Source organism: Mycobacterium sherrisii, from assembly GCF_002102355.1.
GTDB classification, from domain to species: Bacteria; Actinomycetota; Actinomycetes; order Mycobacteriales; family Mycobacteriaceae; genus Mycobacterium; species Mycobacterium sherrisii.
Genome location: NZ_LQPT01000016.1, coordinates 56,375 through 113,730, shown reverse-complemented (window position 1 = coordinate 113,730; position 57,356 = coordinate 56,375). Strand labels below are relative to the sequence as shown.

Annotated in this window: 53 protein-coding genes and 1 pseudogene (2 of these 54 running past the window's edge); 31 read left to right on the top strand and 23 right to left on the bottom strand. The window is 68.1% G+C overall.

Going from position 1 to position 57,356, the window contains the following annotated elements; all coding sequences use genetic code 11:
• The 5 genes from AWC25_RS01300 to AWC25_RS01280 form a co-directional block, all read left to right on the top strand.
• Positions 1–1,569, top strand: the 3' portion of a protein-coding gene (locus tag AWC25_RS01300; RefSeq protein ID WP_069399161.1) for a thiamine pyrophosphate-binding protein. It extends 174 nt beyond the left edge of the window; 1,569 of the gene's 1,743 nt are visible here — the last part of the coding sequence; its start codon lies off the left edge, out of view; the stop codon is at positions 1,567–1,569.
• A complete protein-coding gene (locus AWC25_RS01295) occupies positions 1,550–2,197 on the top strand; it encodes a hypothetical protein (RefSeq protein ID WP_069399160.1) in 648 nt (215 codons plus the stop codon). Before AWC25_RS01300 ends, AWC25_RS01295 begins: the two co-directional genes overlap by 20 nt.
• 7 nt (positions 2,198–2,204) lie before the next feature.
• The gene (locus tag AWC25_RS01290; protein WP_069399159.1) at positions 2,205–3,224 is read left to right on the top strand and encodes a 3-oxoacyl-ACP synthase III family protein; all 1,020 of its coding nucleotides are present in this window, start codon (positions 2,205–2,207) and stop codon (positions 3,222–3,224) included.
• Positions 3,224–4,252, top strand: coding sequence for a pyridoxal phosphate-dependent aminotransferase (locus AWC25_RS01285; protein WP_069399195.1), 1,029 nt, complete (start codon positions 3,224–3,226; stop codon positions 4,250–4,252). The genes AWC25_RS01290 and AWC25_RS01285 overlap by 1 nt, the downstream gene beginning before the upstream one ends.
• A gap of 61 nt (positions 4,253–4,313) precedes the next feature.
• Positions 4,314–4,814, top strand: coding sequence for a MarR family winged helix-turn-helix transcriptional regulator (locus AWC25_RS01280; RefSeq protein WP_069399158.1), 501 nt, complete (start codon positions 4,314–4,316; stop codon positions 4,812–4,814).
• Positions 4,815–4,827: 13 nt separating this feature from the next.
• Here the strand turns inward: AWC25_RS01280 and mmsB are convergent, their stop codons facing one another.
• Genes mmsB through AWC25_RS01265 form a run of 3 tightly spaced genes read right to left on the bottom strand, consistent with a single transcriptional unit; the run spans position 4,828 to position 8,410 of the window.
• Positions 4,828–5,715, bottom strand: a complete 888-nt coding sequence (gene mmsB / locus AWC25_RS01275; protein WP_085166237.1) for a 3-hydroxyisobutyrate dehydrogenase — start codon at positions 5,713–5,715, stop codon at positions 4,828–4,830.
• A gap of 10 nt (positions 5,716–5,725) precedes the next feature.
• Positions 5,726–6,886, bottom strand: a complete 1,161-nt coding sequence (locus tag AWC25_RS01270) for an isobutyryl-CoA dehydrogenase (RefSeq protein WP_069399156.1) — start codon at positions 6,884–6,886, stop codon at positions 5,726–5,728.
• Positions 6,887–6,889: 3 nt separating this feature from the next.
• Positions 6,890–8,410, bottom strand: a complete 1,521-nt coding sequence (locus tag AWC25_RS01265; protein WP_069399155.1) for a CoA-acylating methylmalonate-semialdehyde dehydrogenase — start codon at positions 8,408–8,410, stop codon at positions 6,890–6,892.
• A gap of 122 nt (positions 8,411–8,532) precedes the next feature.
• On the opposite strand from AWC25_RS01265, the gene AWC25_RS01260 reads away from it, so the two are divergent.
• Complete coding sequence (locus AWC25_RS01260) at positions 8,533–9,951, top strand: NAD(P)/FAD-dependent oxidoreductase (RefSeq protein WP_069399154.1); 1,419 nt, start codon at positions 8,533–8,535, stop codon at positions 9,949–9,951.
• A gap of 102 nt (positions 9,952–10,053) precedes the next feature.
• Here the strand turns inward: AWC25_RS01260 and AWC25_RS01255 are convergent, their stop codons facing one another.
• The 10 genes and pseudogenes from AWC25_RS01255 to AWC25_RS01210 form a co-directional block, all read right to left on the bottom strand.
• On the bottom strand, positions 10,054–11,124 hold the full coding sequence (locus AWC25_RS01255) for an acyltransferase family protein (RefSeq protein WP_085166236.1): 1,071 nt from the start codon (positions 11,122–11,124) through the stop codon (positions 10,054–10,056).
• A 100-nt stretch (positions 11,125–11,224) separates the two neighbouring features.
• On the bottom strand, positions 11,225–12,313 hold the full coding sequence (locus AWC25_RS01250; protein ID WP_069399152.1) for an acyltransferase family protein: 1,089 nt from the start codon (positions 12,311–12,313) through the stop codon (positions 11,225–11,227).
• 94 nt (positions 12,314–12,407) lie between these two features.
• A complete protein-coding gene (locus tag AWC25_RS01245; protein WP_069399151.1) occupies positions 12,408–13,487 on the bottom strand; it encodes an acyltransferase family protein in 1,080 nt (359 codons plus the stop codon).
• Positions 13,488–13,510: 23 nt separating this feature from the next.
• On the bottom strand, positions 13,511–14,620 hold the full coding sequence (locus tag AWC25_RS01240; protein ID WP_069399150.1) for an acyltransferase family protein: 1,110 nt from the start codon (positions 14,618–14,620) through the stop codon (positions 13,511–13,513).
• 110 nt (positions 14,621–14,730) lie between these two features.
• Positions 14,731–15,342, bottom strand: coding sequence for a dTDP-4-dehydrorhamnose 3,5-epimerase (rfbC, locus tag AWC25_RS01235; protein ID WP_069399149.1), 612 nt, complete (start codon positions 15,340–15,342; stop codon positions 14,731–14,733).
• Between the two features lies 1 nt (position 15,343).
• Entirely contained in the window at positions 15,344–16,339 is a 996-nt protein-coding gene (rfbB, locus tag AWC25_RS01230; RefSeq protein ID WP_069399148.1) for a dTDP-glucose 4,6-dehydratase, read from the bottom strand.
• Between the two features lie 26 nt (positions 16,340–16,365).
• Positions 16,366–17,232, bottom strand: a complete 867-nt coding sequence (locus AWC25_RS01225; RefSeq protein ID WP_069399147.1) for an LLM class F420-dependent oxidoreductase — start codon at positions 17,230–17,232, stop codon at positions 16,366–16,368.
• Between the two features lie 21 nt (positions 17,233–17,253).
• A pseudogene (locus AWC25_RS01220) lies at positions 17,254–18,117 on the bottom strand (LLM class F420-dependent oxidoreductase).
• Positions 18,118–18,168: 51 nt separating this feature from the next.
• A complete protein-coding gene (locus tag AWC25_RS01215) occupies positions 18,169–19,692 on the bottom strand; it encodes an ATP-binding protein (protein ID WP_069399145.1) in 1,524 nt (507 codons plus the stop codon).
• Between the two features lie 14 nt (positions 19,693–19,706).
• Entirely contained in the window at positions 19,707–21,383 is a 1,677-nt protein-coding gene (locus tag AWC25_RS01210) for an NAD(P)/FAD-dependent oxidoreductase (RefSeq protein ID WP_085166235.1), read from the bottom strand.
• Between the two features lie 259 nt (positions 21,384–21,642).
• Here AWC25_RS01210 and infA point away from each other — a divergent pair, with 259 nt between their 5' ends.
• The 8 genes from infA to truA all read left to right on the top strand — a co-directional run bounded on the left by infA (position 21,643) and on the right by truA (position 26,209).
• A complete protein-coding gene (gene infA / locus AWC25_RS01205; protein WP_003418601.1) occupies positions 21,643–21,864 on the top strand; it encodes a translation initiation factor IF-1 in 222 nt (73 codons plus the stop codon).
• A 33-nt stretch (positions 21,865–21,897) separates the two neighbouring features.
• A complete protein-coding gene (rpmJ, locus tag AWC25_RS01200) occupies positions 21,898–22,011 on the top strand; it encodes a 50S ribosomal protein L36 (protein WP_003879483.1) in 114 nt (37 codons plus the stop codon).
• Between the two features lie 164 nt (positions 22,012–22,175).
• Positions 22,176–22,550 carry a 30S ribosomal protein S13 gene (gene rpsM, locus AWC25_RS01195; RefSeq protein ID WP_069399143.1) on the top strand — a complete coding sequence of 125 codons (375 nt, stop codon included), beginning with the start codon at positions 22,176–22,178 and terminating at the stop codon, positions 22,548–22,550.
• A 6-nt stretch (positions 22,551–22,556) separates the two neighbouring features.
• Positions 22,557–22,976 (top strand): 30S ribosomal protein S11, encoded by a 420-nt coding sequence (gene rpsK, locus AWC25_RS01190; protein WP_044509883.1) that lies wholly within the window; start codon positions 22,557–22,559, stop codon positions 22,974–22,976.
• 10 nt (positions 22,977–22,986) lie between these two features.
• Positions 22,987–23,592 carry a 30S ribosomal protein S4 gene (rpsD, locus tag AWC25_RS01185; protein ID WP_044509884.1) on the top strand — a complete coding sequence of 202 codons (606 nt, stop codon included), beginning with the start codon at positions 22,987–22,989 and terminating at the stop codon, positions 23,590–23,592.
• Between the two features lie 82 nt (positions 23,593–23,674).
• Positions 23,675–24,718: a DNA-directed RNA polymerase subunit alpha gene (locus AWC25_RS01180; protein WP_069399142.1), complete on the top strand. Its 1,044-nt coding sequence runs from the start codon at positions 23,675–23,677 to the stop codon at positions 24,716–24,718.
• Between the two features lie 68 nt (positions 24,719–24,786).
• Positions 24,787–25,371, top strand: a complete 585-nt coding sequence (gene rplQ, locus AWC25_RS01175; protein WP_069399141.1) for a 50S ribosomal protein L17 — start codon at positions 24,787–24,789, stop codon at positions 25,369–25,371.
• Positions 25,349–26,209, top strand: a complete 861-nt coding sequence (gene truA / locus AWC25_RS01170; RefSeq protein WP_069399140.1) for a tRNA pseudouridine(38-40) synthase TruA — start codon at positions 25,349–25,351, stop codon at positions 26,207–26,209. Before rplQ ends, truA begins: the two co-directional genes overlap by 23 nt.
• An 89-nt stretch (positions 26,210–26,298) precedes the next feature.
• Here the strand turns inward: truA and AWC25_RS01165 are convergent, their stop codons facing one another.
• The 4 genes from AWC25_RS01165 to AWC25_RS01150 form a co-directional block, all read right to left on the bottom strand.
• Positions 26,299–27,933 (bottom strand): purine-cytosine permease family protein, encoded by a 1,635-nt coding sequence (locus AWC25_RS01165; RefSeq protein ID WP_085166234.1) that lies wholly within the window; start codon positions 27,931–27,933, stop codon positions 26,299–26,301.
• A gap of 78 nt (positions 27,934–28,011) precedes the next feature.
• The gene (locus AWC25_RS01160; RefSeq protein WP_084229168.1) at positions 28,012–28,653 is read right to left on the bottom strand and encodes a cutinase family protein; all 642 of its coding nucleotides are present in this window, start codon (positions 28,651–28,653) and stop codon (positions 28,012–28,014) included.
• Between the two features lie 84 nt (positions 28,654–28,737).
• Positions 28,738–29,400, bottom strand: coding sequence for a cutinase family protein (locus AWC25_RS01155; protein WP_069399137.1), 663 nt, complete (start codon positions 29,398–29,400; stop codon positions 28,738–28,740).
• A gap of 30 nt (positions 29,401–29,430) precedes the next feature.
• On the bottom strand, positions 29,431–30,240 hold the full coding sequence (locus tag AWC25_RS01150; RefSeq protein WP_069399194.1) for a cutinase family protein: 810 nt from the start codon (positions 30,238–30,240) through the stop codon (positions 29,431–29,433).
• A 151-nt stretch (positions 30,241–30,391) separates the two neighbouring features.
• Here AWC25_RS01150 and eccB point away from each other — a divergent pair, with 151 nt between their 5' ends.
• Entirely contained in the window at positions 30,392–31,759 is a 1,368-nt protein-coding gene (gene eccB, locus AWC25_RS01145; RefSeq protein ID WP_069399136.1) for a type VII secretion protein EccB, read from the top strand.
• Here the strand turns inward: eccB and mycP are convergent.
• Positions 31,724–33,052, bottom strand: a complete 1,329-nt coding sequence (gene mycP / locus AWC25_RS01140; protein WP_085166233.1) for a type VII secretion-associated serine protease mycosin — start codon at positions 33,050–33,052, stop codon at positions 31,724–31,726. The two genes, eccB and mycP, sit on opposite strands and share 36 nt — an antisense overlap.
• Positions 33,043–34,401, bottom strand: a complete 1,359-nt coding sequence (eccD, locus tag AWC25_RS01135; RefSeq protein ID WP_069399134.1) for a type VII secretion integral membrane protein EccD — start codon at positions 34,399–34,401, stop codon at positions 33,043–33,045. Before eccD ends, mycP begins: the two co-directional genes overlap by 10 nt.
• A gap of 153 nt (positions 34,402–34,554) precedes the next feature.
• Here eccD and eccCa point away from each other — a divergent pair, with 153 nt between their 5' ends.
• The 9 genes from eccCa (at position 34,555) to AWC25_RS01090 (ending at position 44,527) form a co-directional block, all read left to right on the top strand.
• Positions 34,555–38,226: a type VII secretion protein EccCa gene (gene eccCa / locus AWC25_RS01130; protein ID WP_142278651.1), complete on the top strand. Its 3,672-nt coding sequence runs from the start codon at positions 34,555–34,557 to the stop codon at positions 38,224–38,226.
• Entirely contained in the window at positions 38,223–39,428 is a 1,206-nt protein-coding gene (locus AWC25_RS01125) for a type VII secretion-associated protein (protein WP_069399132.1), read from the top strand. The genes eccCa and AWC25_RS01125 overlap by 4 nt, the downstream gene beginning before the upstream one ends.
• A gap of 74 nt (positions 39,429–39,502) precedes the next feature.
• Positions 39,503–39,829, top strand: coding sequence for a WXG100 family type VII secretion target (locus tag AWC25_RS01120; protein ID WP_069399131.1), 327 nt, complete (start codon positions 39,503–39,505; stop codon positions 39,827–39,829).
• Positions 39,830–39,849: 20 nt separating this feature from the next.
• Entirely contained in the window at positions 39,850–40,137 is a 288-nt protein-coding gene (locus tag AWC25_RS01115; RefSeq protein ID WP_142278650.1) for a WXG100 family type VII secretion target, read from the top strand.
• 241 nt (positions 40,138–40,378) lie between these two features.
• Entirely contained in the window at positions 40,379–40,822 is a 444-nt protein-coding gene (gene rplM / locus AWC25_RS01110) for a 50S ribosomal protein L13 (protein WP_069399129.1), read from the top strand.
• A 41-nt stretch (positions 40,823–40,863) separates the two neighbouring features.
• Positions 40,864–41,322, top strand: a complete 459-nt coding sequence (gene rpsI, locus AWC25_RS01105; protein ID WP_085166246.1) for a 30S ribosomal protein S9 — start codon at positions 40,864–40,866, stop codon at positions 41,320–41,322.
• 148 nt (positions 41,323–41,470) lie between these two features.
• Positions 41,471–42,808, top strand: coding sequence for a phosphoglucosamine mutase (gene glmM, locus AWC25_RS01100; protein WP_069399127.1), 1,338 nt, complete (start codon positions 41,471–41,473; stop codon positions 42,806–42,808).
• 48 nt (positions 42,809–42,856) lie between these two features.
• Positions 42,857–43,174, top strand: a complete 318-nt coding sequence (locus tag AWC25_RS01095) for a DUF7162 family protein (protein ID WP_069399126.1) — start codon at positions 42,857–42,859, stop codon at positions 43,172–43,174.
• Positions 43,175–43,177: 3 nt separating this feature from the next.
• On the top strand, positions 43,178–44,527 hold the full coding sequence (locus AWC25_RS01090; RefSeq protein ID WP_069399125.1) for a hypothetical protein: 1,350 nt from the start codon (positions 43,178–43,180) through the stop codon (positions 44,525–44,527).
• Between the two features lie 3 nt (positions 44,528–44,530).
• Here the strand turns inward: AWC25_RS01090 and AWC25_RS01085 are convergent, their stop codons facing one another.
• The 3 genes from AWC25_RS01085 to AWC25_RS01075 all read right to left on the bottom strand — a co-directional run bounded on the left by AWC25_RS01085 (position 44,531) and on the right by AWC25_RS01075 (position 46,926).
• Positions 44,531–45,574 (bottom strand): LLM class F420-dependent oxidoreductase, encoded by a 1,044-nt coding sequence (locus tag AWC25_RS01085; protein WP_069399124.1) that lies wholly within the window; start codon positions 45,572–45,574, stop codon positions 44,531–44,533.
• An 86-nt stretch (positions 45,575–45,660) separates the two neighbouring features.
• A complete protein-coding gene (locus tag AWC25_RS01080; protein ID WP_069399123.1) occupies positions 45,661–46,500 on the bottom strand; it encodes a dienelactone hydrolase family protein in 840 nt (279 codons plus the stop codon).
• Positions 46,501–46,509: 9 nt separating this feature from the next.
• Positions 46,510–46,926, bottom strand: coding sequence for a DUF2510 domain-containing protein (locus tag AWC25_RS01075; RefSeq protein ID WP_069399193.1), 417 nt, complete (start codon positions 46,924–46,926; stop codon positions 46,510–46,512).
• Positions 46,927–47,075: 149 nt separating this feature from the next.
• Here AWC25_RS01075 and glmS point away from each other — a divergent pair, with 149 nt between their 5' ends.
• From glmS to AWC25_RS01050, 5 genes are all read left to right on the top strand, one after another.
• The gene (glmS, locus tag AWC25_RS01070) at positions 47,076–48,944 is read left to right on the top strand and encodes a glutamine--fructose-6-phosphate transaminase (isomerizing) (protein WP_085166231.1); all 1,869 of its coding nucleotides are present in this window, start codon (positions 47,076–47,078) and stop codon (positions 48,942–48,944) included.
• The gene (locus AWC25_RS01065) at positions 48,937–49,824 is read left to right on the top strand and encodes a DUF4436 domain-containing protein (RefSeq protein ID WP_069399121.1); all 888 of its coding nucleotides are present in this window, start codon (positions 48,937–48,939) and stop codon (positions 49,822–49,824) included. The genes glmS and AWC25_RS01065 overlap by 8 nt, the downstream gene beginning before the upstream one ends.
• Positions 49,825–49,906: 82 nt before the next feature.
• The gene (locus AWC25_RS01060) at positions 49,907–50,794 is read left to right on the top strand and encodes a DUF4436 domain-containing protein (protein WP_069399120.1); all 888 of its coding nucleotides are present in this window, start codon (positions 49,907–49,909) and stop codon (positions 50,792–50,794) included.
• A 39-nt stretch (positions 50,795–50,833) separates the two neighbouring features.
• Positions 50,834–51,550, top strand: a complete 717-nt coding sequence (locus AWC25_RS01055) for a rhomboid-like protein (protein WP_069399119.1) — start codon at positions 50,834–50,836, stop codon at positions 51,548–51,550.
• Positions 51,551–51,618: 68 nt separating this feature from the next.
• Complete coding sequence (locus AWC25_RS01050; RefSeq protein WP_372513457.1) at positions 51,619–53,541, top strand: alpha/beta hydrolase family protein; 1,923 nt, start codon at positions 51,619–51,621, stop codon at positions 53,539–53,541.
• Here the strand turns inward: AWC25_RS01050 and AWC25_RS01045 are convergent.
• Positions 53,538–54,473: a class I SAM-dependent methyltransferase gene (locus AWC25_RS01045; protein WP_069399117.1), complete on the bottom strand. Its 936-nt coding sequence runs from the start codon at positions 54,471–54,473 to the stop codon at positions 53,538–53,540. The genes AWC25_RS01050 and AWC25_RS01045 overlap by 4 nt on opposite strands.
• Before the next feature lie 101 nt (positions 54,474–54,574).
• Here AWC25_RS01045 and AWC25_RS01040 point away from each other — a divergent pair, with 101 nt between their 5' ends.
• A complete protein-coding gene (locus AWC25_RS01040) occupies positions 54,575–56,005 on the top strand; it encodes an NAD(P)H-hydrate dehydratase (RefSeq protein ID WP_069399192.1) in 1,431 nt (476 codons plus the stop codon).
• A 13-nt stretch (positions 56,006–56,018) separates the two neighbouring features.
• On the top strand, positions 56,019–57,356 hold the 5' portion of the coding sequence (gene gad / locus AWC25_RS01035; RefSeq protein ID WP_069399116.1) for a glutamate decarboxylase. The gene runs 45 nt beyond the window's last position; 1,338 of the gene's 1,383 nt are visible here — the first part of the coding sequence; its start codon is at positions 56,019–56,021; its stop codon lies beyond the right edge, outside the window.

Here is a 57,356-nt window from a genome sequence, read left to right as displayed (position 1 = left end):
GCCGATGGCTACAGCCGCAGCGGCGCCGGTCTGGGTGTGGTCGCGGCGACTTCCGGTGGGGGTGCGCTGAATCTTGTAGCGGGTCTTGGGGAGTCGCTCACCAGCCGGGTCCCGGTGCTGGCGCTGGTCGGTCAGACGCCGACCACCCTGGACGGCAGGGGCTCGTTTCAAGACACCAGTGGCGCTAACGGCTCCCTTGACGTCGAGGCGGTGTTCTCCGCGGTCTCGGTGTACACCGAGCGGGTGTTGCGGCCGGCCGAGGTCGGCGCGGCACTGTCCCGGGCCATCGCCGCGGCACGCACCGGAGGACCGGCAGTGGTGTTGCTGCCCAAAGATATTCAGCAGGCTCGGGTTTGCGCGGGGGCCGTGCCGCAAGCCCCGGCCGTCGACCCGCGCCCGATCGGAGATACGCATCGAATCGTGGGCCTGCTGCGCGACGCCGGCGGACCGATCACGATCATCGCGGGCGAGCAGGTGGCCCGCGACGACGCCCGCGGCGAGCTCGAGGCCTTGCGCGCGGTCCTGCGTGCCCGGGTTGCAACCGTGCCCGACGCCAAAGATGCTTCGGGCACACCGGGATTCGGCCGATCTTCGGCCTTAGGGGTGACCGGTGTGATGGGCCACCCCGGCGTCGCGGAAGCGATCGCCGCCAGCGCCGTGTGCCTGGTGGTCGGCACCCGATTGCCGGTCACCGCCCGAGCCGGTCTCGATGCAGCCCTGGCCGCCGTGCGCACCGTCTCTATCGGCTCCGCGCGCCCGTACATCCCCTGCGCGCACGTGCACACCGGGGATCTGCGCACCGCGTTGCGGACGCTGACTCGGGCGTTGGCCGGCAGCGGACGGCCAACGGGGGTAAGAGTTCCCGACGCCGTGGGACGCTCGGAGCTGACGCCACCGTCCTGCGTCGGTACCGGTGTGCGCTACCGCGACGCCATGGCGGTGCTCGACGAAGTGTTACCCGACGGCGCAGACATCGTGGTCGACGCGGGCAACACCGGTGCTTCCGCCGTGCATTACTTGCCGGCGCGGCGCGACGGCAGGTTCGCCGTCGCGTTGGGCATGGGCGGCATGGGCTACAGCTTCGGTGCCGGGATCGGGATGGCCTTCGGGCGAGCCAACACCGGCCGGCCGGCCGGGCGCACCGTCGTGATCGCCGGTGACGGCGCATTTTTCATGCACGGCATGGAGGTGCACACCGCGGTGCAGTACCGGCTGCCGGTCACCTTCGTGTTGTTCAACAACAACGCGCACGCCATGTGTGTGACCCGCGAGCAGCTGTACTACGACAACGTGTACAGCTACAACCGCTTCCGGCCCAGCCAGCTCGGCGCCGGGCTGGCCGCCATGTTCCCCGGCCTGATGTCGATGGATGTTAGCGACCGCGGCGGACTCGCCGACGCCATGCGCGCGGCCCTCGAGATCGACGGGCCGGCGGTGATCGGCGTCGAGTGCGCCGCCGACGAGATCGCCCCGTTCGCTCCCTTCCTTACCGCGACGTCCGAATCCGGTGCCGGGAGCCATATTTCGACCGTTAAGGAGGGCTACCCCGATGTCGCTGCCAGCGCTTGAAGATATTCCCGACGTCCTCGACGGGGTCACCCGCATCGAAACCTCGCCGCGGGAAAAAGCCACACCGGTGATCATGGACATGATGCGTTCGGTGTACCCGCACGACCAGGTGTTCGGGGAATACTGCACCGTCAACGATTACATCGACTGCCCCCCGGACGAGCTCTACGCGTACCTGTCCGACACCCGCAGCCTCGAGGAGTGGACCTACAGCCTGCGCGGCTTCACCCCGACCGACGAACCGGGGTTGTGGCTGGCGTACGACCGGCTCGGCTCGGAGACCGAGATCTACACCCGCACGGTCGCCAATCCGGTGGCCCGCACCGTCGACTATCACTGCGCCTGGGATCAGGGCCAGCACCTGTGGATGATCTATTTGATGCGGGTAGTCGACGCGCAACTGGTGCTGAACAAGCCGGGTTCGGTGGTGCTGTGGACGAATTGCCACCACCCGTTCTACGACGAGAACCCGTACCCGCAGACCGCCCCGCCGCAACGGCCGGTGTGGGTCGGCGACTTCTGGGACATGTTCGGCGCCGGGCATCTGCTGGAGCTGAAGAACCTCAAGGCAATCGCCGAGTATCGCCACCGCAATGGCCTCTCGGTCACCCCCGACTGGATGAAATGAGCACGCCATGGGTACCCCGAGTGTCAGCCTGATCGACGTCTCCACCTATCTGCCCGGCCCGCCGATCCCGGCGGACTACTACGCTCAGTTCGCCGAAACCGACGACCTGCGGGACAATGTCATGTTCCGGGCGCCGAAGTTCCGTCATCACGTCGGACCGCAGGAAAGCTCCATCGACATGATCGAGCGTGCGGTCGCGGGCCTGATCGAGCGGCACGGGCACGACGTCGTCGAAGGCGCCGACGTGCTGATCACCCACACGCAAGTCCCCGACATGGCGTTCTACGGGCAGGGCGGGGGTATCGCGCACCGGCTCGGGCTACGTCCGTCGTGGGTGCTGGACCTGAACAACGGCGGGTGCGCCGCATTTGTGTTGGCGCTCAACGTCGCTCGTAAGCTGCTGGCGTCGGGCGAGGGACGCACGGCACTGATCGCCGTCGCGCAGAACGCCGCGGGCCAATTCTTCGATCAGCCCACCATCCGTCGCAAGGCGCAATCGGCGGTGCCTGGCGACGGCGCCGCCGTCGGGCTGGTCACCCTCGGCGACCAATCGCCGATCCTGGACGTCGAGTGCCGCACCTACGGCGAACACGCCGGGGAGATGGCGCTGTCCTTCGACCCGCCCCGCAAGTGGTGGCAGGCCGGCCCGGGGGAGGGCAGCATCGGCTTCACCGAAAGCAAGATCACCAAGGTGCTGGCCCGCGGCAACCGGCAGGTGCCGGAGGTGGCATACGCGGTCTGTGACCGAATAGGCGTGCCCGCCAAGGACATCGACCTGTTGGTCACCAACCAGCCGAACCGGGCTTTTCTGCGGAACTGGCGGGAAGCGCTCGAGTTGCCCGCCGAGCGGCACCGCGACACGTTCGACCAGTGCGGCAACCTGTTCGGTGCCGGCATCCCGATCAACCTCGATCGCGCGATCTCCGACGGCCAGCTCAAAGCCGGTGATGTGGTGCTGATGGCCGGTTTTGCCCACGCCGGTGACTTCGCCGGTGCGGCGGCGGTGCGGTGGGGCGGCCGAGAGTGATGCGGCCCATCCTGAGTCCGGTTGCCGCCGAGGATGCTTGCGTGTTTCCCCACGCGACCGATCCACTTGCGCTGTCGCTGAACGAGAATCCGTTCCCCCCACTGCCCGCGGTACGGTCGGTGCTGGTTCGATCGATCGATGCCGCCAACCGCTACCCGGAGTTCCTGCCCGACCGGTTACGCGGCGTGATCGCGGGCCGCATCGGGGTGCCCGCGGACCAGGTGGTGCTCGGCGCGGGCGCGACGGGAGTGGTGCTGCAAGCCCTGCAGGCGCTTACCGTTGCCGGTGACACGATGGTCATGTCGACACCGACCTTCGACGGCTACCCGATCATCGCGCGGATGGCGCGGCTGAAGGCGGTCAGCGTGCCGCTCGACAAGGGCGGCCACAACGACTTCGACCGGCTGGCGGCCGCGGCCGCCACGGCGCGGGTGGTGGTGGTGTGCCGACCGCACAACCCCACCGGGACGCTGGAGCCGGTGGCGCACTTGCTGCGCTTTTTGCGCCGGGTACCGCGAGACACCGTCGTGCTGCTTGACGAGGCGTATATCGAGTTCGCCGCGCCCGACCACTGGATCGATATCGCGGCGCTGATACCGCGCTTCCCGAACGTGGTGGTGGTCCGGACGTTCTCCAAGGCATACGGGTTGGCCGGGCTGCGGATCGGCTACGGCGTGGCGGCACCACAGCTGGCCGAGACGCTGTGGTCCCAGCAGCTGCCGTTCGGCATCGCGTTGACCAGCCTGCCCGCCGTGATCGCCTCGTACGAGGCCGAAGACGAACTGCAGCAACGGATCCGGCTCATCACCGCCGAGCGGCGCTACCTGCGGATGCGGCTGTCCGGGCTGGGCATCTACACCACCGACGCGCACGCGAACTTCATGTACCTGCCGGCGACGGGGCAGCGCTGGAGCGAGACCTTCGCCGGCACCGGTCTGCGGGTGCGCTGCTACCCGGACGGCGGTGCTCGCATCACCGTCGGCAGCCGCGAATCCACGCTGGCGGTGCTGGCCGCGGTGAGCAAATAGTCACCGGCACAATCGCGCCGGTCGCCCCCGCCGCGGCCGCAAGTGCGGTAAGAAAAGGCGTGTGGCGGTCGAGAAGAAGCGTGACCCGATAGCCGCCGCGCGGACCAACTGGGAGCGTGCGGGCTGGGGGGACGTCTCGCAGGGCATGGTCGCGGTGACCTCGGTGATGCGTGCGCACCAGATCCTGCTGGCCCGGGTCGAGGCGGCGCTACGCCCCTACGACTTGAGCTTTTCGCGTTACGAGCTGTTGCGGCTACTGGCGTTCAGCCGGACCGGGGCGCTGCCGATCACCAAGGCCTCCGACCGGCTGCAGGTTCACGTGACCAGCGTGACCCACGCGATCCGCCGTCTCGAGGCCGACGGGCTGGTGCAGCGCGTCCCACACCCCACCGACGGCCGCACGACGCTGGTGCAGATTACCGAACTTGGCCGGTCCACCGTCGAGGACGCCACGGTCACGCTCAACGAGCAGGTGTTCGCCGACATCGGCATGGACCTCGCCGAGTCGCAGGCCCTGGTCGAGTCGATCGAAACGTTGCGCCGCAACGCCGGCGACTTTTAAGTCTCGGCTCTCACTAGCGCAGCGCCTCGATGATCGCGCTGAAGTCCAAGGCCGCGTGGGCGGCATCGGAGGCGACGAACTCGGCGTAGATCGCCGCGGCGTGCTTGCCCAACGGGGCCGCCGAACCCGTCGAGGACACCGCATCCATGGCCAGGCCGAGGTCCTTGTTCATCAGCGCGGCCGCGAAGCCCGGCTTGAAGTTATGGTTGGCCGGCGAGGTCGGAACCGGGCCCGGCACCGGGCAATTCGTGTGTACGGCCCAGCAGTTTCCGGTGGCCCCCGTGATCACGTCGAACAGTGACTGCGCGGAGAGCCCGAGCTTGTCGGCGAGCACGAACGCCTCGCCGATCGCGATCTGTTGAACCGCCAGCACCATGTTGTTGCAGACCTTGGCGGCCTGCCCGGCCCCGGCACCGCCGCAATGAATGATCTTGCCCGCCATCGGTTCCAGCACGGGCCGGGCGCGTTGCACCACGTCGTCGTCGCCGCCCACCATGAACGCCAGCGTTCCCGCGACGGCGCCCTTCACCCCGCCGGAGACCGGGGCGTCCAGCTGCACCACGCCCTGCGACTCGGCCTGCGCGTGTACCTCGCGGGCGTCGTTGACCGAGATGGTCGAGCTGTCGATGAACAACGCGCCCGGGCGGGCGGACGGCAGCACCTCGGCGTAGCAGCGCTTGACCAGCTCACCGTTGGGCAACATGGTGATGACCACGTCCGCGTCGGCCACCGCGTCGCCGGCGCTGTCGAACCCGGTGACGCCGTCGGCGACGGCGGCGGCCAGCGCCGCGGGCACCGGATCGAAGCCGCGCACCGCATGCTTGGCGGCGACGAGATTGGCCGCCATCGGCGCGCCCATGTTGCCCAGGCCCAGGAACGCCACCGTCAAATGCTCAGTCATCTCGGCCCTTCTACCCATTGGCGCGAAACCGGGCGGACTCGGCCCGGCCGATGACCACCCGCATGATTTCGTTGGTCCCTTCCAGGATGCGGTGCACCCGAAGATCGCGAACGATCTTTTCCAGACCGTACTCACGCAGGTAGCCATAGCCGCCGTGCAATTGCAGGGCCCTGTCCGCGACGTCGAAGCAGGTGTCGGTGACATAGCGCTTGGCCATGGCGCACAGCTCGACCTTGTCGGGATCGTCGGTATCCAGTGCGTTGGCCGCGCGCCACAACATCATTCGCGAAGTTTCCAGGCCGGTCGCCATGTCGGCCAGGGCGAAGCGGATGGTGGGTTCGTCGAGCAGTGCCGAGCCGAAGGCCTGACGGTCGCGCACATAGGCGCCGGCCTTGTCGAAGGCGGCCTGGGCACCGCCCAGCGAACACGCCGCGATGTTGAGCCGGCCACCGTTGAGACCGTTCATCGCGATGCCGAACCCGGCCCCCTCGCCGTCGGCGCCGCCGAGCATCGCATCGGCGGGCACCCGCACACCGTCCAGGATCACCTGCGCGGTCGGTTGGGCGTGCCAGCCCATCTTCTGCTCGGGTGCGCCGAAACTCAGCCCCGGAGTGCCTTTTTCGACGATGAACGCCGAAATGCCGCGCGGGCCATCGCTTCCCGTCCTGGCCATCACCACGTACATATCGGAGGCGTCCGCGCCGGAGATGAACTGCTTGACACCGTCGAGTACGAAGTCGGGGCCCTGCTTGACCGCACGGGTGCTCAGTGCGGCGGCGTCGGACCCGGCGCCGGGTTCGGTCAGGCAGTAGCTGGCGATGACATCCATCGGCGCCAGCCGCGGAATCCATTCCTTGCGTTGCTCGGCGGTACCGAAGGTGTCGATCATCCAGGCACACATGTTGTGGATGGACAGGAACGCCGCGGTGGTGGGATCGGCGATCGCCAGCTGCTCGAAGATCCGAACCCCGTCGAGCCGGCGCAGGCCGCTCCCGCCGACGTCTTCGCGACAGTAAATCGCCGCCATGCCGAGCTCGGCGGCCTCGCGTAAGACGTCGGTCGGGAAATGCGCGTCGGTGTCCCATTCCAGGGCGTACGGGGCAAGGCGCTTGGTGGCGAACGCGGCCGCCGTTTCGGAGATGACCCGTTCCTCGTCGTTGAGGGTGAACATGGCCTAATCCATTGTCGGAATGACGAACTCGGCGCCGTCCTTGATGCCGGACGGCCACCGCGAGGTCACCGTCTTGACCTTGGTGTAGAACTGGATCGAGGCGGGGCCGTGCTGGTTGAGGTCGCCGAATCCGGAGCGTTTCCAACCGCCGAAGGTGTGGTAGGCGACCGGGACCGGGATCGGCACGTTGACGCCGACCATGCCGACCTGCACCCGGGACACGAAGTCGCGGGCGGCGTCACCGTCGCGGGTGAAGATGGCGACACCGTTGCCGTATTCGTGTTCGGACGGCAGTCGCAGCGCCTCCTCGTAGTCGTGCGCCCGCACGATGCACAACACGGGCCCGAAGATTTCGTCGGTGTAGATGGACATGTCGGGGGTGACGTGGTCGAACAGGGTGGGCCCGATGAAGAAGCCACCCTCGAGGTTGGCGTCACCGAATGTCAGGTCGTCGCTGCGCCGCTCGCGCCCGTCGATCACGATCTCGGCACCGGCGGCCACACCCTGGTCGATGTAATTGCGCACCCGGGCCACCGCGGCCTCGGTGACCAGCGGGCCGTAGTCGGCCTTGGGGTCCAGGCTGTGGCCCACGCGCAGGTTGTTGATCCGTTCAACGAGCCTGGCGCGCAAGCGATCCGCGGTTTGCTCGCCGACGGGCACCGCAACGCTGATCGCCATGCAGCGCTCGCCCGCACTGCCGTAGCCGGCGCCGATCAGCGCGTCGACAGCCTGATCCAGGTCGGCGTCGGGCATCACGATCATGTGGTTCTTGGCTCCGCCGAAACACTGCGACCGCTTGTCGTTGGCCGCGGCGGTCGCGTAGATGTAGTGGGCGATGTCGGAACTGCCGACGAAGCCGACCGCCTGAATGTCGGGGTGGTGCAGGATTGCGTCGACGGCTTCCTTGTCGCCGTGCACGACCTGGAACACACCCGGCGGCAGGCCGGCCTCGAGAAAAAGCTCGGCCAGCCGCACCGGGACCGACGGGTCGCGCTCGCTGGGCTTGAGCACAAAGGCGTTTCCGCAGGCCAGCGCGGGGCCGGCCTTCCACAGCGGGATCATGGCAGGGAAGTTGAACGGGGTGATACCCGCCACCACGCCCAGGGGCTGGCGCAGCGAGTAGACGTCGATCCCGGGGCCGGCGCCCTCGCTGTATTCACCCTTGAGTAGATGCGGGATCCCGACGGCGAACTCGATGACCTCGATGCCGCGCTGGATGTCGCCGCGCGAATCGGCAACCGTCTTGCCGTGCTCGAGGGACAACAGCTCGGCCAGCTCGTCGACGTTCTTGTTGACCAGGTCGATGAACCTCATCATCACGCGTGCGCGCCGCTGCGGATTGGTTGCGGCCCAACCTTTTTGGGCTTCGACCGCGGAGGCGACCGCCGCATCGACGTCAGCCGACGAGGCCATCGGGACTAATGCCTGCACCTCGCCGGTGCTGGGGTTGAACACGTCGGCGGTGCGCCCGGATTGGCCGGCGACGCGCTTGCCATCGATGAAGTGCGGGATCTGAGTGGTCATGGGGTGCCCTCGGGGTGTGAGTTCGCGTAAGCGAGCGGATACTTGGATATCCTAGTAACCGGTTTACTGGGTTGCAAGGTGAGCTGACTTGTCGCGGCGGCGCGGGCTAGCGTTGAGCCCGTATGCAGAATATCGAGGCGGATTACCTCGTCATCGGCGCGGGTGCCATGGGCATGGCGTTCGTGGACACGCTGCTCACAGAGACTTCTGAGACTTCGGCGCGCGTCGTGATGGTGGATCGCAACGCTGCTCCCGGCGGGCACTGGAACGCCGCTTATCCGTTCGTCCGGCTGCATCAGCCATCGGCGTTCTACGGCGTCAATTCGCTGCGGCTCGGCCGCGACACCATCGAGCGCACCGGCTGGAACGAGGGGCTCTACGAGCTGGCGAGCGCCGAAGAGGTCCTCGGCTACTACGACCACGTCATGCGCCGCCGGCTGTTGCCGACCGGGCGGGTCGAGTACTTCCCGAACAGCGAATACCTGGGGGCCGGCCGATTCGTCACCGCGGGCGGCGAGCAGTACCGCGTCCGCGTCGCACACCGCGTCGTCGATGCCACCTACCTGGGCGTCACCGTGCCCGCGATGCGGCCGCCGCCCTATCCGGTCGCGCCCGAAGTCGCCTGCATTCCACCCAACGACCTGCCCGGCAACCTCGGCTACGAGCGCTACGTCATCGTCGGTGCCGGCAAGACCGGCATCGACACCTGCCTGTGGCTGCTGGCGCAAGGCATCGACCCGGAGCGGCTGACCTGGATCATGCCGCGCGACTCCTGGCTGTTGGATCGAGCGACCATGCAGCCCGGGCCCATGTTCGCCGTGCGCATCAAGGCCGCGTTCATCGCGCAGCTGCGGGCCATCAGGGACGCCACGTCCCCGCACGATTTGCTCATCCGTCTCGAAGACGCCGGCACCCTGCTGCGGCTCGATCCGGACATCCGGCCGACCATGTACCGCTGCGCCACCGTCACGCACGCCGAACTGGACCAACTCCGGCGCATCAACGACATCGTGCGGTGCGGCCACCTGCTGCGGGTGCAAGCCCACCAGATGGTCCTCGAAGGCGGCGTACGGCGGGTTGACGACCGCACCCTTTACCTCGACTGCAGCGCCGACGGTGCCGAAAAGCGGCCCGCCACACCCATTTTCGAATCCGGTCGGATCACGCTGCAAAGCGTACGCGGCTGCCAGCAGGTATTCAGTGCGGCGCTGACCGCCCACGTGGAGGCGGCTTATGCCGATGACGACCGCAAAAACCGGTTGGGTGAGGCGCTGCCGCATCCCGACACCGACCTGGACTGGTTGCGCCTGGCGCGGGCCGACTACGCCAACCAACTGCGCTGGTTTGACGACCCGGAACTGACCGCGTGGCTGTCCGAATGCCGGTTGGACCTGTTCGGTCATCTGGTGGGGCAGTTGCTCCCGCCCGCCTCGGCAAAACCCCGGGTAAGGGAGCGGATTCTGGGCGTGGCGACGTCGGTGCTGACGGCCACCGCCGCGAAGCTTGACCAGCTGGTTGAAAACGCTGTCGGCAAAACCTGACCGTCGGCAGCTGATAAGCCGGCTGCATGTGTTCACCGTGCCGGGCGGGCATCCAGCCACCGGGGGACGGACGCGCCCAAGCCGATCACGCTGCCGCCGGCGTCATGCGGGGCTGGCCGCGAGTTCGGGACCGCCCCAGCGCCGTTTGAGCCGAGATTTGAACGCCTGCGCCGGCCGCTCGACCAGAAACCAGCTCAGCGCGGCCAGCGGCAGCGTGGCCAGCGTCGCGACGACGGCGAACACGAGCGGGTTCAGCTGGCCGAGACCGCCGATGATCAGCAACTGCTGGATCGGAAACGCGTAAATGTAGGTGCCATAGGACAGATCGGTCGGCAACCGCAGGTATTCGTTGTGAATGAGTGCGCCGGAAACGATGAGGGCATACGCCAACGGCAGGGCGCCGATGAGACGGTAATCGGGCAGCAGGCTCGACGCGGCGACGATCACAACACTCAGCGCGACGAGCCAGCGTCGAGCGGGAATCGCGTCCTTCCACTGATACACGACGGCGCCGGCGGCGAACATGACGGCGAAGCGTGCGATGCACTGCGCGTTGCTCCATGTCCCGGGAAAAGTCATGGGCGGCAAGGATGCTGCAAGGCCCAGCGCCAGTGCCAACATCACCACCGACGTCCACCGGCGTCGGCCCAGTCCCAACAGACCGAGCACGACAACAGCGGCATAGCACAGCACCTCGTAGATGAGCGTCCACAGCGAACCGTTCCAGACCCCCGGATAAGGAATCCCGGTCGGCGTACCACCGACATCGAACTTGAGTAGCGCCACGGCACTGTTGTCCAGCACGTACTCGAGGGGTGCGCCGGACAGCAGCAGCCTCGCGCCCGATCCGCCCTGGATCGTCAGCCCGATCGGGGCGAAGACAAACGCGGTCACCATCAGACAGACATATAGCCCCGGCAGGATGCGCAAAGCTCGCGAGACGACGTAGTCGCGCACCCGCGGGTTGTTGAGCCAACTTGCGGTGATGAGGAATCCCGAGATCGCGAAGAACCCGTCGACACCGATCCCGAACAGCAATTGCCGCACCGGACCCGACGGCGGCAGCACACCCGTGAGGGCGAACGAGTGCCACAGGATCACCTCGGTGGCCATCGCGAGTCGCAACGCGTTGAGCGCGTTGTGACGCGGGTCGAAAACCTGCCCGAGCTTCATCGTCGTCCGGACTCCTGGCGTCATGCCGTTCCAGTAGTAAAGCGTAGTCACGGCCTTTTTGCACGCGCGTCTGATATGGCGACGACGCGCACCGCCGGCGTCAGGTGCGGCTGGCGTAGGCGAGTTCGGCGTCGACGGGCTCGCGGTCGACCTTTCGCCTGAGTCGGAATTTCAGTGATCGCGCAGGCTTTTCGATCAGGACCCAGCTCAGCGCGGCCAGCGGCAGGGTCGCGGCGGTGGCGACTATGAAGAACAACACCGGGTGTAGCGCGGACAGACCGCAGATGACCAGCAATTGCTGAACCGGGAAGGCGTAAATGTAGGCGCCGTAAGACAAGTCGGTGCGCAACCGCAATCTTTCGTGCCGCAGCAGCGAACCCGACACGATGATCGCGTAGGCCAGCGGCAGCGCGCCGACCACCCGGTAGTCGGGCAACAGGCTGGCGGCCGCGACGATGAGTACGCTCACCGCCACCAGTGACCACCGGGCCGGAATGATGTCTCGCCACAGGTACATCACCGCGCCGGCCGAAAACATGATCGCGAAGCGGACCGCGAGTTGCGTGTTGGTCCATGGCCCGGGGTAGCTCAGCGGCGGCAACAGAATTGCCGCGAGGATTCCGAGCGCCAACACCCCGACCGGAAGCCAGCGGCGGTTCGCCAGTCCGATCAGGCCGAGCCCGGCGACCACGAGGTAGCACAGCACCTCCCACACCAGGGTCCACACGGAGCCGTTCCACATCCCGTGCTCCGGAACGCCGGCGGGGGTTCCGGCGATGTCCAGTGCCAGCGCCGACAGCAGTGTGCTGTTTTTCACCACGTATTCGATTGGCGCGCTGGAAAATAACAGCCTGCCAGCATGACCGCCCTGGATCGCCACACCGAGCGGGGCGATCACGAACGCCGTTACCACCAAGCACGCCCACAGTCCGGGCAGGATGCGCAGCGCCCGGGCACACAGGTAGTCACGCAGCCGGGGATCGCGCAGCCAACTGGAGGTGATCAGAAACCCCGAGAGCGCGAAGAACCCGTCGACTCCGGTTGAAAAAAGCAGCTGAAGAACGGGTTTGGCCGTCACGGTGTGGCCCGTGACCGGGAAGGAGTGCCACAGGATCACCTCGGCGGCCAACAGCAACCGCCAAGCGTTCAGCGCATTGCTTTGCGGATCGAATGCCCGCCCGAGTGTCATCCGCGTCGCACGCGTAGTTCCCAACCCCATGTGGCGCAATCATATCCACTTTCGACCGTCGCGCCGGGTGACGCCGCTACAGCAACGCCGACGATCACCCCCCGCGGCTGGCTTCAGCCAGCTCAGTGGCGTGCCACCTAAGTTTGAGCCGGGCCTTGAGCGACTGAGAGGGTTTCTCTATCAGGAACCAGCTGAGCGCGGCCAACGGCAGCACGGCCGCCGTCGACAGACCCGCGAACGCGAACAACGGCAACGTCGCGAGCCCACAACCTGCCAGCAACTGCTGCATGGGGAACGCGTAAATGTAAACGCCGTACGACAAATCGGTGCGCAGCCGCAAGCGCTGGTTGTGAATCATGACCGCGGACACGATGACGACGTAGGCCAGCGGCAGCGCCGCGACGACCCGGTAGTCCGGCAGCAACGCGGCCGCGATCACGACGACGACCACACAGACCGCCACGAGTGACCAGCGAGCCGGAATGGCGTCCCGCCATTGATACATCACCGCGCCGGCCGCGAACATGATGGCCGACCGCACCGCGAGCTGCGGGATGGTCCACACGCCCGGGAAGGTCAGCGGCGGCACGAACAGTGCCCCAATCACGGCCGCCGCCAAGATCATCGGTGACACCCAGCGCCGATTGGCCAAGCCGGCCAGCCCGATGCCCGCGACCGCGAGGTAGCACAGCAACTCCCAGATCAAAGACCACAGCGACGCGTTCCAGCCGCCGTCGGCGAACGGGACCCCGACCGGCGTGTCTCCGACGTAGTGGTGCAGATAGGCCACCGCACCGTTTTTCAGGACGTACTCGATCGGCTCGGACGACCTCAGCAGCTCCGCGGCCGACCCCCCGTTGAGCGCCAGATTGAGGGGGGCGAACACGAACGCGGTGACGATCAGGCAAACGTAGAAACCCGGCAGGATGCGCAGCGCCCGGGCGGTCAAGAAATCGCGCAGTCTCGGATCGTTGACCCAGCTGGCGGTGATCAAAAATCCCGAAATCGCGAAGAATCCGTCGACGCCCACCGAAAAGAGCAGCTGCAGCAGCAGATGCGGCGGCGTGCGGCCGGTGACCGGCCAGGAATGGAAAACCATCACCTCGGCAGCCAACCCCAGCCGAAACAGATTCAGTGCATTATTCCGGGGGTCGAACGCTTGCGCTAACTTCATGAGCCCTTATCTGTGTTTGTCGCCTACCCCCGGGCCGTCTCGGGATCCACAACGTCGGATCCCAGCTTGCCATCCGCCGCAAGGGGCGAGTTGTGCTGGAGGCGTGATTTGAGTGACAACGCGCGCTTCTCGATTTGGAACCAGCTCAGGGCGGCCAGCGGCAAGGTGGACAGCGCCGCGAGGACGGTGAACGGAACCGGGGGCAGGAAACCGAGTCCGCATATGACGAGCAATTGCTGGATGGGCCATGCGTAGATGTAGACGCCGTAGGAGAGGTCGGTTCGCAATCGCAAGCGCGGATTGTGCATCAGAGCGCCCGAGACAACCACCGCGTATGCCAGCGGAATGGCGGCGACCACACGGTAATTGGGCACCAGCACGCCGGCCGCGACCACGATTGCGGCACACAGCGCGACCAGCGACCAGCGCGCCGGGATCAGGTCCTGGTACTGATGCAGCACCGCACCGGCGGCGAACACGACGGCGAAGCGGGCCACCATCTGGGGGATGGTCTCGGCCCGCAGCACCGGGTAGGAGAGCAGCGCCGACGCCGCGACCGCCACGGCGAACACCACCGGCGCGGGCCAGCGGCGTTTGAGCAGCCCGGCAAGACCGGCAACCGCGACGGCGACATAACAGACCAGTTCGAAGGCAAGGGTCCACAACGGGCCATCCCACACACCCGGCCGCGGGACGCCCGTCGGTGTTCCCGCGATCCCGACGTGAAAGAAGTTGAGCACGGCGTTGTTCAGCACGTATTCGAGCGGCGCAAGGGACAGCCAGATCTTTGCGACCGGCCCGCCCTGGATCGCCACGCCGATCGGGGCGATCACGTAAGCCACGACCAGCAGGCAAACCCACAACGCCGGAAAGATGCGCAACGCTCGCGCGGTGGCGTATTCCCGCAGTCGGGGGTTGTGCACCCAACTCGCGGTGATCGGGAATCCAGAAATGACGAAGAACCCGTCCACCCAGACCTGGGAGATGAGCTGGTCGAATGGGGGAAGCAAGTTACGGCCGGTGAGGGGCCAGGCGTGTTCCAAGATCACGCCCGTCGCCAGAATCAGTCGCCAGGCATTCAGCGCATTGTTTCGGGGATCGAATACCCGCGCGAGCGTCTGCCCGAGTTTCATTGACCCAAACCCGTCGTCGGCCCCCGTCGGCCCCCGCGCTGTCGGCCATCGTAACGTCAGCAAACGCCGCCAAAAGCGGATTCGGCAAATCGGCCGGAGCGATCGTGATGTCAGCCGCGGTTGCGGAGCTGCGCGACGAACTTCTGAGTCTCTTCCCACGTCGGGAGCAACCCGGCCGCGTGGACCTCGTCGAGGTTGGGCGCGGCGGCGTCGCGCTCGGACAGGCTCGGGGCGGCGCCGTCGACCAGCGGCCAGTCGATGCCCAGCGCCGGATCGGTTGCGCAGATGGTGTGCTCGCGCTGCGGATTGTATTCGGCCGAGCACAGGTACATGACCGTCGAGTTGTCCTGCAGCGCAAGAAAACCGTGGCCGAGGCCCTCCGAGAGGTAAATCGTGCGGCGGTCCTGGTCGTCGAGCAGGACAGAGTCCCACTGCCCGAACGTCGGCGACCCGACCCGGATATCGACGACCACGTCGAACACCGCGCCATGAACACACGTCACGTACTTGGCTTGGCTGGGCGGCAGCTGCGCGAAGTGCAGGCCCCGCAGCACTCCGGCCGCCGACACCGAGCAATTGGCCTGCTGCACATTGAGCGCATGACCCGCGAAGTCGCGGAAACCGTGGTCGGTAAGCCATTCGAAGAACATTCCCCGCGTGTCGCCGTGCAGCTTCGGCGTGATCTCCCAGGCGCCAGGAACTTTCAGTTCGCGGACATCCATGTTACTGCCCTCGCTGTTCGTAGCGGGCTTCGGCGGCGTCTTTCAATGGGCGCCACCAGGATTCGTTGGCCCGATACCACTCGATGGTTTCGCTCAGTCCCTCTTCGAAATCGGTGTGCTTTGGCGCCCAATGCAATTCGTCATACAGCAGGGACGGGTCGATTGCGTAGCGCAGGTCATGGCCGACGCGGTCGGTGACGTGGTCGAAGTCGTCGGGATCGCGCCCCATGAGGACCAGCAGCGTGCGCAGCACGGTCAGGTTGTCGCGTTCGCCCTCGGCGGAGATCAAATACGTCTGACCGATCTGCCCCTTGTCCAGAATTTGCCAGACCGCGCTGTTGTGGTCGTCGACGTGGATCCAGTCGCGGACATTGGCTCCGGTGCCGTACAGCTTGCACCGCCGGCCGGTGAGCACGTTGGTGATCTGGCGCGGGATGAACTTCTCGATGTGCTGATACGGCCCGTAGTTGTTCGAGCAATTGGACAGGGTGGCGCGCACCCCGTAGGACCGCACCCAAGCCCGGACCAGCATGTCGGCGGCGGCTTTGGTCGCCGAGTAGGGGCTGGACGGGTTGTACGGCGTGGACTCGGTGAACCGTTGCGGGTCGTCGAGCTCCAGGTCGCCGTAGACCTCGTCGGTGGAGATGTGGTGCAGCCGCACCCCGTGGCGGCGCACCGCCTCCAGGATGGTGTACGTCCCGACCACGTTGGTGTGCAGGAACGGCTCGGGATTGTCCAGCGCGTTGTCGACATGGCTTTCGGCGGCGAAGTGCACCACGGTGTCGGCCTCGCCGACCAGCCGCGAGACCAGCTCGACGTCGGTGATGTCGCCCTCGACCAGCGTGATGGCGTACTCGACGTCGGCCAGCGACTCGCGCCGCGCGGCGTAGGTCAGCGCGTCGAGCACCGTGACGGAAACGTCGGGACGTTCCCGCACGGTGCTGTGCACGAAGTTCGCGCCGATGAAACCGGCGCCACCGGTGACCAGCAGCCGCATGGTCAAACCCTAACCGAGGGTCTCGGTCAGCCGGCGGGGGTCAGCCCCAGCGGCCCGGCTAGTTCGCGCAGCACCGGCAACAACGTCTCCTCGTCGCGGCCACCCAGCACCTGGATCGCCACGTGATCGGCGCCGGCCTGCAGGTGTTCCTCGAGGCGTTCGACGATCTGCTCGGGGGTGCCGTAGGCGACCACCGCGTCGATCAGCTTGTCGCTGCCCGGCTTGCGCACGTCGTTCTCGGTGAAGCCCAGCCGCAGCCAGTTGTTGACGTAGTTGCTCAGGCCCAGATAGAACTCGACGACCTGGCGTCCGGCGGCGCGCGCCTCGTCGCGGTCGGTGGTCAGCACCACCTTGTGTTCCGGCGCCAAAAACACCGAGTTGCCCAACTGCTCGCGGGCCTTGGCCGTGTGCTCCGGCGTCGTCAGGTACGGATGCGCCCCGGCACTGCGCTCGGCCGAGAGCGCCAACACCTTGGGTCCGAGTGCGGCCAGCACCCGCCGACTGGTCGGTACCAGCGCCTCGTCGAGGGCATCCAGGTAACCGGTCAGCGCGGCGTACGGCTTGAGGTACTCCTGCGTGTGCTCGGGGTGGCCGACTCCGATGCCGAGCAAAAACCTGCCCGGGTGCGCACTTTCGATGCGGTGAAAGGATTGGGCGACGGCCCCCGCCGGGGCGGTCCAGATGTTGACGATCCCGGTGGCCAGTTGCAGCGTGTTCGACCGCGCCAGGGCCGGTTCGACCCACGCTAGCTCCGCGTCCGGTGACCCGCCGACCCAGGCGGCGCCGTATCCCAGTGCTTCGATCCCGGCGGCCAGTTCGGGCTTCAAAGAACGGGTCGGCAGCCAGACTCCGTATCGTCCGAGGTCGGGCTTGTGTGTCGCCGCGTCGTTCATCAAGGTCCCCTTAGCCGTTGGTCACGATCCGTTCAATCCAAGCGGGCCCGCCAGTTCGGCCAGGGCCGAGACCAGGTTTTCATCTTTGGTGAGGACCTGCACGGGAACATGGTCGGCACCCGCGGCGCGGTGCTCTTTCAACCTCGCCGCGATGGCGTCGGGTGTCCCGTAGGCCACCACGGCGTCGACCAGTCGGTCACTGCCCGGCCGGACCACTTCGTCCTCGCCGAAACCGGACCGCTTCCAGCTGTTGCGGTAGTTGACCAGGTTGAAGTACATGTCCAGGGCCGCGCGGCCGGTGGCGCGGGCCTCGTCGGGATCGGTGGTCAGCACCACCTTGTGCTCGGGCGCCAAAAACGCCGCATCGCCGAGCAGCTTGCGCGCCTCGGCGGTGTGCTCGGGGGTGGTCAGGTAGGGATGGGCCCCGGCACTGCGTTGCGCCGAAAGCTGCAGCACCCGCGGTCCCAAAGCTGCCACCACCCGGCGATGGGCCGGGACACCGTACTCGTCGAGCTGGTCCAGATACTCGACCAGCGCGTCGAAGGGCTTGCGGTACTCGCTGATCATCTCGCGGTGACCGACGCCGATGCCGAGCAGGAAGCGGCCCGGGTAGGCCTTGTCGATGCGGTGGAACGACTCCGCGACGGCACCGGCGTCGGCGGTCCAGATGTTCACGATGCCGGTGGCCAGCTGCAGGGTGCTCGTCGCCGCCAGGATGGGCTCCACCCACGCCAGTTCGGCGGGCGGCGATCCGCCCACTCAGACGGCGCCGTAGCCGAGCGCCTCGATTTCTTTGGCTTGTTGGGGCGTGACGCCGCGTCCGAATACTCCGAACGGGCCGAGGTCGGGTTTGGCTGTGGGCGCGCTGGCGTGAGTGTCGGTCATGACGTCTCCAACCCCGGCGGGTGGCCAGGCTATTCCACCGTTTTATTTGGGTTATTCGGGATCCGGCCCGTCCAAGCCGTCGTCCAGCTCGTCGTCCGGGGCGACGTCGGCGGCGGGCGGTGCCTCGAGGGGCAGCATCACGATGAATCGCGTGTCCCCCGGCACGGATTCCACTCTGAGGTCCCCGCGGTGTTTCTTCACGACGATGTTGAACGCGAGGTCCAGCCCCAGTCCGGTACCCTCACCGAACGGTTTGGTGGTGAAGAACGGCTCGAAGATCTGTTCGCGGATCTCGGGGGGGATTCCGGGGCCGGTGTCGCAGATCTCGATCCGCGCCATGTTCTCGTTGAAGCGGCAGGTGCGCACGGTCAGCGTGCCGCCGGTGTCGCGCATCGCGGCCAGTGCATTGTCGATGATGTTCGTCCACACCTGATTGAGATCGGCTGGGTAGCAAGGGATTTCAGGGAGCGATTTGTCGAAGTCCTTGACCAGGGTGATCGCCTTGTCACCGCCGCTGCCGTCCTTGGACAGCCGGTCGGCGAACATCACCAGCGTGCTGTAGAGCAGGTCGTGCACATTGGCCACCTGGAACGGGGCCCGATCCATTTGCGAATACTGCTTGGCGTCGGCGACCAGCGCCGAAATCCGTTTGCTGGCTTCCAGGATCTGGTTCATCAGCAGTTCGCTTTCGATGGTGTAGTTGATCCATCGAATGGCCTGATCCAGTGAGGTCGACGCGAGCTGCTCGGTGACCGCCGAAATCCGTTCCAGGGCATCGGTGTCGATGCCGCCCTCGACGAAGGTCGGCGCGATGTCCCACCCACCCTCGATGCCATGGTCCTCGAGCCAGTCGGCGACGGCGTCCTCACGGTCCGAGGTTTCCAGGGCGCTCAAATGCTGTCCCGCCGACTTCGCGACCTGCTCGGCCACCCGCTCCTGCAACCGGACCAGGGCGCTGAGCGCCTCGGGGCTCACCGTTCCGTCGGCCAGCATCGCCAACTTGTGCCGCATGTTGGCCACGCGTTCGCGCAGATCCGACGCGGCCCGCGAGATCGCCGCGGCGGGGTTGTTGAGCTGGTGCGTCAGCCCGGCCGATAGCCGGCCGAGCGCCAGCAGCTTCTCCCGGTTGTCGATGATGCGACGGGTGCGGTCCGTGCCGACCGCGATGCCGTCGAGCAGATGCACCGCCATCGGGAATTGGTCCTTCATGAACTGCGCGAACACCGGCGCGTCCATGACGAAGAACCGCGACGGCTTGGTCACGTGGACCGACGCGTCGTAGGTCTTCTGGTTGCCGCCGGTGAACGCCCGCCAGGCGCCGCAATACACCCCGCGCTGCGAGGTGCGGTTGGTTTCGATGTCCTGGCCGCCGGAGAGCTTGGACATGGTCAGCTCACCCTCCAGCAACACGTAGAAACAGGTCGCCGGTTCCCCTTCGACACAGATCGGGCCGGGCTGATAGTCCTGGATGTGTCCGTTGGCGCACAGCACCGCGAGCTGGTCATCGGTGAGGGCCTCGAAGAGAAACAGGCTGCGCAGTTCGTCGGGCTCACACGGGGTGGTGGTGGTCGTCATGCGGTGCGGCCCTTCTATGACTCAGCCAGGTAGCGGTGGACCAGCATCACCGCCATCGATCCCTCACCCACGGCGGCCGCCACCCGTTTGGCGGATGCGGCGCGGACGTCGCCGGTGGCGAACACACCCGGCACGCTGGTCTCCAGGTGATGCGGTGGGCGGTCCAGCGTCCAGCCGCAGACGTTGCGCAGATCCGGGCCGGTCAGGATGAAACCGTGGTCGTCGCGGGCCAGCACCCCGTCCAGCCACTCGGTGCGCGGCGCGGCCCCGATGAAGATGAACATCCGTCCGCAGGTGACCTCCTCGGTCACCTCGGTGCGGTTGTTGACCAGCGTCAGCTTTTCCAAATGCCCGTCTCCGCTGGCGCGCTTGACTTCCGTGCAGGTCAGCACGTTGATCTTCGGATTGGCCTCGATCTGCTGAATCAGGTAGTAGGACATCGACGCCTCCAGCGACGGAGCGCGGACGACGATGTTGACCGACTTGGCCGTCCGCGACAAGTACATCGCGGCCTGGCCGGCGGAGTTGGCGCCGCCGATCACGTAGACCTCTTCGTCTTCGCAGTCCGGGGCGACGGAGACCGCGGCGCCGTAATAGACGCCACAGCCGGTCAGCTCGGTGCACCCCTCGGCGGCCAGCTGGCGGTAGGACACCCCGGTGGCAAGGATGACCGCGTGCGCGTCGATCGACCCGCCGTCGGCGAACCGCACGGTGCGTTTGGCTCCGTTCACCTCGAGTGCGACCGCCGTGCGTGCGGTTATCAGTTCGGCGCCGAACTTTTCGGCCTGCCGCCGCGCGCGCTCGGCCAGCTGCCCGCCCGACACCCCGTCCGGAAAGCCCAGATAGTTCTCGATCCGTGAGCTCTGCCCCGCCTGCCCACCCGTCGCAGTGCGTTCGATGAGCACCGTGCGCAGCCCCTCGGAGGCGCCATACACCGCGGCGGCCAGACCCGCTGGCCCCCCACCGATCACGATCAGGTCGTAGAACTCCTGCGAGGGCGTGGTGGTCAGGCCCAGCTTGTCGGCGAGTTCGGCGTCGGTCGGTTCCACCAGCGGGTCGCCGCGTTCGGTGACGACGACGGGCAGCCGGCGGCTGTCCGTGCCCGCGGCGTTGAGCAGTCGTTCGCCGTCGGGTTCGTCGGCCATGTACCAGGAGTAATGCAGCCCGTTGCGGGCCAGGAAGTCGCGAACCTCCCAGGACCGCGCCGACCAGCGGTGGCCGATCACCTTGGTGTGCGGGACCGGATGCTCCGGTGCCGCCCGCCACGCCTCCAGCAGCGCATCGACGACGGGGTAGAGCTTTTCCTCCGGCGGATCCCAGGGTTTGAGCAGGTAGTGATCGAGGTCGACCACGTTGATCGCGTCGATTGCGGCGTGGGTGTCGGCGTAGGCGGTCAGCAGGATCCGCCGCGCTAGCGGGTAGAGGTCCATGGCCTGCTCGAGAAACTCGATGCCGGTCATCTGCGGCATCCGGTAGTCGGCGATCAGCGTGGCGACCGTCTCGCCGCGCAGCTTGAGCTGCTTGAGGACGTCGAGCGCCTCCTGACCCGATTCCGCGCGGACGATCCGGTGATCCTCGCCGTATTTGCGGCGCAAATCGCGGGCGACCGCGCGAGAGACCGCCGGGTCGTCGTCGACGGTCAAGATCACGGGTTTGCGCGACAGCGCGGCGCCATCGAGGGGACTTGTCATCGCGTCTCAGTATGCGCTTGCCGGGCGTAGTGTGGAGAGTCGAGATGGCCGCTGTTCAGGGCGGTGATCGCGGATTTTGGTGATGCTGTCCAAGCGGGTACCATTAACCGACGGTGCGCCATCCGCGCCGGCTTTTTTGTGTGACCGTTCCCGAGGAATTTCCTGTCACCGGCTCACGTTCGGAAAGTCGGTGTGAATGCTGCGCCGTTGTTGGCGCAGGCGAGAACGAACCACAATGACGAGGATTTGACGAGTAGTTATGGCCAAGAAGGACGGCGCCATCGAGGTCGAGGGCCGGGTGGTCGAGCCCCTGCCCAATGCGATGTTCCGCATTGAGCTGGAGAACGGTCACAAGGTGCTTGCCCACATCAGCGGCAAGATGCGGCAGCACTACATCCGCATCCTGCCCGAGGACCGGGTGGTCGTGGAGCTTTCGCCCTATGACCTGTCCCGGGGCCGCATCGTGTACCGGTACAAATAACCAATTCACAGACGAGAACAGGATCGAAAAGCCGTGAAGGTCAACCCCAGCGTGAAGCCGATTTGCGACAAGTGCAGGGTGATCCGTCGGCATGGGCGGGTCATGGTGATCTGCTCGGATCCGCGCCACAAGCAGCGCCAGGGTTAGCCCTTCGGCTTATCGGACCCGGCGCCGGCACAACTGAATGATGACCTCCCAGCACCACTAGGCGATACGCCGCCTACCCACGCCCGGACGGAGGCCGGGCCCCGATCAGATCGGGAGCGGGCTGGGATCAGACCTCCGCTTAGAAAAAAGAGGAAACGCCACCTATGGCTCGACTAGTAGGCGTCGATCTGCCGCGTGACAAGCGGATGGAGATCGCGCTGACCTACATCTTCGGCGTCGGCCGGACCCGTTCGAACGAGATTCTCGCAGCGACCGGGATCGACAAGGACCTGCGCACCAGGGATCTGACCGACGACCAGCTGACCCATCTGCGCGACTACATCGAAGCCAACCTCAAGGTCGAGGGCGACCTGCGCCGCGAGGTCCAGGCCGACATCCGCCGCAAGATCGAGATCGGCTGCTACCAGGGCATGCGGCACCGCCGCGGCCTGCCGGTGCGCGGCCAGCGCACCAAGACCAACGCGCGCACCCGCAAGGGCCCCAAGCGCACCATCGCCGGCAAGAAGAAGGCCAGGTAACCGCCCATGCCACCAGCCAAGAAGGCAGCCGCGTCGGGCCCCAAGAAGGGGCAGAAGACTCGCAAGCGGGAAAAGAAGAACATCCCGCACGGCGCGGCGCACATCAAGAGCACGTTCAACAACACGATCGTGAGCATCACCGACCCGCAGGGCAACGTCATCGCCTGGGCGTCGTCGGGCCACGTCGGCTTCAAGGGCTCGCGCAAGTCGACTCCGTTCGCCGCGCAGCTGGCCGCCGAGAACGCCGCCCGCAAGGCGCAGGAGCACGGCGTGCGCAAGGTCGACGTGTTCGTCAAGGGCCCGGGCTCGGGTCGCGAGACCGCGATCCGGTCGCTGCAGGCCGCCGGCCTGGAGGTCGGCGCGATCTCCGACGTCACCCCGCAGCCGCACAACGGCTGCCGTCCGCCGAAGCGCAGAAGGGTCTAGGTAGGAAGACATGGCTCGTTACACCGGACCCATCACGCGCAAGTCGCGCCGGCTGCGCACCGACCTCGTCGGCGGCGACCAGGCGTTCGAGAAGCGCCCGTACCCGCCCGGGCAGCACGGCCGCGCCCGGATCAAGGAAAGCGAATATCTCCTGCAGCTGCAGGAGAAGCAGAAGGCACGCTTCACCTACGGCGTGATGGAAAAGCAGTTCCGCCGCTACTACGAGGAGGCGGTGCGCCAACCCGGCAAAACCGGTGAGGAGCTGCTGCGCATCCTGGAAAGCCGGCTGGACAACGTCGTGTACCGCGCCGGACTGGCGCGCACCCGCCGGATGGCTCGCCAGCTGGTCACGCACGGGCACTTCACCGTCAACGGCGTGCGCGTCGACGTGCCCAGCTACCGGGTCTCGCAGTACGACATCATCGATGTGCGCGACAACTCGCTGAACACGGTGCCGTTCCAGATCGCGCGGGAGACCGCAGGCGACCGCCCGGTTCCGAGCTGGCTGCAGGTGGTGGGGGAGCGGCAGCGCATCCTGATCCACCAGCTGCCCGAACGCGCGCAGATCGACGTCCCGCTCACCGAGCAGCTGATCGTCGAGTACTACTCGAAGTAACAGACTTCCGGACCGGCAGCCGCCGGCGCGGAAACCTAACGGCATCAAATAGCGGGTGCCGAGAAGGAGAAGAAGAAACACCATGCTGATCTCTCAGCGACCCACCCTGTCCGAGGAACTGCTCACCGACAGCCGGTCCCAGTTCGTCATCGAGCCGCTGGAGCCGGGATTTGGTTACACCCTGGGCAATTCGCTGCGGCGCACGCTGCTGTCGTCGATCCCCGGCGCGGCCGTCACCAGCATTCGCATCGACGGCGTCTTGCACGAGTTCACCACCGTGCCCGGCGTCAAGGAAGATGTCACCGACATCATCTTGAACCTCAAGGGCCTGGTCGTGTCCTCCGACGAGGACGAGCCGGTCACCATGTACCTGCGCAAGCAGGGTCCCGGTGAGGTCACCGCGGGTGACATCGTGCCGCCCGCGGGCGTCACCGTGCACAACCCGGGCATGCACATCGCGACGCTGAACGACAAGGGCAAGCTCGAGGTCGAGCTGGTCGTCGAACGCGGCCGCGGCTACGTGCCGGCCGTGCAGAACCGCGCCTCGGGTGCCGAAATCGGCCGTATCCCAGTCGATTCCATTTACTCCCCGGTGCTCAAGGTCACCTACAAGGTGGACGCGACCCGTGTCGAGCAGCGCACCGACTTCGACAAGCTGATCCTGGACGTCGAGACCAAGAGTTCGATCACCCCGCGTGACGCTCTCGCGTCGGCCGGTAAGACCCTGGTCGAATTGTTCGGCCTGGCACGCGAACTCAACGTCGAGGCCGAAGGAATCGAGATCGGTCCGTCGCCGGCCGAGGCCGACCACATCGCGTCGTTCGCGCTGCCCATCGACGACCTGGACCTGACCGTGCGGTCCTACAACTGCCTCAAGCGCGAGGGTGTGCACACCGTCGGCGAACTGGTCAGCCGCACCGAGTCCGATCTGCTCGACATCCGCAACTTCGGGCAGAAGTCCATCGACGAGGTCAAGGTCAAGCTGCACCAGCTGGGCCTGTCCCTCAAGGACAGCCCGCCGAGCTTCGACCCGTCGGAGGTCGCGGGCTACGACGTCGCCACCGGCACCTGGTCGACCGAGGCGGCCTACGACGACCAGGACTACGCCGAAACCGAACAGCTCTAACACAACAACGCAATCCGTCCCGGCCCTACCTGATACGGGGGTCGGCCGCTAAATAGGAGACAGTCGCAATGCCCAAGCCCACCAAGGGCCCTCGCCTCGGCGGGTCGTCGTCACACCAGAAGGCGCTACTGGCGAACCTGGCCACCTCGTTGTTCGAGCACGGCCGAATCAAGACGACCGAACCCAAGGCGAGGGCATTGCGGCCGTACGCGGAGAAGCTGATCACCCACGCCAAGAAGGGCACGCTGCACAACCGTCGCGAGGTCATGAAGAAGATCCGCGACAAGGATGTGGTGCATACCCTGTTCGCTGAGATCGGGCCGTTCTTCGCCGATCGCGCGGGCGGCTACACCCGCATCATCAAGGTCGAGCCGCGTAAGGGCGACAACGCCCCGATGGCCGTGATCGAGCTGGTGCAGGAGAAGACCGTGACATCGGAGGCCGATCGGGCGCGGCGGGTCAAGGCGTCCAAGAAGACCGCCGACGCGCCGGTCGCCGCCGCGGCCGCTCCGCAGGCCGCGGTCGAGCCGGAGGCGGCCGAGGGCCCGACGGCCGACGAAGCCGTGCCCGCCGACGCCGAGGAGACCGAGACCGGGGCCACGGAGCCGGAGGCGCAGGTCGCCGACGAGGGTGACGAGTCAGACGACAAGTAGCGAAGACGTCCGTCTCAGGCTCGATATCGCCTACGACGGAACCGATTTCGCGGGCTGGGCAACGCAGGCCGGCCAGCGCACCGTCGCCGGTGTTATCGACGACGCGCTGACGACGGTCTTTCGCACGCCGGTCAAGGTGTGGGCCGCCGGGCGCACCGACACCGGAGTGCATGCCACCGGTCAGGTGGCCCATGTCGATGTGCCGGGCACCGCCTTGCCGAACGCCTGCCCGCGCTCGCCGCGGCCCGGTGATCCAGAATTCCTGCCGCTGCTGCGCCGGCTGGGCCGCTTTTTGCCCACGGATGTCCGGGTGTTGGAAATCTGCCGCGCCCCAGCGGGTTTCGATGCCCGGTTCTCGGCGCTGCGGCGCCACTACGAGTACCGGTTGTCGACGGCGCCCTACGGTGTGGAGCCGCACCGGGCACGCTACATCACCGCGTGGCCGCGAGACCTCGACGTCGACGCGATGGACGCCGCCGCACAGGACCTCGTCGGACTGCACGACTTCGCGGCCTTCTGCCGGCATCGGCCCGGGGGTACCACGATTCGCGATTTGCAGCGGCTCCAGTGGTCCCGAGAGGGGCATCTGATCACCGCGCACGTCACCGCCGACGCGTTCTGCTGGCAGATGGTGCGCTCTCTGGTCGGGGCGCTGCTCGCCGTCGGCGAACATCGCCGCACCCGGCAGTGGTGTCGTGAATTGCTCGACGCGCCAGCACGATCCAGTGACTTTGCGGCCGCCCCGGCGCAGGGCTTGACGTTGGTGGGCGTCGACTATCCGCCCGACGACGAGCTGGCGTCGCGCACTTTGGTCACCCGCGACCTGCGCACCCGCTAGCGACCGGCACTGCCGCGATCCGCACTGCCGCGACACTTAAACCTCGCACACGACACGCCGTGGGGCATCGCAATGGCTTAAGTCTCGCGTTAAGGCTGGGCATCCAGCAGGTGTTCGGCGCGCTTGTCGGTGGACACGCACAGCGAACAGACGTGGGCGCCGTGGGTGGGACAGGTCAGCATGTCAGGGCGCTCGAACGTGTGATTGCAGACGTGGCAAAGTAATTCGTCGGCGGAGGGGTTGCCGTGCTCGTCGTACATGGGTAGTTCGATGCCGTCGTGGGTGCGCCGCAGATAGTACTTACCCTGGGTCGCGATCGCGAGGACGGGCGGCATCACCAGCGCGACGACGATGGCCACCAGCGGCGAGTAGGGCCGCAACGGCTCGCCCAGGGCGCCGAAAAACGCCAGGATCGACAGGCCGGCGGCCAACAGCATCGAGCCGAAGCCTACCGGGTTGATCGCGTACAACATGCCGCGCCGGAATTCCGGCGCCTTGGGTGACAACCCCAGCAGGTACTTGTTGAACACGATGTCGGAGGCCACCGACACTACCCACGCCATGCCGCAGTTGGCGTAGAAACCCAGGATGGTGTTGAGGAAGTCAAACATGTTGGCTTCCATCAGGATCAACGCAATCGTCAGGTTGACGGCGAGGAAGACAACGCGTCCCGGGTAGGTCTTGGTGACACGGGTGAACGAATTCGTCCAGGCCAGTGAACCGGAATAGGCGTTGGTCACATTGATTTTCACCTGGCTGAGCACCACCAGGACCACGGCGAGCGTCAGCGCGAGCCAACCCGGCATGAAGTTGGCGTAGATCTCCTTGAATTGATGCACCGGCTGATTGACGATCGACAGCGAACCGGCCAGGTGAAAGATCAAGTACACGGCCAAAAACAGCCCGACGATCTGTTTGATCGCGCCGAAGATCACCCAGCCGGGGCCGGCCAGCAGCAGCCAGGTCCACCAGCTGCGCGCGTTCTGCGGCGTGCGGGGCGGCATGAACCGCAAATAGTCGATCTGCTCGGCGATCTGGGCGATCAGCGACAGGCACACCCCCGCGGCCATCAGTGCCGGGCCGACCTGCACGCCGCCGTGGCCCTGTTTGCCGGTGTAGGAGAAGAACTCGCCGACCGATTCGGGATGGCTGGTCACCAGATAGATGAACGGCGCGACCATCAGCAGCAGCCACAGCGGGGTGGTCCAAAGCTGAAGCTGGGACAGCACTTTCATGCCGTAGATCACCAGCGGAAAAATGATGAGCGTGGAGCAGGCGTAACCGAGCCACAACGGGATGTGCAGGCCCAGCCGCAGACCCTGCGCCATGATTGAACCCTCGAGCGCGAAGAAGATGAACGTGAACGTCGCAAAGATCACGTTGGTCACCACCGAGCCGTAGTAGCCGAAACCGCTGCCCCGGGTGATCAGGTCCAGGTCGATGTTGTAGCGCGCGGCGTAGTAGGCCACCGGCAGCCCGGTCGTGACGATGACCGCGGCGAAGATTCCAATGCCGCACAGCGCGTTGGCGGTTCCGTAGCTGATGCCGAGGTTGGCGCCGATCGCGAAGTCGGCCAAATATGCGATGCCGCCGAGTGCGGAGATCCCCACCACCGCGGTGGACCATCGCCGGTAACTACGGGGAGCAAAGCGCAGGGTGTAATCTTCGAGCGTTTCCCGGGCGGCCGGCGATTTGTCGACGTCGGTCCCGACGGTAGTCGTCACCTATAAAGTGTCCGGTGGCGCCGGGAACCCCGCCACTCGGGGAACCTGGGAATTGCCTGTGCGCGAGTGGATTCCGGCCTAGAGTTTGCTGGCCGCGAAGGCGGCGGCCTGATCCACCAACCCGGAGTCGATGTAGGACGGCTGCAGATGCGAGGCCCACACCGCCTTGCCGGTGCCCGAACAGATCGGGTCGCCCGGCGCGCACTCCTCGATCGTCTTTCCGGCGAAGGCGGGACTGAAGCTGGGAACCGGGCCCAGCACGCGCTGGGTGCCGTTGCCGAACAGCGCGACCGCCGCGACGTGTTGGTCCACCCCAGGCGGCAGCGGATTCTTGAACCCGAAGGACGGCTGGGTGACCGCGACTACCAGGTCGGCGGCCACGGCTCCCAGCGAATAGCCGCCCAGCACCTCACGGGTGTCCGGGCAATGCTTCGCCATGTATTGCACGTGGGCGCTCATGTCGTTGGCGCCCTTGGCCGGATCGACATCGGCGGGGTAGTTGACCCCGTACACGCCCAGCGGCAGCTGCGTCTTGCTGCGCAGTGAGTTCGCGAAGGCGTCCCCGACCAGGCCGGCGCCGGGCGGTTCTTCGCGGCCGCGAGCGAACACCACCTCGGCGCCCGGACACGCCGGTTTCGCCGATGCCACCGGAATCGAGACGACCGCGGAACCGATGATCAACGCGGCGAGCAAGGCCTTACCGTACGGACTAACCCCCATGAGCCGATGGTACGCATCTTCCCGGAACATTAGTGAACGGCTGTGACCACTCCGCGACGCCAGTGTGACCGAACGGTTGCGCGGCTAAATCTTGCCGGCGACGAAATGTGCTGCCTGATTGGTCAATCCGGGAACGTAGCTCAGGTGGGCCTGCCAGGAGTTGCCGGCCGAGCAGATCGGGTCGCCGCGGTTGCACAGGTCAATGATCTTGCCGCCGAAACCGGGGCTGATCGCACTCATCAGACCGCCGGCCCGTCCCGACGGGTTCCCGAACAGGGCGACCGCGGCGACGTGATCGGCGGCCGAGGCCGGCAGCGGCTGACGGAAGCCCAGGGCGGAAATCGGTGCGGCGGTGACGATGTCGACGACGGCGGCGCCCTGGGAGTAGCCACCGAGCACCAGCTTGGTGCCGGGGCAGTCGCCGGCCATGTGCTGGACATGAGCGCTGGCGTCGTTCGCCCCGTCCGCGGCGGCCAGGAAGTCGTCGTCGGCGGGGTAGTTGACCCCGTAGGCCCCCACGCTGCGGCGCGTCTGGCGGCGCAGGGCGTCGATGAAGGCCCCACCGACCTTCCCCACCCCGGGCGGTTCATTGGTGCCGCGGGCAAACACCACCTCGACGCCCGGGCAAGCCGCCACGGCGCGCGGGATGGCCGGGGCGCCGAACAGCATCGCGGCCGCCGCGAGCACTGCGGCAGCCGCCAAAAGGGAAAAGTTATGCGCCCGTGATCTTTTCACGGCATGGCTCATGCCGCGATGGTACGGGTTATCGATGGTGGACTAGTGAACGGCGGCAACCACGTCGGTCTGCGGTCCGCTCGGACCGGGGACCGACGGCGCGGGTGTGGGGGGGACGTAGCTCGGCGTCAGCGGACCGGGTGACTGCGGATTCTGCAACACGGGGCCGGGCGCTTGGCCGGGGCTCGGCGAGCCGTAGCCGGGAGCCTGCGGTCCGCTCCCGGGCACCGACTGTCCGGTGCCGAGCAGTCGGGCGGCGACGAACGCGGCGGCCTGGGTGGTGTAGACGGGGACGTAGCCCTCGGTGTGCCCGCTCCACTCGTTGCCGGGACCGGCGTGGCAGATCGGGTCGTTGGGGTTGCACAGGTCGATGGCCTTGGAGCCCAGCAGCGCGCTCTGGCTGGGCAGGGTGCCGCCCGCGCGGTCGGCCACGTCACCGAAGGTGGCGACCGCGGCGATGTTGTTGGCATACTGCGCGGGCAAACTGTTGCCCCAGGTGATGCCGCCGATCGGGACACCGGCCACGATGTCCATCACCGAGGCGCCCTGCGAGTAGCCGCCCAGCACGATCTTGGTGTTGGGGCACGTTTCGACGCTCTTCTTGACGCGGTCGATGGTGTCGTTGGCGCCGTCTCCGCCATGCAGCTGCAGCTTGCTGGCGGCATAGTTCACGCCGTAAGGCAGGATGTTCAGCCCGGTCTGCTGGCGCAGCGAGTCGACGAACGCGTCACCGACCCGGCCCAGACCGGGTGGCTCGTTGGTGCCACGGGCAAAGATGACCTCGACGTCGGGGCAGTCGAAGGCGTGCGCGACCGGGGACGCACTCGGCGTGGCGAGCAGGCCCGCGGCCATGACCAGGGCGGCGGCGCCGCCAGCCAGGGTGCGGGGACAAATCACCCGCCAATGCTACCCAAATTGTGACCTGGCCAAACCTGCGCGCTGTGGATAACCGGCGACGCGCCCGTCGCCGTGCGCTTTAGCGTGGCGAATCGGAGGGAGGTCAGTGACCCACCAGCCGACGACCTGGGCGCACGTCAGCGGATATCGCTTTCTGCTACGACGGCTCGAACGCGCGCTGCACGACGGGCGGACGGGTGCGTCCGGCGACCCGCTGCGGGCACGTGCGGCTCCGCTGACGCTCGGCGGCATCCTCGCGCTCATCGCGGCGGCGGGTTGCACATTGCTCGGCATAGTGCAGCCCGAACCGCGGCTCGATGGGGCCCCGATCGTGATGGGCCATCACACCGGAGCGCTGTACGTGCGAGTCGGTGACACCTGGCACCCGGTGCTGAACCTGGCGTCGGCAAGGTTGATCGCCCAGACCGACGCCGACCCGCTGCCGGTGCCCGAGTCCGCAATCCGACATACCAAACGCGGTCCGATGCTGGGAATTCCGGGTGCGCCCGCGCTGCTTGGGGCGCCGCTGTCGGGCGACGATGCCGACTGGGCGATCTGCGACAGCGGCGGTGTCACGACGGTCGTGGTCGGGCCGGCCGGGAAAGCGGCGGGCCGGCCGCTGGCCCGGGATGAGGCCCTGCTGGTCAGGGCGGTCGCGGGCCCGCCCGCCTACCTCCTCTACCAGGGACAGCGGGCCGTGGTGGATCTCGCGGATACCGCGGTGGTGCGCGCCTTGCGGCTCGAGGGGCGAGTGCCGATCACCGTCGCGCAGGCCCTGCTGAACGCGGTGCCGGAGGCTGCGCCGATCACCACGCCCCGCATTCGGAACGCGGGCAGTCGGGCGGCGAGTCTGCCCGGGTTCCCGGTCGGCAGTGTGTTGCGCGTCGGGCGCGGTGACGGCGACGAGTATTACGCCGTGCTGGGCATCGGGGTGCAGCGGGTCGGCCGGGTCGCCGCGGATCTGCTGCGCTTCGGCGACTCGCGGGGCAGCGCGGAGATCGCGCGGGTGCCACCGGATGCGATCCGCGGCGCGCAGATCGTGAACACGCTGCCGGTGGCGACGTTCCCGGACCGGGCGCCCCAGGTCGTCGACGCCGGCCTGGGCGGCGCCGGTTTCACCGTGTGCGTCGGGACCCGCGTGTTCGTCGTCGGCACCGGCCTGCCGCTGCCGCCCGGCCAGGCGCCGGTGACACTGGCGCAGGCCGACGGCACGGGACCGGCCCTCGACGCTGTCTTTCTGCCGCCCGGCCGGACCGCCTACGTCCGCGGCAGCGGGGCCGTCGCGACCCGATACCTGGTCACCGACACCGGTGCCCGGTTCGCGGTGCCCGACGACGACGCGGCGCGCGATCTCGGCCTGCCGGCGCAGGCCGCCGTGGTGCCCTGGCCGATGCTGGCCGTGTTGCCCGGAGGCCCGGAACTGAGCCGAGCGAACGCCTCAGTCGGCCGCGACGTGCTCGCGGGCTTGCGGTGAGCCCAGCCGGCGTCTGGCCGCCCCGAAGATCACCACGCACAGCGCGGCGACCACACACAGTGCCGTGCCGCGCAGCGCGGTGTCCCGGGACCGCAGGTCGGCCGGCCTCGATCCGGTCTGGGGCGGCGCGGCGGCCGGTGCCCGGACCGGGGGTGGTTTCGCGATGTTGCCGGGCGAACCCGAATCGGAGCTCACGGCGGCGAGGACGTCGACGGCGCCGTTGCCCACCAACGGATTCCATCCCGCGGGCGGATGATGTGCGGTCGCCTCGATGCGCTGCATCACCTGCCGTGCCGTCAAGGCGGGAAACCGGGCGCGGATCAGCGCGGCCAGCCCGCTGACGACCGGTGCGGCGTAACTGGTCCCCGACAGCGGCGTGGACGTCAGCGAAGTGACCGCCTCGCCGATTGCGGCGACGTCGACCCACGGGCCCGCCAGGCTGAAGGCCGACGGTGTTCCGTCGGCGCGCACCGAGCCGACGGTCAGCACGTAGTCGTCGTACCAGGCCGGACTGACCGCGACCGAGCTGGTCTGCCAGTTCGCGTCGGGGCGCTGCGGCGGACATTGCCCGGTGCTGCCGGTATTTCCCGCTGCCGCAACGATAACCGCGTTCTTGATGTCGACCGCGTACGCCAGCGCCGCGCCCAGGGCACGGTCGTCCAGCGCGGACGTCGCCGGCACACACGCCACCGACGAGATGTTGATCACCGATGCGCCGAGGTCGGCGGCGGTGCGGACCGCGCTCGCCATGGTGTTCACGTCGCCAATCCCGGCGTGGGAGGCATCGCCTGCCGGAGCGAATTTCGCGCTGGACTGCCGGATGCTGATCAATGTGACGTCGGGCGCTATACCGGCGGCATCTCCTGCCTCGGAACCGGTTGTCGCGGCGATGATTCCGGCGACCAGAGTTCCGTGGGCATCACAATCCTGGGTGCCGTCGCCGGTGAACACGTAGTCGCCACCGGGCACCACGTCGGGCAGCCGGGGATGTTTCGAAACGCCGGTGTCGATGACCGCGACGCGTTGGCCCGCCCCGCGGGTCAGCTGCCAGACGCGGGGCAGGTCGAGATTCGCGAACTGCTTGGGGCCCGGGCTCGGCGGGCCGATCAGCATCGCGCACACCTTGCGCTGCACCGTCGGCCGCGGCGGCGCGGGCCGGGCCGGTTTGGGCAACATCCGGTCATCGATCTCCGGGGGCGAAACCGCTTGGGCCGAAGGCATTCCCAGGGGCGACCAGACAGCGAGCGCCAATGCCGACACCAACCGGACGACGACCGAGGCGGTCAACCCCATTGCAGCTGCAGGCCCCGCGCGGTGTCGTAGCACCCGCAGATCCAACAGGCCAGGGGCACCATCGCGATTAGCAGCACGCACTCGACCAGCTCGACCGCCTTACGCGCCAGGGCAGGGATCGGGCGGTGCGGCGCGACGAACCCGACGCAGCACGCCGCGGCCACCAACACCGCCGTCGCCGCAACAACCCACGGGCCGTGCCGGGATAGACGAATCATGGTGCACACGAATGTCGTTGCAATTGTGACCGCCGCACCGACCGCGCAGACCACCGCGCCTCGGCCGCTGGCGAAGCCGGCGCGCAGCAGCAGTAGCACCCCGGCCGCGGCGGCCAGCGCGAGACAGCTGGGCCGTGGCGCGCCGGCCAGCACGGTGACCACGGCGCCGAGCGCCGTCGCCGCCGAGAACGCGGCCCGCAGGCCGACCGACCACGTGTCGGCCCGCCGCACCGCGGCTCTCAATGCGGCGTCCGCACCAGCGGCACGGTGTGGTGACAAACCGCTCAGAACGATCGCCGCGCGGCCCGCGGCGGCAAGCAGGCCCAGCGACGTCGTCGTGGCGGCGGCGCCCATCGCAAACACCGGGGCGCCGGTGACGACACCGCCGAACGCAGCGGCGGCAACGACTGCCGAAAAGCATGACACCGCGGTCAACGTGGCAACTCCGCCCGCGACGACGCGGGTCGTCAGAATCGCCGCGACCATGCCCGCCGTCGCCGCCAATAACACGTTGGGGGCGCCCGGGGCGCCGGGCACGCCGAGAAACCCGGCCGTCGCGGCGAACGCGATCCCGATCAGGCTCAACGTGAGACCGGCCAGCGCGTCCCGGTATGCGCGCCACGCCAGCACCGCGGCGGCGACGGCGATAACGGCGACCAACACCGCAGCCACCGCGGTCCAGTCGTGGGAGCCGAAACTGCTGTCGCTGTATCGGTTTTGCACAAGTGCCAGGATCCCGGCACCGGCGATGCCACCGCCGGACAGTGCCACAGTGCGCCGCATCGCCAAGGACGGCGCCGATACCCCGTCGTGCAGCAGCTCCGCGACCGCGTCGGCGATATCGTGGTAACGCACCGTGGGCTGCGGCGGGTCGGATGCGGTCAGGACCAAGACGTCGCCGTCCCGAATCCCGTTCTGCGCCAACGTTGTCGATGATTCCAGTGCCGCGCCACCGGGCAGGGTCAGCCGATCGCACCGAGCGGAAAGGTCGTGGACACCCCGCGCCGTCAGGATGTCGACGATCGGCGGGACCAGGGCGGCAATCGGCATCGCCGAAGGCAGGGCGACGTCGACGACGGCGGTTCCGGCCTGCACGCAGACACGGCGCAGTCCCGGATCGGATACGGACATCTCAACCCTTCCAGATGCGGATGCCGGTGAAACTAGCGCGAATCCGGGTTGCCCGTTTTCGGTTGTGCACAGGTGAATTGCGGTCGATTCGGGTGCTGTCTACCGTCGTCGCGCAGTAGGAGGCCAGCGATGACTCAGGGTTTCGCGCCGACAATGCGGCAGCCGCCGGCGGCTCCGACCGACGACGTCGTCATCGCCGCGCCGCCGGACCTGTCCAACCTGCCCGGACGCAGGCTGATCGTACGGCTGCTGCCGGTCGGCATGTCCGTCGTGGCGCTCGCGGTCGTGGCGGTGAGCGTCGTTTCCGGCTCCACCGCCGCCCGCACCCCCGCGTTCCTGGTCTTCCCGCTGATGATGCTTGTGTCGATGGTGCTGACCGCGATCAGTCAGCCTGGACACCGGCAACGTGGCCGGCTGGATGGGCAACGCCACGAGTATCTGGAATACCTGAGCGAACTTCGTGCGAGGGTGACTGACACCGCGGCGGCGCAACGTGAATCACTGCGGCGGGACCATCCGGATCCGGCCCGGCTATGGACGCTGATCGGCGGCCCGCGGATGTGGGAAAGGCACGCGGGCGACCCCGATTTCGCGGTGGTTCGCGTCGGCGTGGGCCCCTGTCCGCTCTCGACTCGGCTGATCGGACCGGAGATTCAGCCGGGACAGCGGGCAGATCCGGTGACCGTCGCCGCCGCGCGCCGCTTCGTGGACAGTTACGCGACGGTCGAGCAGGCGCCCATCACCATCGACCTGACCGCGAACGAGTACCTGACGATCGTTGGGGACCCGGCACAAGCACGCGGATTGCTGCGCGCGATGCTGTGCCAGCTGGCGGTGCTGCACCGCCCGGACCAACTGTGGATCGTCGGTGTGGTCGAGCCGGGGCGCCGCCAGTATTGGGATTGGTTGAAGTGGTTGCCGCACAATGCTCACCCGGTCGCGCGCGATGCGGTCGGGGCACTCCGCATGGTCTACCCGAATGCCACCGAGGCGCACCGCGAGCTGGCCGACGTCGCGCCGCCGGCACGCACAGTGATGATCCACGACGCCGAGGACAGCGTCGATCATGGTGCGGCCGAGGCACTCTCGAACACGACCATCCTCCGACTGCGGCCGGGCCGCGACCGGTCGCCGGTGACGATCGAGCCCCCCGGCTTGCCGGCCACCGTGCCCGACGCGATGGAACCGCTGGACACGCTGGTATGCGCCCGGCGGCTGGCCGCCTGCGGGGTGGACGCCGGAGCCCTCCGTGCCGGACGGGCTGGCTGGTTGGAGCTGACCGGCATCGACGACATCGCTCGGTTCGACCCCCATTCCCGGTGGGACCGGCACGATCGATGCGGCGCGCTGCGTGCACCGCTGGGATACACGGTCGACGGCGCGCCCCTCGACCTGGACATCAAGGAGGCCGCCGAGAACGGCATGGGGCCCCATGGTCTCTGCGTCGGCGCCACCGGGTCGGGCAAGTCTGAGCTGCTGCGCACGGTCGCACTGGGCATGATGGCTCGCAATTCGCCATCGGTGCTCAATCTGCTGCTGGTCGACTTCAAGGGCGGCGCAACGTTTCTCGATCTCGCGGCGGCCCCTCACGTCGCCGCGGTGATCACCAATCTCTCGGAAGACGCACCGCTGGTCGCCCGGATGCGCGACGCACTCGCCGGGGAGATCAACCGTCGACAACAGCTGCTGCGCACGGCGGGGTGTGCCAGCAAGGCGGCATACGACCTGACCCGCCGCACCCACCCGGCACGGCCCCCCTTGCCGGCGCTGTTCATCGTCGTCGACGAGTTCTCCGAATTATTGAGCCAGCACCCGGATTTCGCCGACACGTTCGTCGCGATCGGTCGACTCGGCCGGTCGTTGGGCATGCATTTGTTGCTGGCCAGCCAGCGCCTCGACGAGGGCCGGTTGCGGGGACTGGAAGCCCACCTGTCGTATCGGGTGTGCTTGAAAACCCTGTCGGCCGGCGAATCCCGAATCGTGCTGGGCACCACCGATGCGTACCAGTTGCCGAACACGCCGGGCGTCGGACTGTTGCGGGTGGGTAGCGGTGAGTTGATCGGCTTCCACACCGCGTTCGTGTCTGGACCCGCGCAACCGGACCCGCCTGCGCCGGTCGCCTCTTCCGGGGATGCGCCGGCATCGGTGCGGCTGTTCACCACGGAGGCGCTCGGCCCGGTGACGCGTGCCGGCGAAGAGGACGCGCCGGGACCCAGCGTGCTGCGCGGGGTGCTGGATCGGCTGGCCGGGCACGGGCCACGCGCCCACCAAGTTTGGCTCCCGCCGCTGGGTTCGGCGCCGCCGCTGCAACCCCTGCTGGGCGACGCTGGTGCGCTGCGAGTGCCCATCGGCATCATCGACCGACCGTTCGACCAATCCCGAGCACCGCTGACGGTGGACCTGTCCGGCGCCGGCGGCAATGCCGCGGTCGTCGGCGCGCCGCGATCCGGCAAATCGACCGCGGTGCGGACCCTGATCACCGCGCTGGCCGCCACCCACGAGCCGGATCAGGTGCAGTTCTATTGCCTGGACTTCGGCGGCGGCATGCTGACGGCGCTGCGCGGCCTGCCGCACGTCGGGGCCGTCGCCGGCCGGGCCGAACCCCAGCTCGCCGTGCGCATGATCGCCGAACTCGCATCCCTCGTGCGCGGCCGCGAGGCGTCACATCTCGCGTCCGGTGCCGGCGGCCGAACTCGGGCCGGCCACGTCTTTCTCGTGATTGACGGCTGGGCAGGGCTGCGCCATGAGTTTCCGGACCTCGAAGAACCCATCACTGCCCTTGCCGGTCAAGGTCTTTCGTTCGGTGTGCACGTGGTGCTCTCGGCCCTGCGCTGGGCCGAGATCAGGCCGTCGCTGAAAGATCGGCTTGGCACCCGCATCGAATTGCGGCTCGGCGATCCCGCCGATTCGGAGATCGACCGCAGGCGGGCACACGAGGTGCCCCGCGACCGACCGGGCCGGGGCCTCTCCCGCGACGGGCTGCACATGGTCGTCTGCCCGCCGATCGAGGTGAGCGCGTTCGCGCCCCGCGCCGACGGTCTGGCGGCACCGCCCATACCGCTGCTGCCCACCCACCTCGAGCACGACGCCGTCATACGGCGCGCGGACGCGGCTACCCGGCCGCCCGACAAGGCCCACATCCTGCTCGGTGTGGAAGAGCGCCGACTGCGGCCCATCGCAATCGATTTCGAGCGGAACTCGCACCTGGTGATTCTCGGACAGAACGAATGCGGAAAGACCGCGACGCTGCGGACCGTGTGCCGCGAGATCGTTCGCACCACGACGCCGCAACAGGCGCGGCTGTGCATCGTCGACTATCGGCGCAGCCTGCTCGGCGTGGTCGAGTCGCAACATCTCGACGGCTACGCGATGTCACCGGCCGCGCTGCGGGCGCTGCTGCCCGGCTTGCTCGACACATTGCAGCGGCGGATGCCGCCGGAAGAGGTCAGCCCGGCGCAGCTGCGCGCGCGGTCCTGGTGGTCCGGTCCGGATGTTTACCTCGTGGTCGACGACTACGACCTGGTCGCCGCGGCGACGGGGAATCCGCTGCTACCCCTGCTCGAATACCTGCCGCACGCACGGGATCTCGGGCTGCACGTGATCGTGGCACGGCGCAGCGAGGGTGCGGCACGCGGACTGTTCGAGCCGTTGTTGGCGGGTCTGCTCGAATTCGGTTGCGTGGGATTGATGATGAGCGCGGGTCCCGACGACGGGACGCTGTTGGGTTCGAGGAGACCGGTGCGCCTGCCCGCCGGACGTGCCGTGCTGGTTGGTCGCGGCGGCGACCAACAGGCATTGCAGGTGGGCTGGACCCCGGCGCCGTGAGCGGGCACCGCACCATGATCGCGACCGGCCCCGGGACCGTTCGCCGATTATGTTGTGGCCCAACCACAACCCTGGATCGTGGCGATATTGCGATGGCTGCGCTCGACGACCGGTGGGCCTCGGTGCACGGGCGTGTGGTGCCCGCCGATGCCCTGTGGCGTTCCGTGCTGCAGTCACTGCGCTGCGGGGACACCGGGGCGCTGCTGCTGTACCCGTCGTGGTGGCCGTCGCCGCGCATCGATATGGTGGCGGCGGCCGCGACGGTCCTGGACGACGTCGAGCTGCGTCCCCGATCGTGGTTGCTCGAGCGGGCAGCCAGTGCGGGGCACACGGCGGTGGTGGAGATCGCCGAACGGTTGGTCGCGATCGCCGGCGGCGCCGTACCGAGAATTGGTGCGCCCTGTGCGGTCGCGGACGAGGTCATCGAACGAATCGACGAAATAGGCTGCCGCACAGCAACAATCGTGATCGACGTGCCCAGTGCTGTGTGCGGTGCGCCGGCGCTTGCGGCAATGATCGGTGACCGGGTGCGTCGATGCGGCGGCACGACGATCGAAATCGACGACGCCCGGTTGGCCCGCCTGGCGTCGTCGGCGAGCCGCTCGACCGCGGCCTTGTCGCCCTCCCCGCCCTTCGCCGTCGAGAAGACCGACGACACCCGGCCGCGCCATCGGCGCCCGGGCCGGCTGGCCGCGGCGGGGGTGGTGCTGGCCGCGACCGGGCCGGCGCTGGCCACCCTGGCGGACGGCGGTGTGACCACCGGGGTTGCGCCGGCGCCGGCCGTCCTGGTGGAGGGCCGGGTGGCGGTCAGCGTGCCCGGCGATTGGCTGGTGCGGCGCGTGGTCGCGGGTCCGGGCTCGGCGCGAGTGCAGGTCACGTCCCCGTCGGATCCCGAGGCGGCGCTGCACATCACCCAATCGGCGATCGCCGACGACACCCAATCGGCGGTCGCCGAGCAGCTGCGGCGCGCGATCGACGCGGAGCCCCGCGGGGTGTTCGTGGACTTCGACCCCGACGGGGTTAGCGCCGGGCGGCCGGCGGTGCGGTACCGAGAGGTGCGCCCCAGCCACCACGTGCGGTGGACGGTGTTGGTCGATGGCCCGCTGCGAATCAGCATCGGCTGCCAGAGCAGGCCCGGCGGCGAGCGGGCCGTCGGCGCGGCATGTGAGCAGGCGGTGCGCACCGCCCACGCCGTCGAATGAGGTGGATCGAAAAATGGTGGGAACCGATCGGCGCCGGGCGAGGTCGTACTGGGTGTCAGCAGAAAGGGGAAAGGGTGGCTACACCGCCGGGCACCAACGCGCTGAGCGCCGACTTCGACTTGATGCGCTCGGTCGCGAGTACGACGGACGCTCGTAACGAGGAGATCCGGGCGATGTTGCAGGCCTTCATCGGCCGGATGAACAGTGTGCCGCCGTCGGTCTGGGGTGGCCTCGCCGCCGCGCGGTTCCGGGACGTGGTGGATCGCTGGAACGCGGAGTCGCTTCGGTTGTACCGGGTGCTGCACACGATCGCCGAGACGATTCGGCACAACGAGGCCGTGCTACAGGAGGCGGGTCACAACCATGCCCAGCACATCGCCGCCGCCGGCGGGAATCTGTGAGGAGCGCTGCGGTGGATCCCATGCTTTCGTACAACTTCGGCGAAATCGAGCACTCGGTGCGCCAGGAGATTCACACCACGTCCGCGCGGTTCAACGCCGCGCTGGACGAACTGAGATCACAGATCGCCCCACTTCAGCAGCTCTGGACCCGCGAAGCGGCGGCCGCCTACCAGGCCGAACAGCTGCAATGGCACCAGGCGGCCACCGCGTTGAACGAGATACTGGCGGACCTGGGCAACGCCGTGCGCGACGGTGCGCAAGAGGTGGCCGACGCCGACCGCAGGGCGGCGGGCCTCTGGGCGAGATAGCCCGACCATGAGCAACTGTGTGGTCCCGGCGGAAAGGAGAGCCGTCGGGACCACACAGTGATTTTGACCTGCGGGGATCTGGGTCGGTAAGCTGCTCCGTTGGCGTGCGGTGCGCCGGGGACTCGGGTCAACGTCGGTCGCCGAGACCAAACCCCAACCGTGTATGCCTGACCGGCACCCGGGCTCGAACCGGGATCCGACCCCGAGCTGAACGGCTCGCAAAGAGAAAGTGGTAAGCGCTGTGCCCACCTACGCGCCCAAGGCGGGTGACACCACGCGGTCGTGGTACGTCATCGACGCCACGGACGTAGTGCTTGGCCGTCTTGCCGTCGCGGCAGCCACCCTGCTGCGCGGTAAGCACAAGCCCACGTTCGCCCCCAACGTCGATGGCGGCGACTACGTCATCGTCATCAACGCCGACAAGGTCGCCCTGTCCGGCGACAAACTGCAGAGCAAGCTTGCCTACAGCCACTCGGGGTACCCCGGCGGTCTGCGCAAGCGCACGATCGGTGAGCTGTTGGACAAGCACCCCACCCGCGTGGTCGAGAACGCGATCGTCGGCATGCTCCCGCACAACAAGCTGAGCCGTCAGATCCAGCGCAAACTGCACGTCTACGCCGGCCCGCAGCACCCGCACGCGGCGCAGCAGCCGGTCCCGTACGAGATCAAGCAGGTGGCCCAGTGACCGAACCCACTCTGGAAAACGCAGACGAAACCGGTGCGGACGTGACCGAGGAGACCCCGGCCGAGACGGCGCTCGAAACCCCGGCGGCCCAGCCCAGTGCCCCGATCGTGCTCGATCGGCCCATCCAGACCGTCGGCCGCCGCAAGGAGGCCGTGGTGCGGGTGCGCCTGGTGCCCGGCACTGGCAAGTTCAACCTCAACGGCCGCAGCCTGGAGGACTACTTCCCGAACAAGGTGCACCAGCAGCTGATCAAGGCCCCGCTGGTGACCGTCGACCGGGTGGAGACCTTCGACGTCTACGCGCTGCTGCACGGCGGTGGCCCGTCGGGTCAGGCCGGCGCGCTGCGGCTGGGCATCGCCCGGGCGCTGATCCTGGCCCAGCCCGAGGACCGGCCCCCGCTGAAGAAGGCCGGCTTCCTCACCCGTGACCCGCGTGCCACCGAGCGCAAGAAGTACGGCCTCAAGAAGGCCCGCAAGGCACCTCAGTACAGCAAGCGCTGATCCGGCGATCACTTTCTGGCCGCGACCGCGTCTCGTTGTGCGTCATTTGTGCGCCGTTCTCGGCGTGTCGTCGCGCCAACGTGCGCGGTTGCGGTCACAACAGTAGATGCGCTTTGTGCGCATGACGTCACTGTGAGAGGTTTGTTCGATGGGTCGACTATTCGGCACCGACGGTGTACGCGGAGTCGCCAATCGCGAACTGACCGCTGAACTGGCACTTTCGCTGGGCGTCGCCGCCGCGCGGCGCCTGGCCGCGCCGGGAAAGCCCGGGCGCCATGTCGCCGTCATCGGCCGCGATCCACGGGCCAGTGGCGAGATGCTGGAGGCCGCGGTGATCGCCGGCGTGCTGAGCCAGGGGGTCGACGCGTTGCGGGTGGGGATCCTGCCCACTCCGGCGGTGGCCTACCTGACCGGCGCCTATGACGCCGACTTCGGCGTGATGATCTCCGCCTCGCACAATCCGATGCCCGACAACGGCATCAAGGTCTTCGGCCCGGGCGGCCGCAAGCTCGACGACGACACCGAAGACCAGATCGAGCAGCTGGTCGCCGCCGGTCCGGGGCTGCGCCCGGTCGGCGCCGGACTGGGCCGGGTGCTGGACGCCGAAGACGCCGCGGACCGCTACCTGCGCCACGTCGGCAAGGCCAGCACGCGGCCCCTCGACGGCCTGACCGTCGTCGTCGACTGCGCGCACGGCGCGGCTTTCTCGGCCGCACCCCGCGCGTACCGCGCCGCCGGCGCCCGGGTCATCGCGATCAACGCCGAGCCCAACGGGCTCAACATCAACGACCGCTGCGGCTCCACCCACCTGGATTCGCTGCGCGCCGCGGTGCTGGCGCACGGCGCCGACTTGGGCCTGGCGCACGACGGGGACGCCGACCGCTGCTTGGCGCTGGACGCCAAGGGCGAGCTGGTCGACGGCGACGCCATCATGGTGGTGCTCGCGCTGGCGATGCAGGAGTCCGGCGAACTGACGTCCAACACCCTGGTCACCACCGTGATGAGCAACCTCGGGCTGCATCAGGCCATGCGCTCGGCGGGCGTCACCGTCCGCACCACCGGCGTGGGTGACCGCTACGTCCTAGAGGAGCTGCGCTCCGGCGACTACAGCCTGGGCGGCGAGCAATCCGGTCACATCGTGATGCCCGCCCTGGGTTGCACCGGCGACGGCATCGTCACCGGGCTGCGGCTGATGACGCGGATGGTGCAGACGGGCCTGCCGCTGGCCGACCTCGCCTCAAAGATGAAGTCGTTCCCGCAGGTGTTGATCAACGTCGAGGTGGCCGACAAGGCCGCCGCGGCGACTGCACCCGCGGTGCGCAGCGCGGTCGACGAGGCCGAGGCCGAACTCGGCGATACCGGACGAATCCTGTTGCGTCCCTCCGGAACCGAACCGATGATCCGGGTCATGGTGGAGGCGCCCGAAGAAGACACCGCGCAACGGTTGGCCAGCCGCGTGGCCGCGGCCGTCAGCGCGCAGGGCTAAGTCTTTTTCCGCCGGAACCCCGACGCGCACCGCGGCGTCGGATAAGGCATGGGGATAGGAAACGCGGCCTTTGACCGCACCGAAATCGACGTCGCCGCGGTGCACCGGGTCGCGGATCAGATGCGGGCCGCCGCTGAGTTGGTCGACCGTGCCGTGTGTGATCACTTGGCGGCCTTGACTTTTAGCGGGGCGACGGCAGGACGGGCGTACACCGCCCGCGGCGATGCGTTGCGTGCCGAACTGGAGCGGCTGGCGGCGCAGTTGTCGCAATGGTCGCGGGCCTCGGTCGCAATCGCCGTCGCGCTGCGCTCGGGCGCTGAACGCTACGTCGACGCCGAACGGTATGCCGCGGCGCGGATCGCCTGACGCGTGGCCGACCGATTCGACGTCGCCGGTCGCCTGGCCGAGGGACGAGTCGCCATCGAGCACACCCAGGCCTACGTGCACGCCTGTCACGCGCTGGGCTACCAACACCCCGACCTGACGGCGCACCGCTGGCAGTTGCGTGACTGGTTAGACGGCGAGGACGGCTTGAATCTACTTGTGCTGGACCGTGATTGCGGGCAGCTGCGGGCGGCGGGCCAGGCCGTGGGGGAAGGGCTGCGGATTGCGCAGGGCCAGCTCGGCGAGTTGACCGCGGCGTGGACGGGCCCGGGCAGCGAGGCCGCGGCGGCGTTCCTGCAGCGCCACTGCGATGCCGCGTCGGTTGTCGCCAACGAGGTGCGGGCTGCCGCGCAGCGGTGCGAATCGCTGCGCGACAACCTGTGGCACCTGCTCGATTCGAAGGTGGCCACCGTCATCGCCATCGACGATCGATCGCAGCCGCAGCGGGCGTCGTGGTTGGCCGCCGCGGCGGTGGTGACGTCCGGGACGGCCGAGCGCTCAACGGCCGAAGAGACTGTCCGGGCGCAGGTAATGCCCTACGTGGACAACGACATTCGCGGTGACTGGTTGGCGGCGATGCGGTCGTCGCTGACCGCGTTCGGGGCGGCGTACGACATGGTGAACGACCGCCTGGCCGCCGCGTCGGCGCCGCTTTTCGAGTTTCCCGGCGATCTGGGGCCCACCGTATCGCCGCCGGAGCACTCGCCGCCACCGCCGGCCATCCCGGTCGCGCCCGTGCTGGCGAGTGCCCCGGCGGCGACGCTGCCCGCCGCGGTGCTGCCCGCTGGGGCTGCACCCGCGGACCCCGCGCCGTCGGCACCCGCGCCGGCGGCGCCGCCCCTGCCGGATCCGGCATCGGCATTGGGGTCCTCGGGCCTGGGATCCGACGGCCTGAGCGGCACGAGCGACGCGGGCGGCCTGGGCAGCTTGGGCGGCTTGGGCGGCTTGGCGAGCCGCATCGTCGACGCGCTGGGTAGTCTGCTCGGTCCGGGCGCCGACGACGTGGATGATCCGGCGGGCCTCGACGATGCGACAGCCGACGATCCGTTCGGCGACCCCGATGAGGACCCCTTCCAGCCCGAAGACGAAGACGAGCACGACAAGCCCGACCAGCCCGAGGAGGCGCAGGTCGTCGCGGAGCAGCCACCGGCGCCCGATCCCGCACCCGTTGACGTGCCGGCCGACATGCCCGCCGATGCGCCGCCGCCCGCGCCGCAGCCTGCTGCAGGCCCGGCGGCACCGGCCGCCGCGGCGCCGGTCACGCCCGCGCCGGCGACCGGCGGATCCACTCCCTGCGAGATCGCCGCGGACCAGGTACCGCAGGCCGGCCAGTGAGCCTCAGGCGTCGCGCAGCTGCAGCACGTCCTCGACGAAGCGCCTGGCCTCGTCGGTGTCGCTGGCCGCCGGGCTGACCAGCAGCGTCGTCACGCCGGATGCTGCGAAGGCCGCGATGCGCTCCTGCACGAAACCCCGCGGGCCGATCAGCGACATCCCGCGCACCAGCTCGTCGGGCACCAGGTCGATCGCCTCGCTCTTGCGGCCGGACAGGTACAGCTCCTGGATCTTGTCCGCGACCTCGCCGAACCCGTAGCGGGTCGCCAGGTTGTGATAGAAGTTGCGGCCCTTGGCGCCCATGCCGCCGATATAGAGCGCCAGTTGCGGCTTCACCCAGGCCAGCCGCTCCTCGACGTTGTCGCCGATGGCCAGCGATGCGTGCACCATGACGTCCAGGCGCCCCAGTGCCGGGTCCCGTTTGGAGGTGCCGGCGGCCAGCGCCTCGCCCCACACCGCGTCGGCCTTCTCGGGCAGATAGAACACCGGCTGCCAGCCCTCGGCAATCTCGGCGGTCAATTCGACGTTCTTCGGGCCCAGGGCGGCGATGGTGACCGGAATCCGTTCGCGCACAGGGTGATTGATGAGCTGCAGCGGCTTACCCAAACCCGTACCGCGCTCCGCAGGCAGCGGCAGCTGGTAGTACTTGCCGTCGTATTGCACTCGCTCACGGCGCCACACCTTCCGGCAGATCTCCACGATCTCGCGGGTACGGCCGATCGGCGCGTCGAACTCGACGCCGTGAAAACCCTCCATCACCTGCGGCCCGGACGTACCGATGCCCAGCCGGAACCGGCCGTCGGATACGAAGTCCAGGCCCGCGGCCGTCATCGCCAGTAGCGAGGGTGTGCGGATATAGATGGGAAACACCCCGGACGCCAGTTCCACGGTGGTCGTCTTGGCGGCCAGGTAGCCGAGTTGGCTCACGGCGTCGAACGAATACGCCTCGGCGACCACGGCGATGTCGATTCCGGCCTTTTCCAGCTCGACGATGCGGTCGACGGCCTCGTGGAAGCCGCCCGAATAGTCCAAAGCGATTCCGATGCGCATGCACGTCACTTAATCACGCCGGGATCGCCGCCGGATGCCGGGGCAGCGACCGCCGGATCGTGATCCATCGCCGGTGCAGGGCCCCATCACTTCAACAGTGCGACGATCTTTTCCTCGACGGCAACCGCCGGCTGCGCCGCATCGACCTCAGACGTCTTGGGCAGCACCACATCCGGATCCGCGAAGTCACGGTAGGTCTTGTCGCCGGCGAGCGTGGCGAGCAGATAGCCGGTCAGCAGCGCCCGCACCGTTCGTTGGGTGCGACGGTGTGGGCCGGGCAGCCCCAGCACCGACGCCAACCGTCGGCCCTCGCCCAGCCCGCCGGCCTGCGCCTTGGCCACGATCCGCAGCGTGGCGGTGCCCCAGGCGCGGGAGAGCGTTAAGGCATTGGCGTTCAATGCCTTTGCGTCACCCGGCGTGCTCAGGATCAAACCGGGCAGCTTCAGCGACCCGGCCGGCCCCTCGGCCGGGGGAGCCGTGACGGTCGGGAACACCGCCACCGCCGCGGCCAGCGCGGTCGGCATGCCGGCCGCGGCGAATATCGCCGCCGACGCGCCGAACCCGTGGCCGATCACGCCGAGCTTGGCGGGGTGCACGCTGATGTTGCCCGGCCCCAGCCGCACCCCCGCGACGATGTCCAGGGTGGTGCCCAGGTCCGACGCCAGGTTGAGCACCGACGGCGCCAGGCCCCGCTCGGTGTCGGGGGCCCCGGCCACGATGCCCCACGAGGCGAGATGCTCCAGCAGACCCGCATAGCGGACCGTGCCGCTGAGCCAGTCGTGCCCGAAGGCAATGCCCGGCAAATTCAGGCCGGATTCCGGCGTGTACACCACGCCCGGCAACCCGGCAAACGCCAGATCACCCCGCAAAACCTGGTGCGGGCCTCGGCGGCTGAGGGCGGCGACGAGCTTGCGGATGCGGGCCACCCGTCGACGTTAGCGGGGATGGGTCCAGTGAGTCCACGCGGCACCGTTCCAGTACCGCTGTCCGGGCCCGCCGGGATCCGGATACCAGCCCGGCGGCGGTCCGACCGGGTGTGGCGGTGCCGCGGGGGGAGGGGCCTGCGTGGCCAGCCCCCGAACCCGCCGGATCCCCGTGTAGTTGGAGATCAGCGCGATCGGATTCATCAGCAACAACGACAGCAGGCCCCACCATCCGGCCAGCAGACAGTGCATCTGCGCATGCCGGTAAGCCTCCTCACACTGCTCGAGCGTGCCGGTGCAGGTGTAGCTGCGCTGGTGCCACAGGACCAGCGCACCGGTGTGGTGGTGGAGCCGCACGGAGAAGCGGCGGTACGGGTCGGGTAGCGGACCGGTCAACGGCGGCCTTTCGCAGGTGGGCGGCCCCACCATACCGGCACCGGCAGGCATGTGCTCGGGTCGACAATTCGGGTCAAAACCCGCCGTCAAAGCCCGCCCGCACGCCCCGCAGGGTCGCGTGAGCACGCCAAACCCGCCGCGGCGGGCTGGCCGGGACGCAGGGCTGCATTACCCTAGTCACAATGTGCGGAATCGTCGGCTATGTCGGGCAGGCCCCTGCTTGCCAGGTCGTCATGGACGCGCTGCGCCGCATGGAGTACCGCGGCTACGACTCGTCCGGCGTCGCGCTCGTCGACGGGACCGGCCGGCTCACGGTGCGCCGCCGGGCCGGCCGACTGGAGAACCTGGACAAAGCGGTGGCCGAGATGGCGCCGGCGGAGTTGGGCGGCACCACCGGTCTCGGCCACACCCGCTGGGCCACCCACGGTCGCCCCACCGATCGCAACGCCCACCCGCACCGCGACGCCGCCGGCAAGATCGCCGTCGTCCACAACGGCATCATCGAGAACTTCGCCACGCTGCGTCAGGAACTGGAGGCGGCCGGCGTCGAGTTCGCCAGCGACACCGACACCGAGGTCGCCGTGCATCTGGTCGCGCGGGCGTACCACCACGGCCCGACCGCCGGCGACTTCGCCGCCTCGGTGCTGTCGGTGCTGCGCCGTCTCGAGGGCCACTTCACCCTGGTGTTCGCCAATGCCGACGACCCCGGCACCATCGTGGCCGCCCGGCGGTCCACCCCGCTGGTGGTCGGCGTCGGGGACGGCGAGATGTTCGTCGGCTCCGACGTCGCGGCCTTCATTCCGCACACCCGGCACGCCGTCGAGCTCGGCCAGGACCAGTGCGTGGTGCTGACCGCAAACGGCTATCGGATCACCGATTTCGACGGCAACCCGGATGACGTGAATGCGCGCGAGTTTCACATCGACTGGGACCTGGCCGCCGCCGAAAAGGGCGGCTACGAGTACTTCATGCTCAAGGAGATCGCCGAGCAACCGACCGCGGTGGCCGACACGCTGCTGGGGCACTTCGTCGACGGCCGCATCGTGCTCGACGAACAACGGCTGTCCGATCAGGAACTGCGCGAGATCGACAAGGTGTTCGTGGTCGCCTGCGGCACCGCCTATCACTCGGGGCTGCTGGCCAAGTACGCGATCGAGCACTGGACGCGGCTGCCGGTCGAGGTCGAATTGGCCAGCGAATTCCGTTACCGGGACCCGGTTTTGGACCGTAGCACGCTGGTGGTGGCCATCTCGCAATCCGGTGAAACGGCGGACACCCTGGAAGCGGTCCGGCACGCCAAGGCGCAGAAGGCCAAGGTGCTGGCGATCTGCAACACCAACGGATCGCAGATCCCGCGTGAGTGCGATGCGGTGTTGTACACCCGCGCCGGTCCGGAGATCGGGGTGGCCTCCACGAAGACGTTCTTGGCCCAAATCACCGCCAACTACCTGGTCGGGCTGGCGCTGGCGCAGGCCCGGGGCACCAAATATCCCGACGAGGTCGAACGCGAATACCGCGAGCTGGAAGCGATGCCGGAGCTGGTGTCTCGGGTGCTGGCGACCATCGAACCGGTCTCGGCGTTGGGTCACCGGTTCGCGCAGTCCTCGACGGTGCTGTTCCTGGGGCGCCACGTCGGCTACCCGGTGGCACTGGAAGGCGCGCTGAAGCTCAAAGAGCTAGCCTACATGCATGCCGAGGGCTTCGCCGCGGGCGAGCTCAAGCACGGCCCGATCGCGTTGATCGAGGACGACCTGCCGGTCATCGTCGTCATGCCGTCGCCCAAGGGATCGGCTACGCTACACGCCAAGCTGATGTCGAACATTCGCGAGATTCAGACCCGCGGCGCGGTCACGATCGTCATCGCCGAAGAAGGCGACGACGCCGTGCGGCCCTACGCCGACCACCTGATCGAAATCCCTTCGGTATCAACACTTCTGCAGCCGCTGCTGTCGACGATTCCGCTGCAGGTCTTCGCCGCGGCGGTGGCCCAGGCGCGCGGATACGACGTCGACAAACCACGGAATCTGGCCAAGTCGGTCACCGTTGAGTAGACGGCGCACGCGGTTCGGCATCGCTGGTGTCGTGCTGCTGGTCGTCGCCTATCTCGCCTCGATCGCGCTGTACATCGGCAGCGGCATGGGTCATCCGCACGTCGTGGTGCAAGATACGTCGGCAGGCGACGGAACCAAGATGACCACGGACGTCGAAGCGATTCAGTCGGACAACAGCGTCCTGGTTGCCAACATCAGCGTGGTCCCCGGACCCGGACTGCTGGACCCACACACCCACGCCCTCAAGGACGACCTCAGCATCGTCGCCGCCTCGGCGGTGACGTCCAGCGCGCAGACGTGGCCGAAGGGCACGCTGCCCACCGTGTTTCGGGTGTCGCTGGTCCTGACCGGCGAAGTCGCGGACTGGCCTTTCGACGAATACCATTCGGGTCCCGTCGTCGCTCAACTGTCATCCGGCTCTGCGCATACACCGGTGCCTGCGACGGTGACCATGGTCGACCGTCTGCTCGGCTGGAAGGTCGACGTCACTCGCGTCAACGAAGCCGAGCCCACCGGCCCTTATCGAGTGGATCTGTATCGATCGCCGAGCACCGTGGCGTTCGGTGTCGCCATCGTGTGTGTCCTGATCGGACTCGCCGGTCTGGGCCTATTCGTCGCCATCGAGACATTGCGCGACCGGCGAAAATTCCAACCGCCGATGACGACCTGGTATGCGGCGATGCTGTTTGCCGTGATGCCGCTACGCAATGCGCTGCCCGATGCGCCTCCGTTCGGAAGCTGGATCGACATCACCATCGTGGTGTGGGTGATCATCCTGTTGGGGATCGCGATGGGGATCTATATCTCTTGCTGGTGGCGGCATCTGCGGCTGCAACCCGTTACGGCTGCCGCACCCGACGGGCGGCCGGGCGACGGATAGCGAGAATACGCGGACAAGCCGACCCCATCTTTACTATCTTTGGCCGGAACGGATCTCGGACGCAGTCAGCGGGGGGGCAACCTTGTCGAACGGCAACGCAGCGGGGCGGCGCCTCAAATTCTCCGTGCTGGGAGTGGTGATCCTCTTCGTTGCCGCGTACGCCATCACAGTCGCGCTGTATTCCCGATCCGGTTGCGGCTGCCCGGTGCAGCTGACCGCGGGCGCGACGGCCGCCGACGGCACCACGGTGACCATCGACTTCCTCGAGTTGCATGCGATGCAGGGCGCACTGAACGCCAACGTCACGATCGCCCCCGGACCCGGGCTGCTGGACCCGGCCAGTCGCGGCCTCAACTCGGACTTGGCCGTGGTGGTTCATTCCGCGGTGACGCCGAGCAAACGCACCTGGACCAAGGGCATGCTGCCGGGCGACTATCCCGTCCCGCTGACCATCGGTGGTGACCCGTCGAAATGGCCGCTCGATCATTATCGTTCGGGGCCCATCACGGTCGACCTCATCTACGGTTCCGAGCCGGCGCCCGAACAGGTCGCGGTCAAATTCGTCGACAGGGTTTCCGGCTGGAAACTGTCCGTCGTCGGCACCGGCCGTCCGAACTCGCCCTACCGCGTCTCGATGACCCGCTCGCCGAGCACTGCGGCGTTCGCCGCCGTCCTGGTCGTGGTCCTGATCGCGCTCGCCGCGGTCGGCGCGTTCGTCGCGATCCAGACCGCCCGCAACCGCCGCAAATTCCAGCCCCCGATGACGACGTGGTATGCCGCGATGCTCTTCGCGGTGCTGCCGCTGCGCAATGCGCTGCCCGACGTGCCCCCGATCGGATCCTGGGTCGACATCACCGTCACCTTGTGGGTCATCGTCACGCTGGTGTTGTCGATGCTGCTCTACGTCTACTGCTGGTGGCGGCACCTGCGACCCGAATCCGAACGACCCGAACCGGTAAAGGTGGCCTGACCGTTTGCCGGCGCCCTCGGGCATGCGAAGGTTGACGCCGTGGCGGGTGCATCGGTGGGAGCGCGACTACGGAGCCTGGCGCTCGCGGTATGGCATTACGTCAGCGGTGCGCCGCTAACCTACGGCTGGTTGGCCGTCCTGCTGATCACGACGATCATCCAGCACCAGCTGCCCCGCCGCGAACTGCACTCGGTGTTGCTGCACCGGTCCACCAACATTCACGAACTGGCCACCGACCCGCTCACCGTGCTGTTTTCCAGCCTGCTGTGGATCGACGGCAAGAGTCTGGAACCGTACCTGCTGCTGTTCACCCTGTTTCTCGCCCCGGTCGAGCATTGGCTCGGCCACCTGAAGTGGCTGACCATCGGATTGACCGGTCACATCCTGTCGACCTACATCAGCGAAAGCGTGCTGTACTTCGCGATCGAGGAGCACGATGCGTCGGAACGATTGGTGCACTCCCGCGACATCGGGGTCAGCTACTTCCTCGTCGCCATCATGGCCGTGCTGACGTATCGCATCGAGCGGCCATGGCGCTGGCTGTATCTCGGTGTGCTGCTGATCATCTTCGGCTTTCCGCTGCTTACCATGACCCGGCACGGGCTGGACTTCACCGCGATAGGTCACTTCACCTCGGTCGTCGTCGGGCTGTGCTTCTATCCGATGGCCCGGGCCGAACGCGATAGGCAGTGGAGCCCGGCGCGGGCGCGGGCGGCATTCCGGCGTTTCCGGTATCCCGGCGAGTTGCCCGGCTGAGTTGCGGCCGTCCGACATCCCTAACGTGCGCGTCCGGGAGCTCGATGTGGCACGCTACGCGCTGACCGATGACCGCACTCGGAGTATGGAAGGCTGACACGATGGGGCAGGTGCGCGAGATTTACGGCGCATCGTTGTCGCCGGACGCCACGGCATTTGCCCACATTGTCGACGACGGCGGTTATCCCCGGGCCGTACAACGCTTTTTGCGTGGCTGGCGGGCCAGCTCTTCGCGGGATGTGGAGCTTCCCGTCGAGGGGCCGGTCTCCCGGGTGATCCACTCGCCGGACGGTCAGTGGCTGGCCTGTCAGGTGACGCTGGACGGCAGCGGTTCGCGCAGCCAGATCTGGGTCGTCACTACCGATCCCGACGATCGCATGGCCTGGCGCATCGACCGTCAAAAAGCCGGGACCGCCGAGCTGATCGCGTGGGACGGAACCCAGGTCGCGGCGATCCTGACGGGTGAGGACGGCGTGGGGCGGTCGTGCCTGATCGATCCCACCAACGGCCGGCACGTCGTGCTGGACAGTCGATCCGGCGGCCGGCTGGTCGACGCGTGGGGCGGTGCGGCGCTGATCCGGGTGGGCCCGCGCGGCTACCACGAGATGATCATGTTGTTCAGTCAGACCGAAATCGCTTTGCTGCCTTCGGATCCCGGCTCCACTACGGCCGACGGGATCATCCTCGACGACCACCAGCCCCGTCGCCTGCGCTACGGATTAGGCGGTGAGCTGACCAAGCTGTACAACCCAGGCACCGGTGCCGACGGATATGTGCGGGCGTTGATCCGCAGCGACAACGGCTGCGAGTACGCCCGGTTGCTGGAGGTCACCGTCACGCTGGACGGCGTCAAGTACTCGGTGGTGGCCGAACGGCCCGACTGTGATCTCGCCGAATTCGTGGTCAGCGACGACCTCTCCACCGTCGCGCTGTTATGGAACCTGCAGGGCCGCAGCGAGTTACAGATTCTCGAGTACACCGATTACACGCTGACCGAGCCGATTCCACTGCCCGGGCCGGTCGCGGGGGAGTTGTCGATCAGTGCCGGCGGCTCGATGGTCGCGATGACCGTCGAGGGGCCGGCCATGCCCCGAACCGTCGAGTTGGTGGATCCGCGTTCGCGGGAGTGGGAACCCATCGACACCCAACGCGACCGCGGCGCACCGGTTCCCGACGTTTGCGCCGAGCCGCGGACGATCACTGCGCGCGACGGCCTGCAACTCAACGCCTGGCTGTACCGGTCGATGGACCCCGGCGGTGCGGCGGGTGCGGTCGTGTTCCTGCACGGCGGCCCGGAGGGCCAGGCCCGGCCCGGCTACAACGACATCTTCTCCCGGCTGGTCACCGACGGGTTTTTGGTGCTGGCGCCCAACGTCCGCGGCTCGGGCGGATTCGGCCGCAGCTTCCTGCACGCCGACGACAAGGAGAAGCGCTTCGCCGCCATCGACGACGTCGCCGACTGCGTGCACTTTTTGGTCGACAACGGGCTTGCCGACCCGGGCCGGATCGCCTGCGCGGGCTGGTCCTACGGCGGCTACCTGACCCAGGCGGCCCTGACGTTTCACCCCGGGCTGTTCGCAGCGGGCGTCAGCATTTGCGGGATGAGCGATCTGAGCACGTTCTACCGCAACACCGAACCCTGGATCGCCGACTCCGCCTACCCCGAGTACGGGCACCCGGTCGGCGACCGTGAACTGCTCGAGCAGTTGTCACCGCTGCTGCGGGTCGATGCGCTGGTCGCCCCGCTGTTGGTGGTGCACGGGGCGCACGACACCAACGTCCCGGTCAGCGAATCCGAACAGATCGTCGACGCGCTGCGCCGTGCCGGCCGCAACGTGCGCTACCTGTTGTTCGCCGACGACGGACACGAGATCGTCAAACGCGAAAATCGGGCGGCGCTGGCCGCGGCGATGAGCGAATGGCTGACCAAATCCTTCGACGCCGCGGCCGCACCGCCGCTGCGCGCGGTCGGTGACACCGGCAACGGCTAGGCCCGCGTCGCGGTCACGTACTGCAGCGAGGTGAGCGTGGCTTGCGCGTCGGGGTTCGCGGCGGGCCGCGGCGGCAGCGAAACACCGTAATTGGCAGCCAATTCCGGCGCCGTGGTGGCGGTGGTCGTCCAGCCGTGCGAGCCGAGGTAATCGGCCACGTCGTTACGGTCGCCGCCGTACCAGAGGTCGGTCATCTCGATGTCGAAGCCGTGCTCGCGCCACTGCTCGGTGACCTGACGAATCCGTTCGGCCATCGCCGTTATGGCATCGTCGGCGCCCTGCACATTCTCGGTGGCCAATTGACTGCCCGGCGCGCTGAGCGCGGTGATGTTGTCCAGCAGGCGATCCTGGGCGTCCGGCGGCAGGAACGGCAGCAGGCCCTCGGCGCTCCACGCGGTGGGCTCGGCGGGGTCCAGGCCCGCGGCGCGCAGCGCGGCCGGCCAGTCGTGGCGCAGGTCGACGGCCACGGCCCGCCGATCGGCCGTGGGCTCGGCGCCCAGCTCCGCCATGGCCGCGGTCTTGAACGCGATGACTTGTGACTGGTCGATCTCGAACACCGTGGTTCCGGCCGGCCACGGCAGCCGGTAGGCGCGCGCGTCCAGACCGGACGCCAAGATCACCGCTTGCCGGATTCCGGCCGCGGCCGCGGTGACGAAGAAGTCGTCGAAGAACCGGGTGCGCAGGCCCATCATGTCGGCCATGCCCAGCATCCCGAAGTCACCGTTGTCGTCGACCGCGGCGGGATCCAGCTCGCCGCTGGCGAGACGGGTGAAGAACTCGACGCCGACGGCGCGCACCAGGGGTTCCGCGAACGGGTCGTTGATCAGCGGCTGGGGCGCCCGCGTCGCCAGCGCGCGTCCCACCGCCACGCCGGTTGCCGTGGCTCCCACGCCATTTCCCAGGTCCCAGGTGTCGTCATCCGATCGCGCCATCGCCCCTCCTGTCCGTCTATTCGGCGATGCCATCGAATGTACGGACGGCTCCTTAACGGCTGCTGTGCGCGAATACAACGTTGCATGGAATGCTGAATTCGATGCGGCATTACTACTCCGTGGCAGCGATCCGCGACGCCGAAGCGCCGTTGCTGGCCAGCCTGCCCGACGGCGCGTTGATGAAGCGTGCGGCGTTCGGCCTGGCCACCGAACTCGTCCACGAATTGACCGCGCGCACCGGCGGCGTCGTGGGCCGGCGGGTGTGCGCGGTCGTCGGCTCCGGTGACAACGGCGGCGACGCGCTGTGGGCGGCTACTTTTCTGCTGCGTCGCGGCGCCGCCGCCGACGCGGTGCTGCTCAACCCGGACCGTGCCCACCGCAACGGGCTGGCGGCGTTCCGCAAGGCCGGCGGACGCGTCGTAGCAAAGGTTGCCCCGACAACCGATCTCGTCATTGACGGCGTGGTCGGCATTTCCGGGTCCGGGCCATTGCGCCCCGCCGCCGCCGAGGTGTTCGCCGCGGCGAAAACGGCGGACGGCGCCGATATCCCGGTGGTCGCCGTCGACATCCCCAGCGGCATCGACGTGGCGACCGGCGCGATCACCGGGCCCGCGGTGCGCGCCACGCTCACCGTCACCTTCGGCGGCCTCAAGCCGGTGCACGCGCTGGCCGACTGCGGGCGGGTAAAGCTGATCGACATCGGTCTGGATCTGCCCGACACCGACATGCTGGGCTTCGAGGCCGCCGACGTGGTCGCCCGTTGGCCGGTGCCCGGTCCGCACGACGACAAGTACAGCCAGGGCGTCACCGGCATCCTGGCCGGCTCGTCGACGTATCCGGGCGCGGCCGTGCTGTGCACCGGCGCCGCCGTCGCCGCCACCTCCGGCATGGTCCGCTACGCGGGCAGCGGGCACGGCCAGGTCCTCGCGGCGTGGCCCGAGGTCATCGCGACACCGACCCCCGCGGCGGCCGGGCGGGTGCAGGCCTGGGTCGTCGGCCCCGGGTTGGGCACCGACGATGTCGGCGCGGCCGCCCTGTGGTTCGCACTCGACACTGACCTGCCGGTGCTCGTCGACGCCGACGGATTGACCATCCTGGCGGCCCACCCCAACCTGGTCGCCAACCGGAAGGCCCCGACCCTGCTGACGCCGCACGCCGGGGAGTTCGCCCGGCTGGCGGGTGGTCCGCCGGGTGACGACCGGGTCGGCGCGTGCCGCAGACTGGCCGACGAGCTGGGCGTGACCGTGCTGCTCAAGGGCAATGTCACCGTCATCGCCGACCCGGGCGGACCGGTCTACCTCAACCCGGCCGGCCAGTCCTGGGCCGCGACGGCCGGGTCCGGTGACGTGCTGTCCGGGATGATCGGCGCGCTGCTGGCGTCCGGGTTGCCCGCCGCCGAGGCCGCCGCGGCCGGGGCGTTCGTGCACGCCCGCGCGGCGGCGCTCTCCGCCGCCGACCCGGGACCCGGCGAGGCGCCGACGTCGGCGTCGCGCATCGTGCCGCACATCCGCGCGGCCCTGGCTTCTCTCTAGGAAGGATTTCCGCATGCCGCAGCACCCGTCCATGCCCGCGCACTCGATCACCCCCGCCTACACCGGCCGCCTGTTCACCGCGCCGGTTCCGGCGCTGCGGCTGCCCGAGGAGTCGATGGACCCCGAAGCCGCCTACCGCTTCATTCACGACGAGCTGATGCTGGACGGCAGCTCCCGGCTGAACCTGGCCACCTTCGTCACCACCTGGATGGATCCCGAGGCCGGGAAGCTGATGGCCGAGACGTTCGACAAGAACATGATCGACAAGGACGAATACCCGGCCACCGCGGCCATCGAGCAGCGCTGCGTCTGCATGGTGGCCGACCTGTTCCACGCCGAGGACCTGCGCGACGACGACCCGAGCAGCGCCGTCGGGGTGTCCACCATCGGCTCCAGCGAGGCCGTCATGCTGGGCGGCCTGGCGATGAAATGGCGGTGGCGCGCAAAGGTCGGCAAAAACTGGAAGGGCCGCACCCCGAACCTGGTGATGGGCTCCAACGTCCAGGTGGTCTGGGAGAAGTTCTGCCGCTACTTCGACGTCGAACCGCGGTACCTGCCGATGGAGGAGGGGCGGTACGTCATCACCCCCGAGCAGGTCGTCGACGCCGTGGACGAGGACACCATCGGGGTGGTCGCGATCCTGGGCACCACCTACACCGGCGAGCTGGAACCCATCGCCGAGATCTGCGCCGCGCTGGACAAGGTCGCGGCGGGCGGGGGTGTGGACGTCCCCGTGCACGTCGACGCCGCCAGCGGTGGGTTCGTGGTGCCGTTCCTGCACCCCGAGCTGAAATGGGATTTCCGGCTGCCCCGGGTGGTGTCGATCAACGTCAGCGGCCACAAATACGGGCTGACCTACCCCGGTGTGGGGTTCGTCGTGTGGCGCAGCAAGGAGTACCTGCCCGAGGACCTGGTGTTCCACGTCAACTACCTGGGCGGCGACATGCCGACGTTCACGCTCAACTTCTCCCGCCCCGGCAACCAGGTGGTCGGCCAGTACTACAACTTCCTGCGGCTGGGCCGCGAGGGCTACACCCAGGTGATGCAGACGCTGTCGTCGACCGCGCGCTGGCTGGGCGAACAGTTGCGGGTCGGGGACCACTGCGAGCTGATCTCGGACGGCTCGGCGATCCCGGTGGTCGCCTTCCGGCTGCAGCGCGGCCTGGGTTATACCGAATTCGACGTTTCCCACGAGCTGCGCGGCTACGGCTGGCAGGTGCCGGCCTACACGATGCCCGACAACGCCACCGACGTGTCGGTGCTGCGCATCGTGGTGCGGGAGGGGCTTTCGGCCGACCTGGCCCGGGCCTTGCACGACGACGCCCGCACCGCGCTGGTCTCGCTGGATAAG

Excerpts from the sequence above, each read along its gene's own strand:
- AWC25_RS01085 (WP_069399124.1), bottom strand. The coding sequence starts at position 45,574 with ATGCGCATCGGAATCGCTTTGGACTATTCGGGCGGCTTCCACGAGGCC.
- AWC25_RS01115 (WP_142278650.1), top strand. The coding sequence starts at position 39,850 with ATGCTTTCGTACAACTTCGGCGAAATCGAGCACTCGGTGCGCCAGGAG.
- AWC25_RS01095 (WP_069399126.1), top strand. The coding sequence starts at position 42,857 with ATGGGGATAGGAAACGCGGCCTTTGACCGCACCGAAATCGACGTCGCC.
- rfbB (WP_069399148.1), bottom strand. The coding sequence starts at position 16,339 with ATGCGGCTGCTGGTCACCGGTGGCGCCGGTTTCATCGGCGCGAACTTC.
- AWC25_RS01240 (WP_069399150.1), bottom strand. The coding sequence starts at position 14,620 with ATGAAACTCGGGCAGACGCTCGCGCGGGTATTCGATCCCCGAAACAAT.
- rplQ (WP_069399141.1), top strand. The coding sequence starts at position 24,787 with ATGCCCAAGCCCACCAAGGGCCCTCGCCTCGGCGGGTCGTCGTCACAC.
- rpsM (WP_069399143.1), top strand. The coding sequence starts at position 22,176 with ATGGCTCGACTAGTAGGCGTCGATCTGCCGCGTGACAAGCGGATGGAG.
- AWC25_RS01050 (WP_372513457.1), top strand. The coding sequence starts at position 51,619 with ATGACCGCACTCGGAGTATGGAAGGCTGACACGATGGGGCAGGTGCGC.
- AWC25_RS01260 (WP_069399154.1), top strand. The coding sequence starts at position 8,533 with ATGCAGAATATCGAGGCGGATTACCTCGTCATCGGCGCGGGTGCCATG.
- eccD (WP_069399134.1), bottom strand. The coding sequence starts at position 34,401 with ATGTCCGTATCCGATCCGGGACTGCGCCGTGTCTGCGTGCAGGCCGGA.
- mycP (WP_085166233.1), bottom strand. The coding sequence starts at position 33,052 with ATGGGGTTGACCGCCTCGGTCGTCGTCCGGTTGGTGTCGGCATTGGCG.
- AWC25_RS01295 (WP_069399160.1), top strand. The coding sequence starts at position 1,550 with ATGTCGCTGCCAGCGCTTGAAGATATTCCCGACGTCCTCGACGGGGTC.
- rfbC (WP_069399149.1), bottom strand. The coding sequence starts at position 15,342 with ATGGATGTCCGCGAACTGAAAGTTCCTGGCGCCTGGGAGATCACGCCG.
- AWC25_RS01210 (WP_085166235.1), bottom strand. The coding sequence starts at position 21,383 with ATGACAAGTCCCCTCGATGGCGCCGCGCTGTCGCGCAAACCCGTGATC.
- AWC25_RS01265 (WP_069399155.1), bottom strand. The coding sequence starts at position 8,410 with ATGACCACTCAGATCCCGCACTTCATCGATGGCAAGCGCGTCGCCGGC.
- AWC25_RS01250 (WP_069399152.1), bottom strand. The coding sequence starts at position 12,313 with ATGACACTCGGGCGGGCATTCGATCCGCAAAGCAATGCGCTGAACGCT.
- AWC25_RS01155 (WP_069399137.1), bottom strand. The coding sequence starts at position 29,400 with ATGAGCCATGCCGTGAAAAGATCACGGGCGCATAACTTTTCCCTTTTG.
- rpsD (WP_044509884.1), top strand. The coding sequence starts at position 22,987 with ATGGCTCGTTACACCGGACCCATCACGCGCAAGTCGCGCCGGCTGCGC.
- mmsB (WP_085166237.1), bottom strand. The coding sequence starts at position 5,715 with ATGACTGAGCATTTGACGGTGGCGTTCCTGGGCCTGGGCAACATGGGC.
- AWC25_RS01255 (WP_085166236.1), bottom strand. The coding sequence starts at position 11,124 with ATGAAGCTCGGGCAGGTTTTCGACCCGCGTCACAACGCGCTCAACGCG.
- AWC25_RS01225 (WP_069399147.1), bottom strand. The coding sequence starts at position 17,232 with ATGAACGACGCGGCGACACACAAGCCCGACCTCGGACGATACGGAGTC.
- AWC25_RS01270 (WP_069399156.1), bottom strand. The coding sequence starts at position 6,886 with ATGTTCACCCTCAACGACGAGGAACGGGTCATCTCCGAAACGGCGGCC.
- AWC25_RS01285 (WP_069399195.1), top strand. The coding sequence starts at position 3,224 with ATGCGGCCCATCCTGAGTCCGGTTGCCGCCGAGGATGCTTGCGTGTTT.
- rpsK (WP_044509883.1), top strand. The coding sequence starts at position 22,557 with ATGCCACCAGCCAAGAAGGCAGCCGCGTCGGGCCCCAAGAAGGGGCAG.
- eccCa (WP_142278651.1), top strand. The coding sequence starts at position 34,555 with ATGCGGCAGCCGCCGGCGGCTCCGACCGACGACGTCGTCATCGCCGCG.
- infA (WP_003418601.1), top strand. The coding sequence starts at position 21,643 with ATGGCCAAGAAGGACGGCGCCATCGAGGTCGAGGGCCGGGTGGTCGAG.
- glmM (WP_069399127.1), top strand. The coding sequence starts at position 41,471 with ATGGGTCGACTATTCGGCACCGACGGTGTACGCGGAGTCGCCAATCGC.
- AWC25_RS01045 (WP_069399117.1), bottom strand. The coding sequence starts at position 54,473 with ATGGCGCGATCGGATGACGACACCTGGGACCTGGGAAATGGCGTGGGA.
- AWC25_RS01160 (WP_084229168.1), bottom strand. The coding sequence starts at position 28,653 with ATGGGGGTTAGTCCGTACGGTAAGGCCTTGCTCGCCGCGTTGATCATC.
- AWC25_RS01040 (WP_069399192.1), top strand. The coding sequence starts at position 54,575 with ATGCGGCATTACTACTCCGTGGCAGCGATCCGCGACGCCGAAGCGCCG.
- AWC25_RS01245 (WP_069399151.1), bottom strand. The coding sequence starts at position 13,487 with ATGAAGTTAGCGCAAGCGTTCGACCCCCGGAATAATGCACTGAATCTG.
- AWC25_RS01150 (WP_069399194.1), bottom strand. The coding sequence starts at position 30,240 with ATGGCCGCGGGCCTGCTCGCCACGCCGAGTGCGTCCCCGGTCGCGCAC.
- AWC25_RS01215 (WP_069399145.1), bottom strand. The coding sequence starts at position 19,692 with ATGACGACCACCACCACCCCGTGTGAGCCCGACGAACTGCGCAGCCTG.
- AWC25_RS01075 (WP_069399193.1), bottom strand. The coding sequence starts at position 46,926 with ATGGTGGGGCCGCCCACCTGCGAAAGGCCGCCGTTGACCGGTCCGCTA.
- glmS (WP_085166231.1), top strand. The coding sequence starts at position 47,076 with ATGTGCGGAATCGTCGGCTATGTCGGGCAGGCCCCTGCTTGCCAGGTC.
- AWC25_RS01290 (WP_069399159.1), top strand. The coding sequence starts at position 2,205 with ATGGGTACCCCGAGTGTCAGCCTGATCGACGTCTCCACCTATCTGCCC.
- AWC25_RS01180 (WP_069399142.1), top strand. The coding sequence starts at position 23,675 with ATGCTGATCTCTCAGCGACCCACCCTGTCCGAGGAACTGCTCACCGAC.